The organism is Pseudomonas capeferrum (assembly GCF_000731675.1).
GTDB lineage: Bacteria > Pseudomonadota > Gammaproteobacteria > Pseudomonadales > Pseudomonadaceae > Aquipseudomonas > Aquipseudomonas capeferrum.
The window spans coordinates 218867-275012 of record NZ_JMIT01000003.1 but is presented as its reverse complement, the minus strand read 5'-3'; the positions used below and the strand labels follow the sequence as shown (position 1 = coordinate 275012).

Genomic DNA, 56146 nt, shown 5'->3' with positions numbered 1-56146 from the left:
GGCCTGACCCAGCGTGTGCGCGAAAGCCGCGTCAGCATGGCCGAGGCCGAGGCGCAGACCATCGCCTTCCTCGAGCAGTGGGTGCCCAAAGGCAAGTCGCCCATCTGCGGCAACAGCATCTGCCAGGACCGCCGTTTCCTTTATCGCCATATGCGCAACCTGGAAAACTACTTCCATTACCGCAACCTCGACGTCTCGACCCTCAAGGAGCTGGCCGCACGCTGGGCGCCGAATGTTCGCGACAGCTTCAAGAAGGGCGGCACCCACCTGGCGCTGGACGATATCCGCGAGTCGATCGCCGAGTTGCGCCACTACCGCGAGCACTTCATCAAGGTGTGAGCTGAAAGGGCGCAGATATTGTGTCTGCGCCCTCTTTTGGTGCCTCGGGCAACTGGTTAGACTGCGCGCCTTTCTCGCACGGACTCGCACCATGTTGTTGATGCTCTACCTCATTGCCATCACCGCTGAAGCCATGACCGGTGCCTTGTCTGCCGGCCGCCGCGGCATGGACTGGTTTGGCGTGGTGCTGATTGCCTGCGTCACCGCCCTGGGCGGTGGCTCGGTGCGTGACGTGCTGCTTGGGCACTACCCGCTGACCTGGGTCAAGCACCCGGAGTACCTGGTACTGACCAGCTGTGCGGCACTGCTGACGATTTTCATCGCACCGATGATGCGCCGCCTGCGTTCATTGTTCCTGGTGCTCGATGCCCTGGGGTTGGTGGCGTTTACCTTGATCGGTTGCATGACGGCGCTGGAGATGGGGCAGGGCATGCTGGTGGCGTCGATCAGCGGGGTAATCACCGGGGTATTCGGTGGGATCTTGCGCGATATCTTCTGTAACGACATCCCGCTGGTGTTCCGCCGGGAGCTGTATGCCAGCGTGTCGTTTGCGGCGGCATGGTTCTATCTGGGCTGCGTGCACTTTCAGCTGCCGGCGGAGCAGGCGACGTTGCTGACCTTGTTTGGCGGGTTTCTGCTGCGTTTGCTGGCGATCAGGTTTCATTGGGAAATGCCCAAGTTTCATTACAACGACCAGCAGTGAGGGGCCTCGCCCGCCTGACCCCGCCTACACCTGTCCGTGACGCGCCAGCGCCCACTCGACATGCTCACGCACCAGTGCCGACGGGTCATCCCGTCGGGCCTTCAAGGCCTCCAGCACCGGAATCGTCGAAGGGGCATTGCCCAACCCCACCGCCAGGTTTCGCAGCCAGCGTTCATACCCCGCCCGCCGCAATGGCCCGCCTTCGGTCTTGCGCAAAAAAGTCTTTTCATCCCACAGGAACATCTCGGCCAACTCGGCATTCTCCAGCCCATGCCGGGGTTGGAAGTCACTCTCCTGGGTGGGCCGGGCAAAGCGGTTCCACGGGCAGACGATCTGGCAGTCATCGCAGCCGAACACTCGATTGCCCATCATCGAACGCAACTCGACGGGAATCGCACCCTTCAGCTCGATGGTCAGGTACGAGATGCAGCGCCTGGCATCCAGCACATAGGGGCCGACAAAGGCCTGGGTCGGGCAGATGTCCAGGCACGCCTGGCAGCGCCCGCAGTGCTCGCTGGTATGTGCTTCGTCCACCGGCAGCGGCAGGTCGACGAACAGCTCGGCAAGGAAGAAGTAGCTACCGGCCTTGCGATTGAGCAGCAGGGTGTTCTTGCCGATCCAACCCAGCCCAGCTTGCTCGGCAATCGCCTTTTCCAGCACCGGGGCGCTGTCGACGAACGCCCGGTAACCGAACGGGCCAATGTCTTCCTGGATGCGATCGGCCAGGTGCTGCACGCGTTTGCGCACCAGCTTGTGGTAGTCGCGGCCAAGGGCGTAGCGCGATACGTAGGCCTTTTCTGGCTGGGCCAGGCGTTGCGCCATCTGCGTGTCGCCTGGCAAGTAGTCCATGCGCAGCGACACCACCCGTACCGTGCCGGGGATCAACTGGTCAGGGTGGGCACGCTTGCCGTCGTGAGCGGCCAGGTACTCCATTTCGCCCTGGTAGCCAGCGTCGAGCCAGCGTTGCAGGTGCTGTTCGTGCTCGCCAAGGTCCACACCGGCGATGCCGACGTGGGCAAAACCGAGTTCTCGGCCCCAATTCTTGATCGATTGGGCCAGTGCGGCGAGGTCAAGTGTGCAAGCGGACATGGATGGGCAAGGCAATACGGGCTCAGGTGCGTATAATTCTGCCAGACATTGGAGCCTTTGACCCCATGCCCCAGACCAAACACCCAGGTAGTGCCCCGCAACTGCTCAGTAGCGTGACCGTCGCGCACCTGCCGGCAAGGCAGGCGCATGCCCATAAAGGTGACTTTGGCCATGTGCTGGTGGTCGGTGGCGACCTCGGTACCGGCGGCGCGGTGCTGCTCAGTGCCGAGGCGGCGCTGCGCTGTGGCGCGGGCCTGGTCAGCGTGGCAACGCGGCCGGAACATGTCGGTGCGAGCCTGGCCCGCCTGCCAGAAACCATGTGCCTGGGCGTGAGTTCGGCCAATCAGTTGATGGGCGTGCTGGAGCGCGCCTCGGTGCTGGTGGTCGGCCCGGGGCTGGGGCAGGGCGCATGGGGCCGCAGCCTGCTGTCGGCAGTGGCCAATGCCGCGCGCCCGCAGGTGTGGGATGCCGATGCGTTGAACTTGCTGGCGCGCACGCCGCTGGCCCTGCCCAGTGGCAGCATCCTGACCCCGCACCCTGGGGAGGCGGCGCGGTTGCTGGGGATTTCCACCGAGGCCGTTCAGGCCGACCGACCGGGCGCTGCTCGCAAGCTCGCCCGCCGCTATGCCAGCGTCTGCGTGCTCAAGGGCGCCGGCACCCTGGTGGCCGACCCTGGTGGGCAACTGGCGCGCTGTGACCGTGGCCACCCGGCCATGGCCGGTGCTGGTCTGGGCGACGTCCTCACCGGCGTGCTGGCGGCGCTGCTGGCTCAGGGCATGGCGGCCTGGCCGGCGGCCTGCCTGGGTGTCTGGCTGCATGCCTGTGCGGGCGAGCGCCTGGGCGTCAAGGGTAGAGGCTTGGCAGCCAGTGATCTGGCGCCGGTCATTCGTGAGTTGTTGGAGGAGCATTCTGCGTGTCTGGCTTAACCTTGTTTTTGGCCGATGAAGCGGCCATGGTCGCGTTTGGTGCGCGGCTTGCCGAAGTGACCGGCGGTCACGGCGTGATTTTTCTCGAAGGTGACCTGGGGGCTGGCAAGACCACGCTCTCGCGTGGCCTGATCCGCGGCCTGGGCCATACTGGTGCAGTCAAGAGCCCGACCTTCACCGTGGTCGAGCCTTACGAGATCGGAGACGTGCGCGCTTTCCATTTCGACCTGTATCGCCTGGTCGATCCGGAGGAGTTGGAGTACATGGGCATTCGTGACTACTTCGATGGCGATGCGTTGTGCCTGTTCGAGTGGCCAGAAAAGGGTGCGGGCGTTTTGCCAAAGCCTGACCTGACCATTACCATAAGCCCCCAAGCGCGCGGACGCTCGCTGAACCTTTCGCCGCAGGGGGCTCGCGGCGAGGCCTGGTGCGTGGCACTGGGCAAACACTAAAAACAGAAAGTGGGGTAGGTATGCGCATACGCGCACTGGTCGCCATCGTTGGTCTGCTGCTGACAACGGTGACCGTTGAGGCTCTGGCCGTCACACAAGTCAAGAGCGTGCGCCTGTGGCGCGCGCCGGACAACACGCGGCTGGTCTTCGACCTGTCTGGCCCCGTGCAGCACAGCGTCTTCACCCTCAGCGCACCTGATCGCCTGGTCATCGACATCAATGGCGCGACCCTGGCCGCGCCGTTGAACGTGGCCACGTCCAATACACCGATCAGCAGCGTGCGTTCGGCCCAGCGCACGCCTACCGACCTGCGCGTGGTGGTCGACCTGAAAAAGTCGGTCACACCCAAGAGCTTCACCCTCGCGCCCAATGCCCAGTACGGTAACCGCCTGGTGGTCGACCTGTACGACCAGGAGGCCGATGCCGTCGCCGCCAGCGCGCCGACCCCACCGCCTGTGCCAGTACAAACGCCTGCGACCACGCCGGCCGTGCCGGTGAGCCCGGCCCAACCGGCCATCAAGCTGCCACCGGTGCCTAGTGGCAAGCGTGACATCGTGGTCGCCATCGATGCCGGTCACGGCGGTGAAGACCCGGGCGCCTCTGGCTCGCGCGGGCAGCACGAAAAAGACATCGTGCTGCAGATCGCCAAGGAACTGCAGCGCCAGATCAACAGCGAGAAGGGCTTCCGCGCCGAGCTGACCCGTACCGGTGACTATTTCATCCCGTTGCGCAAACGCACCGAAATCGCCCGCAAGAAGGGCGCCGACCTGTTCGTCTCGATCCACGCCGACGCCGCGCCATCCAGGGCCGCCTTCGGTGCGTCGGTATTCGCCTTGTCCGACCGTGGCGCCACGTCCGAGACCGCGCGCTGGCTGGCCGACACGGAAAACCGCTCCGACCTGATCGGCGGTGCCGGCAACGTCAGCCTCGACGACAAGGACCGCATGCTGGCTGGCGTGTTGCTCGACCTGTCGATGACCGCCACCCTCAGCTCCAGCCTCAATGTCGGGCAGAAGGTACTGGGCAACATGGGCCGCGTCACTTCCCTGCACAAGCAGCGGGTGGAACAGGCGGGCTTCATGGTGTTGAAGTCGCCAGATATTCCGTCGATCCTCGTTGAAACAGGGTTTATCTCCAACGCTAACGAGGCGGCCAAACTGGCTACCCGCAGCCACCAGCAGGCCCTGGCGCGCTCGATCCACACCGGCGTGCGGCAGTTCTTCCAGCAGAATCCGCCGCCCGGCACCTACATCGCCTGGCTGCGTGATACCGGCAAGATCGCTGCCGGCCCACGTGAGCACACCGTGCGCCCTGGCGAAACCCTGGCCATGCTTGCGGTTCGCTATCAGGTCAGTGTGGCCAGCTTGCGCAGCACCAACAGCCTCAAGACCGATGAGCTGAAGGTCGGCCAGCGTCTCGATGTGCCAGCCACCACCCTGGCTTCGCAGCAATGAATGGTGGCTCGCGCATCCAGCTGCTAAGCCCGCGGCTGGCTAACCAGATTGCCGCCGGGGAGGTGGTCGAGCGCCCGGCTTCGGTGGCCAAGGAGCTGCTGGAGAACAGCCTCGACTCCGGTGCCCGGCGCATCGATGTCGAAGTCGAGCAGGGTGGGGTCAAGTTGCTGCGCGTGCGCGACGATGGCGGCGGGATCTCCGCCGACGACCTGCCGTTGGCCCTGGCCCGTCACGCCACCAGCAAGATCCGCGAGCTGGAAGACCTCGAAGGCGTGCTGAGCCTCGGTTTCAGGGGGGAGGCCCTGGCCTCGATCAGCTCGGTGGCGCGCCTGACCCTGACGTCACGCACGGCCAGTGCCGGCGAGGCCTGGCAGGTCGAGACCGAAGGCCGCGACATGACCCCGCGCGTGCAGCCTGCCGCGCACCCGGTCGGTACATCGGTCGAGGTGCGCGACCTGTTCTTCAACACCCCGGCGCGGCGCAAGTTCCTCAAGGCCGAGAAGACCGAATTCGACCACCTGCAGGAAGTCATCCGCCGCCTGGCCCTTGCCCGCTTCGATGTCGGCTTCCACCTGCGCCACAACGGCAAGAGCATCCTCAGCCTGCACGAGGCCCATGATGAAACCGCGCGTGCGCGGCGGGTCGGCGCCATTTGCGGGCCTGGCTTCATGGAGCAGGCGCTGCCCATCGATGTCGAGCGCAACGGCCTACGCCTGTGGGGCTGGGTAGGGCTGCCGACCTTCTCGCGTAGCCAGGCCGACCTGCAGTACTTCTTCGTCAACGGACGGGCGGTGCGCGACAAGCTGGTGGCCCACGCTGTGCGCCAGGCGTACCGGGACGTGCTGTTCAACGGTCGGCACCCGACCTTCGTGCTGTTCCTGGAGCTTGAGCCTAACGGCGTCGACGTCAACGTGCACCCGACCAAGCACGAAGTGCGCTTTCGCGAAGGGCGTTCGGTGCACGACTTCCTTTACGGTACCTTGCACCGTGCCCTGGCCGATGTGCGCCCGGAAGACCAGTTGGCCGCGCCCGCCGCCGTTGCCGAAATCGTTCGCCCCAGTGGCCAACAGGCCGGTGAATTCGGGCCTCAGGGTGAGATGCGCCTGGCCTCGCCGGTGCTCGAACAGCCTCGGGCACCTCAGTTTTCGATTTCCAATGGTGGCAGTGGCGCGGGCTATCAGTCCCAGTACAGCCCGCGCCCGTCCCAGCCGTTGCCGGCAGCCGAGTCGCAAGCCGTCTATCGCGAGTTCTACAAGCCGCTGGCCGACGTCGCCGAGACGCCGTCGTCGCTGCCCGAAAGCCAGGGTGATATTCCACCGCTGGGCTACGCCCTGGCCCAGCTCAAGGGCATCTATATTCTGGCCGAGAACGCCGTCGGCCTGGTGCTGGTGGACATGCACGCTGCGCATGAGCGGATCATGTACGAGCGGCTCAAGGTGGCCATGGCCAGCGAAGGCTTGAGCGGTCAGCCACTGCTGGTGCCCGAATCGCTGGCGATGAGCCAGCGCGAAGCTGACTGCGCCGAGGAACACGCCCAGTGGTTCCAGCGCCTGGGCTTCGAGCTGCAGCGCCTGGGCCCCGAGACTTTGGCGATCCGGCAGATCCCGGCGTTGCTCAAGCAGGCCGAGGCCAACCGCCTGGTACAGGATGTGCTCGCCGACCTGATGGAATACGGCACCAGCGACCGCATTCAGGCGCACCTCAACGAATTGCTCGGCACCATGGCCTGCCACGGCGCCGTGCGCGCCAACCGGCGCCTGGCCATCCCCGAGATGAACGCACTGCTGCGCGACATGGAAAGCACCGAGCGCAGCGGCCAGTGCAATCATGGCCGCCCGACCTGGACCCAAATGGGCCTGGACGATCTGGACAAACTTTTCCTGCGCGGTCGATGACATGAGCGGCAAGCCCCCAGCAATATTCCTCATGGGCCCGACGGCGGCCGGCAAGACCGACCTGGCCATCGAGCTGACCAAGGCCCTGCCCTGCGAGCTGATCAGTGTCGATTCGGCGCTGGTCTACCGCGGGATGGACATCGGTACCGCCAAGCCTTCCAAAGAGCTGCTTGCGGCTCACCCACACCGTTTGATCGACATTCTCGACCCGGCCGAAAGCTACTCCGCCGCACATTTTTGCACCGATGCCTTGCAGGCAATGGCCGAAATCACTGCGCGCGGCAAGATCCCGCTGCTGGTCGGCGGTACCATGCTGTATTACAAAGCCTTGATCGATGGCCTGGCGGACATGCCGCCGGCCGACGCCAGCGTGCGTGCCGAGCTGGAAGCCCAGGCGCGTGTACTGGGCCTGGCCGAATTGCACCGTCAGCTGGCCGAAGTGGACCCTGAATCGGCGGCGCGCATCCATCCGAATGACCCGCAGCGGCTGATACGTGCGCTTGAGGTTTACCGGGTCAGTGGCGAGAGCATGACGGCTCATCGCCAGCGTCAATACGCGGAAAGTCGCGGCGCAGACGCAGGCGCTGACGGACATTTGCCCTATACTGTCGCGAGTTTGGCGATTGCTCCTACAGATCGTCACATTTTGCATCAGCGAATTGCGTTACGATTTTCGCAGATGCTGGAACAGGGCTTCATCGACGAGGTCCGATCGCTGCGAGCCAGAAGTGACTTGCACGCCGGGTTGCCGTCTATACGGGCTGTGGGGTACAGGCAGGTCTGGGACTACCTGGATGGCAGGCTAAGTGAGAATGAGATGCGAGAGCGCGGTATCATTGCCACTCGCCAGCTGGCCAAGCGACAGTTCACCTGGTTGCGCGGTTGGTCCGACGTCCACTGGCTCGACAGCCTGGCCTGCGACAATCTGTCCCGCACCTTGAAATACCTGGGAAGCGTCTCCATATTGAGCTGAGTCCCTGCTAATTGCCGTCTATTCTTGCGAAGGGGCGGCCTAATTTATCGATTTTCTTGATTTTCTATTATTTATCCTTACAGGAGTGCGGCATATGTCAAAAGGGCATTCGCTACAAGACCCTTACTTGAACACTTTGAGAAAAGAAAAGGTTCCGGTTTCCATCTACCTGGTCAACGGGATCAAGCTGCAGGGCTCGATCGAATCGTTTGACCAGTTCGTTGTGCTGCTGAAGAACACCGTCAGCCAGATGGTGTACAAGCACGCCATTTCGACTGTGGTGCCTGCGCGTCCGGTTCGCCTGCCAAGCCCGTCCGATTCCGAACACGGTGACAGCGAGCCAGGCAACGCCTGATAGGAGCCTGCATTGTTCTTTGAGCGCCACGGTGGTGGTGAGCGGGCGCTGCTCGTTCACTTGGAAGGACAGAACCCTGAGGCGCGCGAAGACCCGCAGGAGTTTCAGGAGTTGGCTTTGTCGGCCGGGGCGGACATCGTCTCGCTGGTGACCGTGTCACGGCATCAGCCTACGGCCAAATACCTGATTGGCAGCGGCAAGGTCGAAGAATTGCGCGACCGGGTCAAAGCCGATGAAGTCGACCTGGTGATTTTCAATCACACCCTCACGCCCAGCCAGGAGCGCAACCTCGAACGTGTCTTCGAGTGTCGCGTGCTTGATCGCACCGGGCTGATTCTCGATATCTTCGCCCAGCGGGCGCGTACCCATGAAGGCAAGCTGCAGGTCGAACTGGCCCAGCTCGAGCACATGAGCACGCGGCTGGTACGCGGCTGGACGCACCTTGAGCGGCAAAAAGGCGGTATCGGCCTGCGCGGTCCGGGTGAAACCCAGCTGGAAACCGACCGCCGCCTGCTGCGGGTGCGCCTGCGACAGATCAAGGCACGCCTTGAAAAAGTGCGTAGCCAGCGCGAACAGGCCCGTCGCGGCCGACGCCGCGCCGAGCTGCCGTCGGTCTCGCTGGTGGGTTACACCAACGCCGGCAAGTCCACCCTGTTCAACGCCCTGACTCAATCCGATGTCTACGCCGCCGACCAGCTCTTCGCCACCCTCGACCCGACCTTGCGCCGGCTCGAGCTGGATGACCTTGGGCCAATCGTGCTGGCCGACACTGTCGGCTTCATTCGCCACCTGCCGCACAAGCTGGTCGAGGCTTTTCGGGCTACGCTCGAAGAGTCGAGCAACTCCGACCTGCTGCTGCATGTGATCGACGCGCATGAGCCCGACCGCATGGAGCAGATCGAACAGGTTCTGGCGGTATTGGGCGAGATCGGCGCCGAAGGCTTGCCGATCCTTGAGGTGTATAACAAACTCGACCTGCTTGAAGATGTCGAGCCGCAGATCCAGCGCGATGCCGATGGCAAGCCGGAGCGGGTCTGGGTATCGGCACGAGACGGGCGTGGCCTGGAGCTGGTTGGCCAGGCGATTGCCGAGTTGCTGGGGGATGATCTGTTTGTCGGCACCCTGTGCCTGGAGCAGCGTTTTGCCCGCTTGCGCGCGCAATTCTTTGCCTTGGGGGCGGTGCAGAGTGAAGAGCATGATGAAGAAGGGCGCAGCCTGCTGAGCGTGCGACTGCCCAGGGTCGAGTTGAATCGTCTGGTCAGCCGCGAAGGCATGGAGCCGCAAGTGTTTGTCGAGCAACACACTTTGCAATAAATGCTCGTCGAGGTCGCCGGGCAGCAGTGACAGGCATTCTGTAGCATTGGACGGCGCGCCGTGGGCGCGTCTTTGCTTTATCAGATGGAGAGCGCTATGGCTTGGAACGAGCCGGGTGGCAACTCGAACAATCAGGATCCCTGGGGCGGCCGCCGTGGTGGCGGTGGCGGCGGTGGTGACAAGAAAGGTCCGCCGGATCTGGACGAGGCCTTCCGCAAACTGCAGGACAGCCTGAACGGCATGTTCGGCAGCGGCAAGAAACGTGGCGGCGGTGACCGCAATGTCGGCAGGGGTGGCGGCTACGGCCTGCTGGGCATTGGCCTGGCGGTGCTGGCGGCTATCTGGCTGTACAGTGCCGTGTACGTGGTGGACGAGCAGGAGCAAGCCGTTGTGCTGCGCTTCGGCAAGTACTACGAGACGGTAGGTCCCGGCCTGAACATCTACTTCCCGCCGATCGATCGCAAGTACCTGGAAAACGTCACGCGTGAGCGTGCCTACACCAAGCAGGGGCAAATGCTGACCGAAGACGAGAACATCGTCGAGGTGCCGCTGACCGTCCAGTACAAGATCACCAACCTGCAGGACTTCGTGCTCAACGTCGACCAGCCAGAGGTGAGCCTGCAGCATGCGACCGACAGTGCCCTGCGCCACGTGGTGGGTTCCACCTCGATGGACCAGGTGCTGACCGAAGGCCGTGAGCAGATGGCCGTGGACATCCGCGAGCGCCTGCAGCGCTTCCTCGACAACTACCGCACCGGTATCACCGTCACCCAGGTCAACGTACAGAGCGCGGCAGCCCCGCGCGAAGTGCAGGAAGCCTTCGACGACGTGATCCGCGCCCGCGAAGATGAGCAGCGTGCCCGCAACCAGGCCGAGTCCTACGCCAATGGCGTGGTGCCGGAAGCCCGTGGTCAGGCCCAGCGCATCATCGAGGATGCCAACGGTTACCGCGACGAAGTGATTGCCCGCGCCAAGGGTGAGGCCGACCGCTTCACCAAGCTGGTTACCGAGTACCACAAGGCACCTGACGTGACCCGTCAACGTCTGTACCTCGAAACCATGCAAGAGGTCTACAGCAATTCGAGCAAGGTCATGGTGGCAACCAAGGACGGGCAGAACAACCTGCTCTACCTGCCGCTGGACAAGATGGTCGAAGGCAGCCGCAACACGTCCGCACCGACCAGCAGCGTGTCTGCGTCGGTCAACGATGCTGCCGCGCGTGCGGCGCAGGACCTGCAACAGCAACAACAGCCGCTGCGCACTAGGGAGAGCCGCTGATGAGCAATAGATCGCTGATCGCCCTGATCGCCGCTGTGGTGCTGGCCGTCGTGGCCTGGAACTGCTTCTACATCGTCTCGCAGACCGAACGCGCCGTGCTGCTGCAATTCGGCCGTGTGGTCCAGGCGGATGTCCAGCCAGGCCTGCATGTGAAGGTTCCTTATGTGAACCAGGTGCGCAAGTTCGACGCCCGTCTGATGACCCTTGATGCTCCGACCCAGCGGTTCCTGACCCTGGAGAAGAAAGCGGTCATGGTCGACGCCTACGCCAAGTGGCGCGTCAAGGATGCCGAGCGCTTCTACACCGCCACGTCCGGCCTCAAGCAGATCGCCGACGAACGTCTGTCGCGTCGTCTGGAAAGCGGCCTGCGTGACCAGTTCGGTAAACGTACCCTGCACGAAGTGGTATCCGGTGAGCGTGACGCGTTGATGGCTGACATCACCGCTTCGCTGAACCGCATGGCCAACAAGGAGCTGGGTATCGAGGTGGTCGACGTTCGCGTCAAGGCCATCGACCTGCCGAAGGAAGTCAACCGCAGCGTGTTCGACCGTATGAGCACCGAGCGTGAACGTGAGGCTCGCGAGCATCGCGCCAAAGGTAACGAGCTGGCCGAGGGTATCCGTGCGGATGCCGACCGTCAGCGCCGTGTACTGCTGGCCGAAGCCTACCGTGAAGCTGAAGAAACCCGCGGTGACGGTGACGCCCAGGCGGCCGCCATCTACGCCAAGGCCTACACCCAGGACGCTGATTTCTATGCGTTCCACCGTAGCCTGCAGGCGTACCGCGAAAGCTTCTCCAGCAAGAGCGACGTGCTGGTCCTGGACCCGAAGAACGAGTTCTTCCGCTACCTAGACAAGAGCAAGCCTTGATGCTCTGAGCCCGTTTTCATTGGGGTAACGCCCCGCCTGGCAGCTAAAACACCAGGCGGGGTGCATCCTGAATGAAAAGGGGTGTATGATGAGGCAGCCGGGAAATTTCCCGGCTTTTTTGCGTCTGCAAGGTTGATTGGCACACGGCCAGTTGACGGTTTGGTCAGGTCGCAAGGCAATTCGAGGGTATTGGGTACGGTGGCTGCGCTGGGATCAGTGCTGCCCGCTGCTGTGCGCCGATACCTGCTTTACTGACGGCTCGCCACAGGCAGGCCGCCCGGACCAGAGGGGAAATGGCGTAATGGCAACGGTAGACCGCTGGCTGCTGCCAGATGGCATCGAGGAAGTACTGCCACCTGAGGCTGCGCGCATCGAGATCGCGCGTCGCCAGGTGTTGGACCTGTTCCAGAGTTGGGGCTACGAACTGGTTGTCACCCCGCATATCGAGTACCTGGAGTCGCTGCTTACCGGCGCCGGCCAGGACCTGGATCAGCGCACCTTCAAGGTGGTCGACCCGCAGTCCGGACGCCTGATGGGCTTCCGTGCCGACTTCACCCCGCAGGTGGCGCGTATCGACGCCCACACCCTGCGCCGTGAAGGCCCGAGCCGCCTGTGCTATGCCGGCAGCGTGCTGCACGCCCAGCCGCGTGCACTGTCGACCTCGCGCAGCCCGATCCAGCTGGGTGCCGAGCTGTACGGCGATGCCAGCCCCACCAGCGATGTCGAAGTCATCAGCCTGATGCTCGCCACGCTGCAACTGACCGACGTCGCGGATGTGCACATGGACCTTGGCCATGTCGGCATCTACCGCGGCCTGGCGCGTGCCGCCGGGCTGTCGGGTGCGGTCGAGCAGCAGCTGTTCGATGCTCTGCAGCGCAAGTCGGTCGATGAAGTGCAGGCACTGACTGCCGACCTGCCTAAAGACCTGGGCAACATGCTGCGTGCCCTGGTCGAGCTGTGCGGTGGCCGTGAAGTGCTGGCCGAAGCCCGCGTGCGCCTGGGCCGTGCCCCGGCCAGCGTGCTGGCAGCGCTGGACGACCTGCTGGCGATCGCCGATCGCCTGGCGTCGCGCTACCCGGACCTGCCGCTGTACTTCGACTTGGGCGAGCTGCGTGGCTACAACTACCACACCGGCGTGGTGTTCGCTGTGTTCGTGCCGGGCGAAGGTCAATCGATCGCTCAGGGCGGTCGCTATGACGACATCGGCGCCGATTTTGGCCGGGCACGCCCGGCCACCGGATTCTCCACGGATTTGAAGACCCTGGTCACACTGGGGCGAGCGGAGGTCGTATTGCCAACTGGCGGCATCTGGATGCCTGACAGTGGCGACGCGGCCCTCTGGCAGCAGGTCTGCCAGTTGCGCAACGAGGGCCAGCGTGTGGTCCAGGCTTTGCCTGGCCAGCCGTTGAGTGCTGCTCTCGAGGCGGATTGTGATCGGCAATTGATTCAGCAAGACGGGCGCTGGCAGGTTCTGCCGCTGACCCAGTGAGTTTCTGCGTCGGCAGTAGGCCGGCAACCAAGTTTGCGTGAATGAGGACCAATGTAATGGGTAAGAATGTCGTCGTCCTGGGCACCCAGTGGGGTGATGAGGGCAAAGGCAAGATCGTCGATCTGCTGACCGAACATGCTGCCGCCGTAGTGCGCTACCAGGGTGGCCACAACGCGGGCCACACCCTGGTGATCAACGGTGAAAAAACCGTTTTGCACCTGATTCCGTCGGGCATCCTGCGTGAAGGCGTTCAGTGCCTGATCGGCAACGGCGTGGTCGTTGCTCCAGATGCCCTGATGCGTGAAATCACCAAGCTGGAAGAGAAGGGCGTACCGGTGCGCGAGCGCCTGCGCATCAGCCCGGCTGCGCCGCTGATTCTGTCGTACCACGTGGCCCTGGACCAGGCCCGCGAGAAAGCCCGTGGCGAAGCCAAGATCGGCACCACCGGCCGTGGTATCGGCCCAGCATACGAAGACAAGGTCGCACGCCGTGGCCTGCGCGTCGGTGACCTGTTCCACCGTGAGCGTTTCGCCGCCAAGCTCGGTGAGCTGCTGGACTACCACAACTTCCAGCTGGTGAACTACTACAAAGAGCCGGCCATCGACTTCCAGCAGACCCTGGACGAGTGCATGGCCTACGCCGAGCAGCTCAAGCCGATGATGCTCGACGTCACCGCCGAGCTGCACAACCTGCGCCGCGCCGGCAAGGACATCATGTTCGAAGGCGCCCAGGGCTCGCTGCTGGACATCGACCACGGTACCTACCCGTACGTCACCAGCTCCAACACCACCGCTGGCGGTATCTCGACCGGCTCCGGCGTTGGCCCGATGTACCTGGACTACATCCTCGGTATCACCAAGGCCTACACCACCCGTGTCGGTTCCGGCCCGTTCCCGACCGAATTGTTCGACGAGACTGGCGCTACCCTGGCCAAGCGTGGTCATGAGTTCGGTTCGACCACCGGCCGTGCCCGTCGCTGCGGCTGGTTCGATGCCGTCATCCTGCGTCGCGCCATCGACGTCAACAGCATCTCGGGTATCTGCCTGACCAAGCTGGACGTACTGGACGGCCTGGAAACCATCAACATCTGCGTTGGCTACAAGAACGAGAACGGTGCTGTCATCGACGCGCCTTCCGATGCCGACAGCTACATCGGCCTGGAGCCGGTGTACGAAGAGATGCCAGGCTGGAGCGAGTCGACCCTGGGTGCCAAGACCCTGGAAGAGTTGCCAGAAGCTGCTCGCGCTTACATCAAGCGTATCGAGGAGCTGACCGGTGCGCCGATCGACATCATCTCCACCGGCCCGGACCGCAACGAGACCATCGTGCTGCGTCATCCGTTCGCCTGATCCGCTTTCCAGGCTGATCTGACGCCGCGACCCCGCAAGGGATCGCGGCGTTTTTGTTTGTAGGCCTGGGCTGCTAGACCTTGGCGCATATCCCTGCTGTTCCCGGCATAACCCTTGCTGTAAGAAGTTTCTGTAGATGCCATCAAAATAGTGGCGCCAGTAAACACGAGGGTTACACCGTGTCTGCCATCCTCTCACTGTTACGAAGCCGCCTTTTGCGGCCTGTGTTTGTTGCCCTTGGTATCGCCCTTTTGGTGCAGGTACTGGTGGCCGTTGCGCTGACCCGAAGCACCGTCACCGCCCTGGAGGCTGACCTTGGCGAGCGCCTGGGTACCGACAGCCGCAAGCTTGCCAGCGAGCTGGAGCAGGCCGGGCAGGAGGTGCGCTCGGGCCTCGACAGCCTCTCCAGCAGCACGCGTCAGCGCCTGAGTGCGGGGTTGTCCACGCGCCTGCAGAACGAGCAGCAGCAACTGCGCACGACCCTGGAAAAGAACCTCAAGGATTCCGCCAACGACATGGCCGAGCTGCTGGCCTCGGTGGCGCCGCGGGCGATCTGGGATAACGACGTGCCGGTGCTCTCCGATTTCGCCCGGCGTGCCCAGCGCAACCCCAATGTGCTGTTCGTGGTCTACGACGACGCCCAGGGCCAGCACCTGACCCGCTACCTCAACCGGCAAAACCCGATCAACCAGGCGTTGATGGAGAAGGGGCAGGGCGAGCGGGCGCTGGACAAGGTCATCGAGGCGGCGCGCCGCGACCCGGCGGTGTATTTCGTCGAGGCGTCGATCAACCCGAATGGTGCGGAAATTGGCAAGGTGCTGATGGGTGTTTCCACTGCCGGCGTCGATCAGGAGCTGGCGGCCCTTGACCAGCGTTTTGCTGCCTTGATCGCCAGTGGTGAGCAACTGGTGGGTGATAGCCTCAATGGCGCCGCCGCCGACAGTGGCAAGGCCCTGCGTGAACGCCTGGAAACGGCGCAGGGCAGTGCCACCGCCATGCAGGCCAATACCGCGCAGACCGTGCGCGAAGCCGCTGCCGAACTGCGTTGGCGCATTGGCCTGGGCCTGGTACTGGTGGGCCTTGGTGTGTTGCTGGTGGTGGCGGTGGTGCTGGGTCGCCGCGTGCTCAGCAAGCTGCGCCTGTTGATCGATGCCCTGAACGATCTGGCCGCTGGCGAAGGCGACCTGACCAAGCGCGTCAGCCTCGACAGCCGCGACGAGATTGGCGACATGGCTTCGGCGGTCAACCGCTTCGTCGACAAGCTGCAGCCCATTGTGCGTGAAGCCGGCGAGGTGGCGCAGCGTACCGGCGTCGAGATTGGTGCCATGGCCCAGCGCAATGCCGGCGCCGATGCCGCTGCTGCGCTGCAACGGGATGAAGTGGCTGCCAGCCTGCGTGATCTGTCGAGCATGGCCGATGAGGCGCAGGCCGAGAGCCACGCCATGCAGTCGGCCTTGCAGCAAGTAGTGGACATCCGCCAGGCGACGGATGAGAACAGCCGCACCTCGACCCAGCTCGCCGGTTTGATCGAGAGCTTGGCAGGGCAGGTGGAGACCGGCTCCCATGTGATCGAACGGCTGGCCAAGCAGAGTGAGCAGATCGAGGTGGTACTGACGGTGATCCACGGCATTGCCGAACAGACCAACCTGCTGGCGTTGAACGCGGCAATTGAAGCAGCGCGGGCCGGGGAGACCGGGCGTGGGTTTGCCGTGGTGGCCGATGAGGTGCGTGCGCTGGCCAGCAAGACGCAAAGCTCGACGGGGGATATCCAGGCGCATATTGCCGCGCTGCAAAAAGGCGCCAAGGAGGCGGTGGCAACCATCAGCCAGGCGGGGCTCAAGGCCAGTGAAGGGTTGTTGGTGCTGCGCGAGAACGAGCGCCGCCAGCAGTCGGTGCAGGTGGCGGTGGAGCAGGTGCATGCGGCGATCGGGCTGGCGACCCGCGCGGCAGAACAGCAGGCGCATGGGGCGCAGGCGGTGCGCGGGCGGGTGGAGACCATCCATGCCCAGGCTGAACGTTCGGCTGAGGTGGTGATGCAGACTACGGCCAGCAGCAAGGTGCTGGATGACCTGGCGGCGCAGTTACGGGCTAGCCTGGGGCAGTTCAGGGCTTGAGATGAGTGGGGGAGCTTGTGTTCGCCGGGCGTCTTTCTGCGCCTATCAGATCGAGCGCCGCCCGCGCGGCGCTTCGCGGGACAAGCCCGCTCCCACATCCGTTTCGGGCCAGTTATTCCTGGGGCATTGGCGCGCGACCCCTTGGCGCCCGGCTCAATATCGCGCCGTACAAGCAAGGGGGCGCGCGCCTATATAACAGGACTCACTGGCCCGAAACGGATGTGGGAGCGGGCTTGTCCCGCGAAGCGCCGCGCGGGCGGCGCTCGATTTATGCTGCGATCAATGACTCAAGGCGTACACATCACGCCTTGTTCAAATACATCCGCGTCGTCAGCAAATACACCGGCAACCCCGACACCACGATCAGCAGCGCTGCATAAGGCGCCGCCGCTGCAAACTCGACGTTGGCGGTATGTGCCCAGACCTCGGTGGCCAGGGTGGTCATGCCGGTCGGGCTGAGTAGCAGGGTAGCGGTCAGCTCCTTCATGGCATCGAGGAACACCAGCGCGAACGCCGCCGCCAAGGCTGGGAAGATGATCGGCAGCGTCACCCGGCAAAACGCCGTGAAGCTGCTGGCGCCCAGGGTGCGCGCGGCCTCTTCGAGGGTGGGCGAGGCCTTGTTCAAGGCGGTGCGTACCGGGGCCTGGGCCAGCGGCAGGAACAGCAACCCGTAGGCCAGCAACAACAGGGCAGTGGTCTGGTACAGCGCCGGCACATAGTGCAAGGCGAAGAACACCAGGGTCAGCGCGATCACCAGGCCCGGCAGGGCATGCAGCAGGTAGGGCAGGCGTTCGGCCCAGATCGCCAGGCGGCCTTTGTAGCGCACCACCAGGAAGCTGATCGGCAGTGCCAGCAACACGCACAAGCCCGCGCCGCCAAGCGACACCGACAGCGACGTGAGCAGCGCTTTGGAGATTTCCGCCACCGGGAACGCTGCCGACGAGCCGACACTCAACCAGTAGCCGAGCATCGCCAGTGGGATGCCGCTGCCCAGTACCGCCAGGGCCACGCAGAACAGCTGGGCCAACGGCGCCCAGCCGCGCAGGCGCACCGGTTGCGCGCGGCGCGCCACGCCTTGGCCGATGCGCACATGGCGGGCCTTGCCGCGCACCCGCAGCTCCAGCCACAGCATGATCAGGCACAGCGCCAGCAGCACGGCCGAGAGCATGGCAGCGTTGGCGTTGCTGAACTCCAGCTCGAACTGCTGGTAGATAGCCGTGGTGAAGGTCTGCAGGCCAAGAATCGACAAGGCGCCAAATTCCACCAGCATGTGCAGGGCAATCAGCAGCGCGCCGCCCAGCATCGATGGCCACAGCAGCGGCAGGGTCACCTTGACGAACACCCCCCAGCGGCTGCAGCCTAGCGTGCGTGCCGACTCTTCAAGCGAGGTGTCGACGTTGCGCAGGGTGGCGGCCACTGGAAGGAACACCAGGGGATACTTGGACAGGGCCATGACCAGGATGGCCCCGCCGAGGCCTTCGAAGTCCGAGCTCAGCGATACCCAGGTAAAGCTGCTGACGAACGAGGGCACTGCGAACGGCAAGCACAGCACTACGCCCCACAGCCGACGGCCCGCCAGGTTGCTGCGTTCGAGCAGCCAGGCCAGGGCCAGCCCGACCACCATGCACACCAGCGTCACCCCGAACATGAGCATCAGGGTGTTGCGCATCAGGCCCCAGACGAACGGGCGCCAGAGCAGATGCAGGGCCTCTCGCCAGCCTGCTTCCCAGGCCTTGAGGGCGACATACGCCAGCGGCAGCAGGCTCATCGCCACCAGAAACAGCACAGGCAGCACCACCCAGATCGAGGGGCGCTTGCGGCGCGGTACGAAGCGTACCGGCACCGGCTCGGACAGGGCGGCGGTCATCAGAGCAGGCCGACCTCACGTTCAAGCTCCAGCGCTTCCTCGGCGTTGCCAAGGTCGGCCGGCGAGATCTTCGGCGGGCGCAGCTCTTCGAACGGCTTCAAGCCACGGTCGGACACCATGCCCTTGTGCAGTGGGTATTCGGCGGTGGTCTGGGTGATCACGCGCTGGCCTTCTTCGCTGGCCATCCAGTTGAGCAGGGCCTGGGCTTCCTTGGGGTGCTTGCTGGCCTTGACTGCGGCGGCGCCAGAGATGGTCACCAGGCCACCGGCATCGCCGTCGGCCAGGTAGTACAGCTTGGAGTCCAGCTTGCCGCGCTCACGCTCAAGGGCATACCAGTAGTAGTTGTTCACCAGCACGGCGGCGACTTCGCCTTTTTCCACGGCCTTGAGCGCCACCATGTTGTTGGTGTAGGTCTTGCCGAAGGCTTTCAGGCCGGTCAGCCACTCTTCGGCAGCGTCACGCCCGTGCATCTTCAGAATGGCCACGGCCTGTTCCTGGAAGGCACCGCTGGTCGGTACGAAGCCGACGCGGCCATCCCACTCAGGGTTGGCGAAGTCCATTACCGATTGCGGCAGGTCTTTCTCATCGATTTGCTTGGGGTTGAACACCACGACGCGGGTACGCGCGGTAACGCCCATCCAGGTGCCGTTGGCAGCCACGTATTCCTTGGGAAGCATGTTCAAGGTGGCGTCGTCGATCTTCGCCAGCAGGCCCAGTTCGCCCAGGTTGTTCAGCGGCGGCGACTCTTCGGTGTAGATGACATCGGCCGGCGAGCGCTCGCCTTCTTCGATGATCTGGCTGGCCAGCTGGTTGCTGCTGCCCTTGCGGATATTGATGTGAATGCCAGTCTTGGCCTCGTAGGCCTTGGCGATGGCGTCGCCGATTTCCTTGTGCTGCCCGTTGTACAGGGTCAGTGTTACCGGTGCGTCTGCCATGGCGGCCGGCGCGCCGATCACCAGGCTCAGTACAGCGGCGGCCAGGGTGCGCATCAGCGGTTGCGGACGGATCGTCATGCGGGTACTTCCTCGCTTACGGCTACATATTTGGAAACAATGGTAAACGAAATCGTTTCTCAGGTGGCCGGGTGACAAGAAATTCATCGCGAGACGATCGTCGAGTGGTGGAGTGCGCGAGGGTGTAGTGCGCAAAGGGGAGGGGAAACAGAAAACGCAGGCAAGAAAAAACCCACTAGCAAGCTAGTGGGTTTTTGTATGGTGCCCAGGAGAAGACTCGAACTTCCACGACCTTGCGGTCACTGATACCTGAAACCAGCGCGTCTACCAATTCCGCCACCTGGGCAAAGCTTTACATCGTCTGATGAAGGCGACTATCGTTCGCTTTCACACAGTAGTAATAGATCCTTGGTCATCTATTACTTGATAATACTTGGTGCCCAGGAGAAGACTCGAACTTCCACGACCTTGCGGTCACTGATACCTGAAACCAGCGCGTCTACCAATTCCGCCACCTGGGCACACATTTCGTCGAGGTCACATGATGCTTTACATCGCGTTTCATCTCAACTACAACGTCGTCTGTCCGTCGTTGTGGTGCGCACTATACGGACGGTCCTGTAGGCTGTAAAGCCCCTGGTCGAAAAAAATTTCAAAAAATTCAACTTGTTGATTCTTCAGCCCTATTACGACTTCCTCGACTCATTGCTGGGGGGCTGTCCAAGGCTGACATTTCCGGTTTCAATACGCCTATGCCAGAATTCCTATCTATATACCCCAAGGTGAACCCCTTCTGATGGCCGATTGGCAATCCCTCGATCCCGAGGCCGCTCGCGAAGCGGAAAAATACGACAACCCTATCCCCAGCCGTGAGCTGATCCTCCAGCGTCTTGCCGATCGCGGCGAGCCGGCCGCCCGCGAGGAGCTGGCGGCAGAATTCGGTCTGTACGAGGAAGACCAGATTGAAGCCCTGCGCCGCCGTCTGCGTGCCATGGAGCGCGATGGCCAGCTTATCTATACCCGGCGCGGCACCTATGCCCCGGTAGACAAGCTGGACCTGATCTGTGGCCGCGTTTCCGGCCATCGCGATGGTTTTGGCTTCCTCATCCCCGATGACAAGAGCGACGACCTGTTCCTCAGCCCTTCGCAGATGCGTCTGGTGTTCGACGGCGACCGCGCCCTGGCGCGTGTCTCCGGCACCGACCGCCGTGGCCGCCGTGAAGGTGTACTGGTAGAAGTCATCTCCCGTGCCCACGAAAGCGTGGTCGGGCGTTACTTCGAAGAGGGCGGTATCGGCTACGTGACGCCGGACAACCCGAAGATCCAGCAGGAAGTGCTGGTGACCGCCGGTCGCAATGGCGGCGCCAAGATCGGCCAGTTCGTCGAGATCAAAATCACCCACTGGCCAACCCCGCGCTTCCAGCCGCAGGGTGATGTGGTCGAGGTGATCGGCAACTACATGGCGCCGGGCATGGAAATCGACGTCGCCCTGCGCAGCTACGACATTCCGCACGTCTGGCCCGACGATGTGGTCAAGGAAGCGCGCAAGTTCCGCTCCGAAGTGGAAGACAAGGACAAGGAAAAGCGCATCGACCTGCGCCACCTGCCTTTCGTCACCATCGACGGCGAAGATGCCCGCGACTTCGACGACGCGGTCTATTGCGAGCCACTGGGCAAGCTGCGCATGTTCTCGGGCGGATGGCGCCTGTATGTGGCGATCGCCGACGTTTCCAGCTACGTGCGCCTGGGTTCTGCCCTGGACGTCGAAGCCCAGCAGCGCGGCAACTCGGTGTATTTCCCCGAACGCGTGGTGCCGATGCTTCCCGAGGAGCTGTCCAACGGCCTGTGCTCGCTGAACCCGCACGTCGATCGCCTGGCCATGGTCTGCGAGATGACCATCAACAAAGCGGGCCAGATGGTCGACTACCAGTTCTACGAAGGCGTGATCCACTCCCATGCCCGCCTGACCTACAACAAGGTCAGCAGCATGCTCGAGCATTCCCGCACCCGTGAAGGCAAGGCGCTGCGCGAGCAGTACAAGGAAGTCCTGCCTGACCTCAAGAGCCTGTATGCGCTCTACAAGGTGCTGCTGGACGCGCGCCACACCCGCGGTGCGATCGACTTCGAGACCCAGGAAACCCGCATCGTCTTCGGTGACCAGCGCAAGATCGCCGAAATCCGTCCGACCGTGCGCAACGATGCGCACAAGCTGATCGAAGAATGCATGCTGGCGGCCAACGTGGCCACCGCCGAGTTCCTGCAAAAGCACGGCGTGCCGGCCCTGTACCGCGTTCACGACGGCCCGCCGCCGGAGCGCCTGGAAAAACTGCGCGCCTTCCTCGGTGAGCTGGGCTTGTCGCTGCACAAGGGCAAGGACCCGTCGCCGAAGGATTACCAGGCACTGCTGGCGAGCATCGCCGAGCGCCCGGACTTCCACCTGATCCAGACCGTGATGCTGCGTTCGCTGAGCCAGGCGGTGTACAGCACCGACAACAATGGCCACTTCGGCCTGAATTACGAGGCGTACACCCACTTCACCTCGCCGATTCGCCGTTACCCGGACCTGCTGGTGCACCGCGCCATTCGCAGCATCATCCGTTCCAAGGTCGATACCCCGCACGTCAAGCGTGCGGGTGCCATGAGCATTCCCAAGGCGCGTATCTACCCGTACGACGAGAACACCCTGGAGCAGCTTGGCGAGCAGTGCTCGATGACCGAGCGTCGCGCCGACGAAGCGACCCGCGACGTGGTCAACTGGCTCAAGTGCGAATACATGAAAGACCGCGTGGGCGAGACCTTCCCAGGCGTGATCACTGCGGTGACCGGCTTCGGGTTGTTTGTCGAGCTGACCGACATCTACGTGGAAGGCCTGGTGCACGTCAGTGCGCTGCCGGGTGACTACTACCACTTCGACCCGGTCCACCATCGCCTGTCCGGCGAGCGTACCGGGCGCAGCTTCCGCCTGGGCGACACCATCGAAGTCAAGGTCATGCGCGTTGACCTGGACGAGCGCAAGATCGACTTCGAAGTCTCCGAGAAGACCCTCAGCGGCCCGATCGGTCGCAAGCAGCGCGGTGCAGCGCCAACCGACGGCAAGCCCGAGCAGCAGCAACCGGCCACCGAAGCGAAAGCCACGCCCAAGCCGCGCAGCCGCAAGAGCGAGGCTTCCGAGGCTTACTTCCCGAAAGATGCCGTGCAGCGTAATGCTGAGGTGCGCAAAAGCCGCGAGATGAAGAAGGCGTTGATGACCGACGCGCGCAGCACTGCCGGCAGCAAGTCGGAGAAGGCTGGCAAGCCATCCGGCAAGCCGACCAAGCATCGCAAAGGCCCGCCGAAGTCCGGTGCGCCCCGCAAGAGCAAGAGCAAGTCATGAGTCAGCTGGAAAAGATCTACGGCGTACACGCCGTGCAGGCGTTGTTGCAGCACCACCCCAAGCGGGTCAAGCAGGTCTGGCTGTCGGAGGGGCGTAGCGAGCCCCGCCTGCAGAAGCTGCTGGAGCTGGCCGCGGAAAACCGTGTGGCGGTCGGCCAGGCCGAGCGCCGTGAGCTGGATGCCTGGGTCGAAGGCGTGCACCAGGGCGTGGTCGCCGAGGTCAGCCCGAGCCAGGTGTGGGGCGAGTTGATGCTCGAAGAGTTGCTTGAGCGCACCGAAACGCCGCCGCTGATCCTGGTGCTGGACGGTGTCACCGACCCGCACAACCTCGGCGCCTGCCTGCGCACCGCCGATGCCGCCGGTGCCACGGCGGTGGTGGTGCCCAAGGACAAGTCGGCGACCCTGACGCCGGTGGTGCGCAAGGTGGCCTGTGGCGCTGCGGAGGTGATCCCGCTGGTGGCCGTGACCAACCTCGCGCGTACCCTTGAAAAGCTCCAGCAGCGTGGCCTGTGGGTGGTCGGCACTGCCGGCGAGGCCGAGCAGGAGATTTACCAGCAGGACCTGACCGGGCCTTTGGTGATGATCATGGGGGCAGAAGGCAAGGGCATGCGCCGACTGACCCGTGAGCATTGCGATTTCCTGGTGAAGTTGCCGATGGGCGGTAGCGTCAGCAGCCTGAACGTCTCGGTCGCGACCGGCGTTTGCCTGTTCGAGGCCGTGCGCCAGCGTCAAGCCAAGCGCTGATATTCAGTCTGTGCTGGCCTCTTCGCGGGGCAAGCCCGCTCCCACAGGATTACTGCAATGGCAGAGGCTGCAGTTGGCCTGTGGGAGCGGGCTTGCCCCGCGAAGGGTTGGTGCAGGCAAAATATGTTTCCGGCTGTTCAAATAATCGCCAATCACCTTGCTTGTGCGCCACGCCTTCTCTACAATTGCGCCCCTTGCCGAGCTGGCAGGCGCTTATGTGCCTCCCCTCCATGGCAAGACATACAGTGTCATTCACTCCTTGTCTGACCAGCGTTCTGGCAGACTACTAACCCGTAAGGAGCATTCATGCGTCATTACGAAATCATCTTTCTGGTTCACCCGGACCAGAGCGAGCAAGTCGGCGGCATGGTTGAGCGTTACACCAAGCTGATCGAAGAAGATGGTGGCAAGATCCACCGCCTGGAAGACTGGGGCCGTCGTCAACTGGCCTATGCAATCAACAATGTTCACAAGGCTCACTACGTGATGCTGAACGTTGAGTGCACCGGCAAGGCCCTGGCCGAGCTGGAAGACAACTTCCGCTACAACGATGCCGTGATCCGTAACCTGGTCATCCGTCGCGACGAAGCCGTAACCGGTCAGTCCGAGATGCTCAAGGCAGAAGAGAACCGCAGCGAGCGCCGTGAGCGTCGTGAGCGTCCTGAGCATTCTGACTCCGCCGAAGGCGATGACAGCAATGACAGCGACTCCAGCGATAACGCTGACGAGTAATCCACGGACCTTTTGAGGAGCCTATTACATGGCACGTTTCTTCCGTCGTCGTAAATTCTGCCGCTTCACTGCTGAAGACGTGAAAGAGATCGACTTCAAAGATCTCAACACCCTGAAAGCTTACGTATCCGAAACCGGCAAGATCGTTCCAAGCCGTATCACCGGTACCAAAGCTCGTTATCAGCGTCAGCTGGCTACCGCTATCAAGCGCGCCCGCTTCCTGGCCCTGCTGCCCTACACCGACAGCCACGGCCGCTGAGACCGGGTCGTCGACAAGCAGTAAGGGATAAAGCATGCGAGCGTTAGCTGATTTCATCATGCGCGGTCGTGTGCAGGCCACCCTGGTGGTGGTCATCAGTGCAGTGTTACCGCTGTTGTTCTGGTTGAGTGCCGCTGCCGGGAGCCTCGTGCTTCTGCGGCGCGGGTTCAAGGATGCTTCAACGGTCATCGCGTTCGGGCTTTTGCCGGCGGTGGCCATCTGGGCCTTTGGCGACCCAAGCACCTTGCTGGTGCTGTTGGGGACGCTGGGGCTGGCCGCCTTGTTGCGTGCCGGGCATTCCTGGAGCCGGGTGTTGATGTCCAGTGTTGTGCTGGGGTTGGTCTACAGCCTCATCCTGGACACGGTACTGCGTGAAACCTTCGAGGTGTTGGCCAAGGCGCTTGTACAAGCCCTGCCACAAATCGAAGGCAAACCGGTGATCCCCGGTGAGCTGATCGGCCCTGTGCTGGTCGCTTCAACGGCGGTGATGCTGCAGCTGTTCAGCGTGCTGGCTTTGATGCTGGCGCGGTATTGGCAGGCTGCGTTGTACAACCCTGGAGGCTTCGGTCGCGAGTTTCGCGCCCTGAAGTTGCCGCGGGTCACCATGCTGACGCTGGTGGCAGTGATGGTGCTGGGTCCGTTCATCGGGCCGCAGTTTATCGTCCTGGCCTCTGCATCCAGCCTGGTGCTCGTCCTGGCCGGCATCGCCTTGATGCATGGGCTGGTGGCACAGGGCCGACTGGCTGGTTTCTGGCTGGTGGGCATGTACGTGACGCTGCCGCTGATCATGCAGCTGATTTATCCGTTGCTCGTGGTTTTGGCCATTGTCGACAGCCTGATTGATTTTCGCGGTCGCAAGTCCCCTGAGGGGAATGACTCCGCGAACGGTGAAGGTTAAAAGTTAAGAGGTTTTACCAAATGGAACTGATCCTGCTGGAAAAAGTCGCTAACCTGGGCAACCTGGGCGACAAAGTAAAAGTTAAGGCTGGTTACGGCCGTAACTTCCTGCTGCCATTCGGCAAGGCCACCGTTGCCAACGCCGCCAACCTGGCTGCGTTCGAAGAGCGTCGCGCCGAGCTGGAAAAAGCAGCTGCTGACCGTAAAACGTCGGCTGAAAGCCGCGCTGCCCAACTGGCCGAGCTGGAAGTGACCATCACTGCCACCGCTGGCGACGAAGGCAAGCTGTTCGGTTCGATCGGCACCCACGACATCGCTGACGCCCTGACCGCCTCCGGCGTTGAAGTGGCCAAAGCTGAAGTGCGTCTGCCGAACGGCACCATCCGTCAGGTTGGCGAATACGACGTAGCCGTGCACCTGCACAGCGACGTTGAAGCCACCGTACGCGTGGTTGTCGTAGCTGCCTAAGCTGCGCTGACTGGCTGGCCGTCCGCGGCCCAGCCGGTTAACATCGGGCACGGTCCTGTCTTCTACAGGCCGTGCCCTTTGTCTTTTTCGTCCCCCAGAATTCTTTCGTGGCCATGAACGAGATCACCTCCTCCGAACAGCTCGACCTGCAAACCGCAGCCCTAAAGGTGCCGCCGCATTCCATCGAGGCCGAACAGGCCGTGCTCGGTGGCCTGATGCTGGACAACAACGCCTGGGAGCGGGTACTGGATCAGGTCTCGGATGGCGATTTCTATCGGCATGACCACCGCCTGATCTTCCGCGCCATCCACAAGCTGGTCGACCTGAACCACCCGTTCGACGTGGTCACGTTGCACGAGCAGTTGGACAAGGAGGGCGTGTCGTCGCAAGTCGGTGGCCTCGCCTACCTGGCGGAGTTGGCCAAGAACACCCCGTCGGTGGCCAACATCAAGGCCTATGCCGCGATCATTCGCGAGCGGGCCACGCTGCGACAGCTGATCAGCATCAGCACCGATATCGCCGACAACGCCTTCAATCCACAAGGGCGCAACGCCGAAGAAATCCTCGACGACGCCGAGCGGCAGATCTTCCAGATCGCCGAGGCGCGGCCGAAGACCGGCGGCCCGGTGGGGGTCAACGAGCTGTTGACCAAGGCCATCGACCGTATCGACACGCTGTTCAACTCTGACAGCGACATTACCGGTATTTCCACCGGTTACACCGACCTGGATGGGAAGACCAGCGGCCTGCAGGCGGCCGACCTGATCATCGTTGCCGGCCGTCCGTCGATGGGCAAGACCACCTTCGCCATGAACCTGGTGGAAAACGCCGTGCTGCGCAGCGACAAGGCGGTGCTGGTGTTCTCCCTCGAGATGCCAGGCGAATCGCTGATCATGCGTATGCTCTCGTCGCTCGGGCGCATCGACCAGACCAAGGTGCGTTCCGGCCAACTCGACGACGACGACTGGCCACGCCTGACCTCGGCGGTCAACCTGCTCAACGACCGCAAGCTGTTCATCGACGATACCGCTGGCATCAGCCCGTCGGAAATGCGTGCGCGTACCCGCCGCCTGGCTCGGGAGCACGGTGAGATCGGCATGATCATGGTCGACTACCTGCAGTTGATGCAGATTCCGGGCTCTTCCGGTGACAACCGGACCAACGAGATTTCCGAGATCTCCCGCTCGCTCAAGGCCCTGGCCAAGGAATTCAACTGCCCGGTCATCGCCCTGTCGCAGCTCAACCGCTCCCTGGAGCAGCGGCCGAACAAGCGCCCGGTGAACTCCGACTTGCGTGAATCCGGTGCAATCGAGCAGGACGCCGACGTGATCATGTTCGTTTACCGTGACGAGGTGTATCACCCGGAGACCGAGCACAAGGGCATTGCCGAAATCATCATCGGTAAACAGCGTAACGGCCCCATCGGTTTCATCCGCCTGGCCTTCATCGGCAAGTACACCCGCTTCGAGAACCTTGCGCCTGGCATGTACAACTTCGACGACGACGAATAACAACCCTGTGGGTCGGGCTTGCCCGGCCCCACGGGGTTATTCGTGTTGCAAATGAATCCGACAACCACCGTCGGATTTGATCAAAATTTGTGCTATATTCCGCGCCCGCGATTTCCCTGAACACCAGAACCGGTCACTGACATGCAAGCAGCCAAACCACTCTACGACTATCCCAAGTACTGGGCCGAATGCTTCGGGCCAGCACCGTTCCTGCCAATGAGCAGGGAGGAGATGGATCAGCTCGGCTGGGATTCCTGCGACATCATCATCGTGACCGGGGACGCCTACGTCGACCACGCGTCGTTCGGCATGGCCATCATCGGCCGCCTGCTGGAAGCCCAGGGCTTTCGGGTTGGCATCATCGCCCAGCCGAACTGGCAGTCCAAAGAAGACTTCATGAAGCTGGGCGAGCCGAACCTGTTCTTCGGCGTCGCGGCCGGCAACATGGACTCGATGATCAACCGCTATACCGCGGACAAGAAGATCCGCTCCGACGACGCCTACACCCCTGGCGGCATGGCCGGCAAGCGCCCAGACCGCGCCAGCCTGGTGTACAGCCAGCGTTGCAAGGAGGCGTACAAGCACGTGCCGATCGTGCTCGGTGGCATCGAGGCCTCGCTGCGCCGTATCGCCCATTACGATTACTGGCAGGACAAGGTCCGCCACTCGATCCTGATCGACGCCAGTGCCGACATCCTTTTGTATGGTAACGCCGAGCGGGCGATCGTCGAAGTCGCCCAGCGCCTGTCCCAGGGCGAGAGCATCGAGCACATCACCGACGTGCGCGGTACCGCGTTCGTGCGCCGTGACACGCCCCAGGGTTGGTTCGAGATCGACTCCACCCGCATCGACCGCCCAGGCCGGGTCGACAAGATCATCAACCCCTACGTCAACACCCAGGACACCCAGGCCTGCGCCATCGAACAGGCCAAGGGCGACGTGGAAGACCCGAACGAAGCCAAAGTGGTGCAGATTCTCGACAGCCCGGGCATGACCCGTGACAAGTCGGTGATTCGCCTGCCGTCGTTCGAAAAAGTGCGTAACGACCCGGTGCTGTACGCCCACGCCAACCGCGTGCTGCACCTGGAAACCAACCCTGGCAACGCCCGCGCCCTGGTGCAGAAACATGGCGAAGTGGATGTGTGGTTCAACCCACCACCCATCCCCATGACCACCGAAGAAATGGACTACGTGTTCGGCATGCCCTACGCGCGTGTCCCGCACCCGGCCTATGGCAAGGAGCGCATCCCGGCCTACGAGATGATCCGCTTCTCGGTGAACATCATGCGCGGCTGCTTTGGTGGCTGCACCTTCTGCTCGATCACCGAGCACGAAGGGCGGATCATCCAGAACCGCTCCCACGAATCGATCCTGCACGAGATCGAGGAGATGCGTGACAAGGTGCCAGGCTTCACCGGCGTGGTCTCCGACCTCGGCGGCCCGACCGCCAACATGTACCGCATCGCCTGCAAGAGCCACGAGATCGAGAAGCACTGCCGCAAGCCGTCGTGCGTGTTCCCGGGTATCTGCGAGAACCTCAACACCGACCACAGCTCGCTGATCGAGCTGTACCGCAAGGCGCGTGCCTTGCCGGGCGTGAAGAAGATCCTGATCGCCTCGGGCCTGCGCTACGACCTGGCGGTGGAATCGCCGGAGTACGTCAAGGAGCTGGTTACCCACCACGTGGGCGGCTACCTGAAGATTGCCCCGGAGCACACCGAGCGTGGCCCGCTGGACAAGATGATGAAGCCGGGTATCGGTTCCTATGACCGCTTCAAGCGCATGTTCGAGAAGTACTCGAAAGAGGCGGGCAAGGAGCAGTACCTGATCCCGTACTTCATCGCCGCGCACCCGGGCACCACCGACGAAGACATGATGAACCTGGCCTTGTGGCTCAAGGGCAACGGCTTCCGCGCCGACCAGGTGCAGGCGTTCTACCCGTCGCCAATGGCGTCGGCCACGGCGATGTACCACTCGGGCAAGAACCCGCTGCGCAAGGTGACCTACAAGAGCGAAGGGGTCGAGATCGTCAAGAGCGATGAGCAGCGCCGTCTGCACAAGGCGTTCTTGCGCTATCACGATCCGAAGGGCTGGCCAATGCTGCGCGAGGCGCTGGAGCGCATGGGCCGCGCCGACCTTATCGGGCCGGGCAAGCACCAGCTGATCCCGTTGCACCAGCCGCAGTCCGACAGCTACCAGAGTGCCCGGCGCAAGAACTCGACCCCAGCTGGCAGCCACAAGGTGGCCAAGGAACAGAAGATCCTGACCCAGCACACCGGCCTGCCACCGCGCGGCAGCGATGGCAGCAAGCCGTGGGACAAGCGTGAGAAGGCCAAGGCCGATGCGTTTGCCCGCAACCAGCAGGCGGCCAAGGAGCGTAAAGAAGCGGCCAAGGGCGGCAAGGCTGGCAAGAAGCCGCGTCAGCCTGTCATTCCGCGCTGAGTGATTCATTGCGGGGCTGCAAAGCAGCCCCAAAATGCCAAGCTCAATCAGGCTGCTTGTCGACCCACTTCGGCACCACCGGCGCGACGAACTCGTTCATCCCGTCCAGCAGCGCATCCGGCTGCTGACCCAGCAGCAACATGGCCCGATGCTGCGGCCGCACGAAACCTTCTTCGACGATATGGTCGAGGAACCCGCCCAGCTTTTCATAGAAGCCATTGACATCGAGCAGGCCCAGCGGCTTGGCGTGATAGCCCAGTTGCCCCCAGGTCCACACCTCAAACAACTCCTCCAGCGTACCCAGGCCACCCGGCAGTGCAATGAACGCATCGCTGAGTTCGGCCATGCGTGCCTTGCGCGCATGCATGCCATCGACCACTTCCAGGCGGGTCAGGCCTTTGTGGCCGACCTCGGCGTCCAGCAGGCTTTGCGGGATGATCCCGACCACTTCGCCACCTGCGGCCATGGCAGCGTCGGCGACGATGCCCATCAAGCCGACCGCGCCACCGCCATAGACCAGGGTCAGGCCGCGCCGGGCGATGGCCTGGCCAAGGGCGACGGCCGCTTCACGGTAGGCAGGGTTGGCGCCGATGCTGGCGCCGCAGAAGACACAAACGGAACGTACAGGCATTGCTCATCTCCAGTCACTCAGGGTGACAGGGTACGGCGCCTGCCTGGCAGTTCCAAGGCCGCTTTCACTCCGGCCGGGAGAATTCGCAGACGGCGCCAGTGGCACCCTGGGCGTAGGCGGCGAGCAGGCTGTTCAGAAAGCTGGGCATGGGCATTTGGTATTGCTCCTAAATGAGAGGTTGTCCCATCGTCTATTAAAAGGGCATGATGTGCCCTTAGATTGGTTGTATACAATCCATTGAACAATTCAACTGACTGGCCACTTGACACCCCCTTGACCCATATCAGCAAGGGGCTGAACGGTTTCAGGCAGTCTCGCAATTGATAAAACCCTGCCAAGGAGATTCATGATGTTTGCGAAAGCTGTAGCGGTATCCCTGCTGACCCTCGCCAGCGCCTCTGTCTTCGCCGCCGAGTGCTCGGTAACTGTCGACTCGACCGACCAGATGTCCTTCAATACCAAGGAAATCACCGTCGACAAGAGCTGCAAGGAATTCACCGTCAAACTGACCCATTCCGGCAACCTGCCGAAGAACGTCATGGGCCATAACCTGGTGATCAGCAAGACTGCCGACATGCAGGGCATTGCCACCGAAGGCATGACTCAAGGCCTGGATAAGGACTACATCAAGGCCGACAACGCCGGCATCATCGCTCACACCAAGATGATCGGCGCGCCAGAGAAAGAAACCGAAGTCAAATTCGACGCTACCAAGCTGGAAGCCGGCGGCGACTACAGCTTCTTCTGCACCTTCCCGGGCCACATCTCGATGATGAAGGGCAAGGTCGTCGTCAAGTAATGACGATGGCGTAGAGGGGGGCTTTGCCCTCCATTCGCGGGGCAAGTCGGATCGCCGCACCGCCGCTCCCACAGGCCTGATGCCAGTGGGGGCGGCGGTGCGGCGATCCGACTTGCCCCGCGAAGCTTTTACGGGGCGAACGGCAGTTCGCGCTTGTGCTGGGTCTTGCGGTAGGTGGCGACGATGATGTCGAACGCTTCCTGCTCGACTGGCTCACCCTGCAGGAACGCATCGATCTGCTGGTAGGTCACGCCATGTGACGCCTCGTCCGGCTTGCCCGGCGCCAGGTCTTCCAAGTCCGCTGTCGGGACCTTCTCCACCAGCGATTCCGGCGCACCGAAGCTGCGTGCAATCGCCCGCACCTGGTGCTTCACTAGCCCGCTCAGCGGCGCCAGATCGCACGCGCCATCACCAAATTTGGTAAAGAAGCCCATCACCGCTTCGGCCGCATGGTCGGTACCGATCACCAGGCCCGCGCGCGCGCCGGCGATCGTGTACTGCGCGACCATGCGCGTGCGTGCCTTGATATTGCCGACAACGAAGTCCACCAGGGTCGGCGAACCCCCTTGCAACGCCTCGGTTTCGGCCGCCAGTGCACGCACGGCGGGTGCGATGTCGACGGTGTGCACTTCATCGGCGTTGATCACCTCCAGGCAAGCCTGGGCGTCGTGCTCGTCGTGCTGCACCTGATAGGGCAGGCGCACGGCAATGAAGCGGTAGGCCGCATCGCCCGTTTCGGCACGCAGCTCGTTGATCGCGCGCTGGGCGAGCAGGGCGGCGGTCAAGGAATCGACACCGCCGCTGATGCCCAGTACCAACGTCTTGAGCCGGGCATTGGCCAGGCAGCCCTTGATGAACGCCACGCGCCGGGCCACTTCCTGGTCGAGCGCGGCAGCATCGGCGAACGGCGGCTGCACCTTGAGCGCTTGGGCAATCTCTCGCTGAACGGCTTGCATGGGTTACTCCTTGCTGGGGATTTTGAAAACGTGGCGCATGTAGGCAACGAAGTTTTCGTCGCGGCATTGGGTCTTGGCCGCCTCGTCGGAGATTTTCGCCACCGGCGAGCCGTTGCAGTCGGTCATTTTAAGCACGATGTTCATCGGTGCCACACCCGGGATGTCGCAGGTCAGGTTGGTGCCGATGCCGAAACTGACGTTGATGCGCCCGCGCAGGGCGCGGAAGATTTCCAGCGAGCGGGTCAGGTTGAGGCCGTCGGAAAACACCAGGGTCTTGGTCATGGGGTCGATGCCCAGCTTCTGGTAATGGGCGATGGCCTTTTCCGCCCAGGCCACCGGCTCGCCCGAATCGTGGCGCAGGCCGTCGAACAGCTTGGCGAAGTACAGATCGAAGTCGTTGAGGAAGGCGTCCATGGTGATGCAGTCGGTCAGGGCGATACCCAGCAGGCCGCGGTACTCGCGCACCCAGCAGTCCAGCGCGGCGATCTGGCTGTCGATCAGCCGCGGCCCAAGCTGTTGATGGGCCATGAACCATTCATGGGCCATGGTGCCCAGGGGCTTGATATCCAGTTTCCATGCCAGGTCGACGTTGCTGGTGCCGACGAAGCGGGCCGGGAAGTCATCGCGCAGTACCCGTACCACCTCTTCCTGCACGCGGCTGGAGAAGCGCCGACGGGTGCCGAAGTCGGCCACCTGCAGATCGGCCAGCTCATCTTCGCTGGCATGCGCACGCAGCCAGTCGAACTTGCGGTAGAGCTGGTCACGGGCTTCGGCCAGGCGCATGTGCGGGTGCAGGTGGCGGTTGCGCACTTCGCTGATCATGGCCAGCAAGGGCACTTCGAAGAGGATCACATGCAGCCAGGGGCCACGCAGGCGCAGGTACAGCTGATCGTTTTCGATGCCGATGCGCACGTAGCGCAAGTTGAAGCGGAATAGCCGCAGAAAGCGCAGGAAGTCGGGCTTGAGGAAGCTGATACGTTCGAGGAAGGCCAGTTGGCCGTCATCCAGGGTCAGCTCGCTGAGCCGTTCGAGCTGGTTGCGGATCTCACCGAGGTAAGGGCGCAGGTCTTCGCCGTTGCGGCAGCGGAATTCCCATTCCACGTCGGCGTCCGGGTAGTTGTGCAGCACGCCCTGCATCATGGTGAGTTTGTAGAAGTCGGTGTCGAGCAGGTTGAGCACGATGCGCTCGGCGAATGCGCTTTCGCTCATCAAGGGTGGCTCCAGAAGCGGCGAATGGCGGCCATTGTGCCACAGGTATTGGGATGAACTGGCTGGCGCTGGGGCGGGTTTATCCGCGAAGAGGCCAGCACCGGCAAAACAGGTGTTTTTCCGTGCACCAGCTAGCCTTCAAACGGTGCTGCCTGTAGCAGTCGCGCACCAGCGGTGTGCACTTCGGTGACGTCCGCTGTTACAGGGCGGTTGCACGTAAACACTTGCCAGGGTTGCAATGATGGCACTCGACGGTTGCTACTTGTCTGTACGTGTGGTGGCGCCTGCCGCAGGGCAGACGGTTGCACGCTCAATAAAGAAAAGGCCGTCGGTCGCCTGCTGGCGACCTTCACAGTGTGTTTTCCCGGAAGACAAAACCAATGGCACGGCCCTTGCTCAGAGCACAGGGTTGAGAAGTTGTAGTGCCAACCAAAAAAAACTCTAGGAGCACCACCTCATGTCGCAGACGTTTTACAAGAAAGGTTTCCTGGCACTGGCCGTAGCTACGGCACTGGGTGTTTCTTCGTATGTTCAGGCCGACGTAAAGATCGGCGTCGCGGGCCCGATGACCGGTGCCAACGCAGCGTTTGGCGAGCAGTACATGAAAGGTGCCCAGGCGGCAGCCGACGTGATCAACAAAGCCGGTGGCATCAACGGTGAGAAGATCGTCTTGGTGGCGGGTGATGATGCTTGCGAACCGAAGCAGGCCGTGGCCGTGGCCAACCGCCTGGCCGATCAGGACAAGGTGATCGGCGTGGTGGGCCACTTCTGCTCTTCGAACACCATCCCGGCGTCCGAGGTGTATGACGAAGCGGGCATCATCGCCATTACCCCGGGCTCGACCAACCCGCAAGTGACCGAGCGCGGCCTGAACGCCATGTTCCGCATGTGTGGCCGTGACGACCAGCAGGGCATCGTGGCCGGTGACTATATCGTCGATGTGCTCAAGGGCAAGAAGGTTGCCGTCGTGCACGACAAGGACACCTATGGTCAGGGCCTGGCCGATGCGACCAAGGCGCAGTTGGAGAAGCGCGGCGTCAAGCCTGTGCTGTACGAAGGCCTGACCCGTGGCGAGAAAGACTTCAGCGCGTTGGTGACCAAGATTCGCTCTACCGGTGCCGATGTGGTCTATTTCGGCGGCCTGCACCCGGAGGCCGGGCCACTGGTACGTCAAATGCGCGAGCAGGGCCTGAAGGACGTCAGGTTCATGTCCGATGACGGCATCGTCACCGACGAACTGGTAACCACCGCAGGCGGCGCCCCAAATGTCGACGGCGTGTACATGACCTTCGGCGCCGACCCACGTCTGCTGCCCGACAGCAAAGCCGTCGTGGAAGAGTTCCGCAAGAACGGTACCGAGCCTGAAGGTTACACCCTGTACGCCTATGCCTCGCTTCAAGCGCTGGCCGCCGCGTTCAATGGTGCCAAATCGAACAAGGGCGAAGAGGCTGCCACATGGCTCAAGGCCAACACGGTCAAGACCGTCATGGGCGATAAAAAGTGGGACAGCAAGGGCGACCTGACTGTGTCCGACTACGTGGTCTACCAGTGGAACAAGGACGGTAAGTACCACCAGCTGGAAAAACAAAAATAATAACGGCAGCCAGCCCGGGCACGCGCCCGGGCCAATGCCCCTGCGGTACCTGTCTTTATTCGGAGATCTGCACAGTTCTGCGCTGCGAGGGCCGCTTCATCCGGGACCTGCCGTGGTCGGTACTTGTGCAGTCTCACTCAGGTGAGATTGCGTTATGGATGGTATTTTCCTGCAGCAACTGGTCAACGGCCTGACCCTCGGGTCGGTCTATGGCCTGATCGCCATCGGCTACACAATGGTCTATGGCATTATCGGCATGATCAACTTCGCGCACGGCGAGGTGTATATGATTTCCGCGTACCTCGCGGCAATCAGCCTGGCATTGCTGGCCTATTTCGGCGTCGAGTCGTTCCCGCTGCTCATGCTGGGCACGCTGTTGTTCACCGTCGTCGTCACGGGCGTTTATGGCTTTACCATCGAACGCATCGCTTACAAGCCCCTGCGCAACTCCACCCGCCTGGCACCGCTGATCAGTGCCATCGGTATTTCGCTGATCCTGCAGAACTACGCTCAGATCAGCCAGGGCGCTCGCCAGCAAGGCGTGCCGACCCTGCTGGAAGGCGCCATGCGCATCGAAGTCGGCACCGGCTTCGTGCAACTGACCTACACCAAGATCTTCATCCTGATTGCCGCGTTCGTAGGCATGGGCCTGCTCACCTACGTGATCAAGTTCACCAAGCTCGGCCGCATGTGCCGCGCCACGCAGCAAGACCGCAAGATGGCCTCGATCCTGGGCATCAACACCGACCGGGTGATTTCCTACGTGTTCGTCATCGGTGCGGTAATGGCCGCCCTGGCGGGCGTGCTGATCACCATGAACTACGGCACCTTCGACTTCTACGCCGGCTTCATCATCGGCATCAAGGCGTTCACGGCGGCGGTACTGGGCGGCATCGGCTCGCTCCCGGGGGCCATGCTTGGCGGCATCATCCTGGGCATTTCCGAGTCGCTGTTCTCTGGCCTGATCAACTCCGACTACAAGGACGTGTTCAGCTTCTCGCTGCTGGTGCTGATCCTCATCTTCCGTCCCCAAGGCCTGCTGGGTCGCCCGCTCGTGGCTAAGGTGTGAACATGTCCACTGCCAAAACTGCCCCTGTTTCCGAAACCAACGGTTTCGACCTCAAACGCAGCCTGCTGGAGACCTTCGTCGCCGGCCTGCTGGCGCTCATTGTCTTTGGCCCGGTCGTCGGCGTGGTGCTCGACGGCTACACCTTCAATGCCGAACCCCGCCGCGTGGCATGGCTGGTCGGTGGTGTAATGGTCGGGCGCTTCCTGCTCAGCCTGTACCTGCAGAGCGGCGCTGGACGGCGCATGCTGCAAGGCTTCGACAGTGGTGGCTCGGGCGTGCATGTGAACGCGCCGAACTACAAGTCACGCCTGCGCTACATCATCCCGGCGCTGATCGTGATCGCCATCGTCTTCCCGATCTTTGCCAACAAGTACCTGCTGACCGTGGTCATCCTCGGCCTGATCTACGTATTGCTGGGCCTAGGGCTGAACATCGTGGTCGGCCTGGCCGGCCTGCTCGACCTGGGGTACGTGGCGTTCTATGCCATTGGCGCTTATGGCCTGGCGCTGGGCTACCAGTACCTGGGCCTGGGCTTCTGGAGCGTGCTGCCGCTGGCGGCCATCGCCGCAGCGCTGGCAGGGTGCATACTCGGCTTCCCGGTGTTGCGCATGCACGGTGACTACCTGGCGATCGTGACCCTGGGCTTTGGCGAGATCATCCGTCTGGTATTGAACAACTGGTTGTCGTTCACCGGCGGGCCGAACGGCATGCCGGCGCCGTCGCCAACCTTCTTCGGCCTGGAGTTCGGCCGTCGAGCCAAGGACGGCGGGGTGCCGATCCACGAGTTCTTCGGCTTCGATTACAACGCCAACCTCAAGTTCGTGTTCATCTACGCCGTATTGTTCCTGGTGGTGCTGGCGGTGCTGTACATCAAGCACCGGTTGACCCGCATGCCAGTCGGTCGCGCCTGGGAAGCGCTGCGTGAAGACGAGATCGCCTGCCGCTCGATGGGCCTGAATCACGTGCTGGTCAAGCTCTCGGCCTTCACCCTCGGGGCATCTACTGCGGGCATTGCTGGTGTGTTTTTCGCCACGTACCAGGGCTTCGTCAACCCGTCGTCGTTCACCTTCTTCGAGTCGGCGCTGATCCTTGCCATCGTGGTACTGGGCGGTATGGGTTCGACGGTGGGCGTAGTGATCGCAGCGTTCGTGCTGACTGTGGCCCCGGAGCTGCTGCGCAGCTTCTCCGAGTACCGCGTGCTGCTGTTCGGCGTGCTGATGGTGCTGATGATGATCTGGCGACCGCGTGGGCTGATCCGCATCAGCCGTACCGGTGTGGTTCCGCGTAAAGGAGTGGCGCCATGAGCGACGAAATCATTCTTTCGGTCGACAACCTGATGATGCAGTTTGGCGGCATCAAGGCGCTCAGCGATGTCAGCCTCAAGGTCCGGCGCAATCAGATCTTTGCCCTGATCGGCCCCAATGGTGCCGGCAAGACCACGGTGTTCAACTGCCTCACAGGCTTCTACAAGGCCAGCGGCGGGCGCATCGAACTGAACGTGCGCGGCAGCCAAACCAACGTCATCCAGTTGCTCGGCGAGCGCTTCCAGGCGGCCGACTTCGTATCGCCCGCACGCTTTGCCAACCGCCTGTACTACAAGATGTTCGGCGGCACCCACCTGGTGAACCGGGCAGGCCTTGCCCGGACTTTTCAGAACATTCGCTTGTTCAAGGAAATGTCGGTGGTGGAGAACCTGCTGGTGGCCCAGCACATGTGGGTCAACCGCAACCTGCTGGCCGGGGTGCTCAACACCAAGGCCTACCGCAAGGCCGAGAGCGATGCCCTGGACCATGCGTTCTACTGGCTGGAGGTGGTCGATCTGGTCGATTGCGCCAACCGCCTGGCCGGTGAGTTGTCGTACGGCCAGCAGCGGCGCCTGGAAATTGCCCGGGCCATGTGCACGCGGCCGAAGATCATCTGCCTGGACGAACCGGCTGCCGGCCTCAACCCGCAGGAAACCGAGGCCCTGAGTGGCATGATCCGCGTGCTGCGCGACGAGCACGACATCACCGTGGTGCTGATCGAACACGACATGGGCATGGTCATGAGCATCTCCGACCACATCGTCGTGCTCGACCATGGCAACGTGATCGCCGAAGGCGCGCCACAGGAAATCCGCAACAACCCGACGGTGATTGCCGCCTACCTGGGTGCAGACGAAGAGGAACTGGTATGAGTGCACCCATTCTCGAGCTCAAGGACCTGGATGTGTTCTACGGGCCGATCCAGGCGCTGAAGAAGGTGTCGATGCACATCAACGAGGGCGAGACGGTGAGCCTGATCGGCGCCAACGGTGCCGGCAAGTCGACCCTGCTGATGTCGATTTTCGGCCAGCCGCGCGCCGCGTCGGGGCACATCGTGTACCGCGGCACCGACATCACCCGCAAGTCGTCGCACTACATCGCCTCCAACGGCATTGCCCAGTCGCCGGAAGGGCGGCGGGTATTCCCCGACATGACCGTCGAAGAAAACCTGATGATGGGCACCATCCCGATTGGCGACAAATATGCCAAGGAGGACATGGAGCGCATGTACGAACTGTTCCCGCGGTTGAAGGAGCGGCGTACCCAGCGGGCGATGACCATGTCGGGGGGCGAGCAGCAGATGCTCGCCATCGCCCGTGCGCTGATGAGCCGGCCGAAGTTGCTGCTGCTCGATGAGCCGTCGCTGGGGCTGGCGCCGATTGTGGTCAAGCAGATCTTCGCCACCTTGCGTGAGCTGGCCAAGACCGGCATGACCATTTTCCTGGTGGAGCAGAACGCCAACCATGCGCTGAAACTGTCGGACCGGGCGTATGTGATGGTCAACGGAGAAATCCGCATGACCGGGACGGGGCAAGAGTTGTTGGTGAATGAAGAGGTGCGTAGCGCCTATCTGGGCGGGCACTGAGTTGATTCGGGGGCTGCAAAGCAGCCCCCGCTGTAAATGTGGACAACTTGCTGCACATCGCTCCCAGGCCTCCACACAACTCCAACCTAGGCCATTGTTTCCACAGCCTTGTTTTACCCACGGATAATGTGGAGCCGCCTGTGGAAAACATGGGTGCACCTCGCTGTAGCCCTTTGCTGTCGAGGCCTGCAGGTATCTGATCGTTTTTTGATCGGTTTGCCCTTGTGGATGATTTTTCAGGGATTTTTAACCACATGCAGCTGTGTGTAATCGCTTTGGGCACCTGTGTATAACTCTGTGCAAAACCCTTGGACATACCGCTGCAAGCGGCATGGTTGAAAGCCTTGCGCCATCACTAAAAAGATATCCACCGACCCTGGAACGCTGAAAGGTTTCCGCTACCCCGACAAGTTGCCCCCAATCTGTGGGGAAAGCCTTGTGGATAACATGCGCATACATGACGCCAGGCCCTCTGCAACGGGGCTTTCGCCGATATGGTCAATATTTGATCAGTTGCCTCAATGGCTTGCTGCCTGCGTAGCACGAAGGCATGCTGCAACCCCCTGCCGAAATTAATCCACAGCGAGGAACAGAGCATGACGTCCACCGTATTCATCACTGGCGCGACTTCCGGTTTCGGTGAAGCTACCGCCCGACGTTTCGCCGAGGCCGGCTGGAAGCTGATCCTCACTGGCCGGCGTAAAGAGCGCCTGGACGCCCTGTGTGCCGAACTGTCGGCCAAGACCGACGTGCACGGGCTGGTCCTGGATGTGCGCGACCGCAACGCCATGGAACATGCCATCGCCACGCTGCCGCCCGGTTTTGAGAAGCTGCGCGGCCTGGTCAACAACGCAGGCCTGGCGCTGGGCGTCGATGCGGCGCAGAACTGCAGCCTGGACGACTGGGAAACCATGGTCGACACCAACATCAAGGGCCTGATCTACACCACGCGCCTGCTGCTGCCTCGGTTGATCGCACACGGCCGCGGCGCGTCGATCCTCAACGTAGGTTCGGTGGCGGGCAATTACCCGTACCCGGGCAGCAACGTGTATGGCGGCACCAAGGCGTTTGTCGGGCAGTTTTCCCTGAGCCTGCGCTGCGACCTGCGCGGCACTGGCGTGCGCGTCAGCAACATCGAGCCGGGGCTGTGCGAGAGCGAGTTCTCGTTGGTGCGTTTCGGTGGCGACCAGGCCAAGTACGACGCCACCTACGCGGGTGCAGAGCCGATCCAGCCGCAGGATATTGCCGAGACCATCTTCTGGATCCTCAACCAGCCTGCGCACATCAACATCAACAGCCTGGAGCTGATGCCGGTGAGCCAGGACTGGGCAGGGTTCTCGATCGACCGGTCGCCCAAGGGCTGATCAGCATCCCCGGGCGTGCCCATGGCACGCCCATGCTGCCGCAGGCCTTCAGTTGTCTCGGAAAGTCTCGTTGGGGTTCAGAAGTTGCAGGGCTTGCAGCATATCGTTGACGACATCAGCGAGCATGGCATCTTCTCTACTCGGCTGCCCCTCGACATACCTCAAAAGGCTTGCAAGCAAACCAAGCTTTCGCTCATGCAGCAGTTTGTTCTTCTCAAGCTTGGAAGCCGCGATGTCCTTACCGGTAGCCTCAATTTCAGTTTGAAAGTGAGCCTTCAGAATTTCGTTGCCCGTGACTGAACTCCTCGTTAGGGGAGCCTTTACGCTATCAACGCGTCTTGAGAACCGAAACTGGTAAAAATGTCAGGTCATTCCAAGCGCTGCAGCCCTGCCAGGCAGGTCGCCAAGTGATAAGGCGTAGTCGAAGGCATGTCATGCCGGCTGACAGCGCCTTCGCCGTCCCGGCATTCATACCAGCCGCCGTCATGCAGGAACCGCTGCGTCATCGCCTGCAACTGCTGCGCAAGCTTGGCTTCGTTGCCTGAGCGCAACACCAGTGCCCGCAGGTACTCCGCCTGGGCCCAGATCCGCTGGGTGGCATCGATGACCTTGCCGTCCACAGCCAGCATTGCCAATACCGCCGAATCCTTTACCCCGCACTGCTCGGCATAATCGAACGCCCGGGCAATGGCGCCATGCAGCGGGGTGCCGCGTAACAGTGGCGAGGTGTCGAGCAGGTAGAACCATTCGAACTGATGCCCCGGTTCGAACCAGTTATCCACAGCATCGCGTGGTTTTTCCAGCATCAAGCCGTGCTGCGGTTCGATGAACTGTGCCAGCAGGGCATCGCACAACTGCAGCAGTGCCTGCTGCACGCTGGCATCTTCACGCACGGCAAGCACCTGCAGGAAGGCTTCGGCCAAGTGCATCTGGGGGTTCTGCAGCGGGCCACTGCCAAGGTCGGCCCAGTCTTCAGCGAGGCTGGCCTCGTACAGGCCGTCGTCGCGGGCGAACTGCGTGCTGACGATTGCCAGGGCAGCGTTCAGCGCAGACTCCACCAGGCTGTCGTGGACCTTGCCCCAGTAATGCGCGCAGGCAAACACGATGAACGCGTGGGTGTAGAGGTCCTTGCGCCGGTCCAGTGGCTTGCCTTCGGCATCGATGCTGTAGAACCAGCCGCCGTGCTCGGCATCGTGGAAATGCCGCTGCAGCGAGCGGAACAACGCCGCTGCCCGCTCTGCCGCGCCCGGCTGCTCGATGCGGCTGCTGAACAGGTACAGCTGGCGCGCGCAGGCCATCGCTCGATAGCGCTGAACCGGCAACGGCCGGTGCTGGGCATCGAGGGCCTCGAAGGGCAGGGCCATTTCGACGTTCCAGCCCGGGCCTTGCCACAGCGGCACGATAAGCTCGGCAAAGTGCTGGTTGAAGCGGGCCAGTTCGGGCGGAGTGGGGCGGGGGTCGGACATGAATGCGCTCGTCACAATCGGGCAGTGCGCCATGGTAGCAGAACTGCGCTTCAGCCCGGGTTACCCAGGCCTTGCCAGTGCCGCGCGCCGACGAAGATGAAGCGCAGCTGTTGGGTGATCTTTTCCTGCGCGGACAGCGCCTGTGGATAACCTGAATCAGGGTTGTCGATCAGCTCGGGCAGTGTGGCAAATACCGTCTTCACGACCAGGTCGGCCATCACCGCTAGTGCTGCACCGTCCAGGTGCTGCCAGCGTTTCATGCGCGCAAGGTCGGTGGCCAGGTCGTCACTGATGTCCTGGCGCAGGCGGGCAATCGCCTGGCGTACCGCCTGCGAGCCACCGTATTGCTCACGGGCCAGGAACAGGAACTGCGCCCGGTGGGCGGCGACCACGTCGAGGAAGATGCGCACCGAGGCGTCGGTGATGCCGCCAAACTCGAATTCGTTCTGGCGCACCAGACGGATGGTCTGGCGGAAGGTGGTATCGACCTCGGCCACCAGAGCCAGGCCCAGGGCGTCCATATCGGGAAAATGCCGGTAGAAACCGGTGGGTACGATACCTGCCGTTTTCGCCACTTCGCGCAGGCTGATGCTGCCGAAACCACGGCCACTCTCCATCAGCTGGCAGGCGGCATCGAGCAGGGCCTGGCGGGTCTGTAGCTTCTGTTCGGCACGCGGCAGCATGGGTCAGGGTTCTGTGTCGGTCGAGGCAGGGCACTCTAGATAATAAAACGAAGCCCGGTCAATGGACCGGGCTTGGAGGTGAGCAGGCATTGTGCCGCAGGTTGTTATTTTCGGCCATGGCGATCAGCTCACACGGCTGAGTTCAACCAGGCGATCCGAGCCACCTTCGGCCACTCGGCCGGAGCGTTCGATCAAGCGGTCCGAACCGCCTTCGGCTACCCGGCCAGTGCGTTCGATCAAGCGGTCCGAGCCACCTTCGGCGACGCGGCCAGTGCGTTCGATCAGGCGGTCCGAGCCACCTTCGGCGACGCGGCCAGTGCGTTCGATCAGGCGGTCCGAACCACCTTCGGTAACCGTTTTCAGGGGCTGGGCGATTTCAGCGGCGCTGGAGCGCGATTCGGCGGTCAGGTGCTGGTCAGCAGCCGGCAGGGCGAAGGCGTTGGCAGCAAGGATCGACAGGGTCAGGGTCAGCAGGTGGCGTTTCATGAGTAGTTGCTCCTCTGGGGGGCTGGAAAGTGGGTACGAAGCCAATGCTACGCCCGGTAACGCCAGAGAAAAGTTCATAAGGATAATGGTAACAATCGACAGCATTGATAGAGCTTTTTGGAGGCTCTAGCACGGTTGTTTCGACATGCTTGGTGGCTTTTGGCCTTCATCTTTGCCAGGTAACGCAACGCCGTTGCCCAGACCAAATGCTGAGCAAGGCGCCAGGAAAAACTTCGTTATCATGGCGCCACCGATAAAACCCAGCGGGTTTTCATCAGTCCGAGTTAATGAGTGCCACCGGTGCCCGCTTTGTGCCATGCCGTCAGGAGAATCACGCAATGACGCGACCCGCCAGAATCCTTGTCTGGACCCTTGCCACCCTGTTGACCCTGTTGGCGATACTGGTGGTGGTAATCGCCACCTTCGACTGGAACCGCGTCAAGCCGTTGCTCAACGAGAAGGTTTCCGAGGCCCTGCATCGGCCTTTCGCAATCAATGGCAACCTTGCGGTGCAGTGGCGTACCGAGCCCGAAGAAGGCGGTTGGCGGGCGTGGGTGCCGTGGCCGCACTTCATTGCCGAGGACTTGACCCTGGGCAACCCAGACTGGCTCAAGGAACCGAAAATGGTCGCCCTCGAGCGTGTCGAGTTCCGCCTGGCGCCACTGCCACTGGTGTTCCAGCAGATCGTCATCCCCCGCATCAACCTGACCAAGCCCACCGCCAGCCTGACTCGACTGGCCGATGGCCGTGCCAACTGGACCTTCGACTTCGGCCCCAAGGATGAAAACGCAGAACCCTCGAAATGGCAGCTGGACATCGGTGCCATCGGTTTTGACCAAGGCAATGTCAGCCTTGATGACCAGACCCTGAAGACCAGCATGAAGGTACAGATCGACCCGCTGGGCAAGCCGATACCCTACAGCGACATCGTCGGCAAGGCGCGGGCCGAGAAAACGGCGGGCGCCCAGGACTATGCCTTCGGCCTCAAGGCCCAGGGCCGCTACAAAGGGCAGCCGGTGTCCGGCACCGGCAAGATCGGTGGCCTGCTGGCGCTGCAGGACGCCAGCCAACCGTTCCCGTTGCAGGCTGACGTGCGCATCGCCGACACCCACGTGGTGCTCGCCGGCACCCTGACCGACCCGCGTAACCTGGGCGCCCTGGACCTGCGCCTGCGCCTGTCCGGCAAGAGCCTGGGCAACCTCTACCCGCTGACCGGCGTGACCCTGCCGGACACCCCGGCCTACGCCACTGATGGCCACCTCACTGCCAACCTGCATGCCGCGCAAGGTGCGACCTTCAATTACCAGGGGTTCAACGGCAAGATCGGCGACAGCGACATCCACGGCGACCTGGCCTTCGTGGCCAGCCAGCCGCGGCCCAAGCTCTCCGGCAAGCTGGTCTCCAACCAGCTGCTGTTCAAGGACCTCGCGCCGCTGATCGGTGCCGACTCCAACGCCGAGCAGAAGGCTCGCGGGGGCGCCAGCAAGCAGCCGACGGGCAAGGTATTGCCGGTCGAGGAGTTCCGCACCGAACGCTGGCGCGCCATGGACGCCGACGTCGAGTTTGCCGGCAAGCGCATCGTCCACAGCGAGCAGTTGCCGTTCAACGACCTGTCTGCCCACGTGATCCTCGAAGACGGCCTGCTGCGCTTGGAGCCGCTGCGCTTTGGCGTGGCCGGTGGCAACCTGGCCTCCAGGATCCGCCTCGATGGCCGCAGCGTACCGTTGCAGGGGCGGGCGCAGTTGACCGCGCGGGGCTTCAAGCTCAAGCAACTGTTCCCCACCTTCGCGCCGATGCAGACCAGCTTCGGCGAACTCAACGGCGATGCCGACATCACCGGCCGCGGCAACTCGGTGGCGGCGCTGCTGGGGACGGCCAATGGCGACCTGCGCATGCTGATCAACGATGGCGCGATCAGCCGCAGCCTGATGGAAATTGCCGGCCTCAACGTGGGCAACTACGTGGTTGGCAAGTTGTTCGGTGACGAGGATGTGCAGATCAACTGCGCGGCGGCCGACGTCGGGATCAAGGATGGGCTGGCGAGCACACGCCTGTTCATCTTCGATACCGAGAACGCGATCATCTACATCAACGGCACGGCGAATTTTGCCAGTGAGCAGTTGGACCTGAAGGTGACCCCGGAGTCGAAGGGGCTGCGGCTGTTCTCGCTGCGTTCGCCGCTGTATGTACGCGGGCCGTTTGCCAAGCCGAGTGCGGGTGTGCAGGCGGTGCCGCTGGCCTTGCGCGGGGCGGGGATGGTGGCCTTGGGGGTGGTTGCGGGCCCCGCGGCGGGGCTGCTGGCACTGATTGCGCCTAGCAGTGGGGACGAACCGAACCAGTGCACGCCGTTGTTGCAGCAGATGAAGGCGGGCAAGGCGCCGGCGGCGGTCAAAGGCAAGAAATAATGTAAGGGGCCGCTCTGCGGCCCATTCGCGGCACAAGGCCGCTCCCACAACACCGAGCAATACTTGTGGGAGCGGCCTTGTGCCGCGAATGGGCTGCAGGCAGCCCCCTTTCGATTACAAACCTTGCAACAGATCGGACATATCGTCTGCGTGCTCTTCTTCCTGCGCCAGGATGTCTTCGAAGATGCGCCGCGTGGTCGGGTCCTTGTCACCAATGTACTGAATGATCTCGCGGTAGCTGTCGATCGCAATTCGCTCGGCCACCAGGTCTTCCAGCACCATTTCTTTCAGGTTATTGCCCGCCACATATTGGGCATGGGAGTTCTTGGTCAGGTTGTCGGGGTTGAAGTCCGGTTCGCCGCCCAACTGCACGATCCGCTCGGCCAGCTTGTCGGCGTGCTCGGCTTCCTGGTTGGCATGCTCCAGAAACTCTTCGGCCGCCACGCTCGCCTTGATCCCGCTGGCCATGAAGTAGTGGCGCTTGTAGCGCAGCACGCAGACCAGCTCGGTGGCCAGCGACTCGTTGAGCAGGCGCAGGATCTCTTGGCGGTCGGCATGGTAGCCCTCGGTCACGGCGCCTTGCTCGACGTGCTGGCGGGCACGTTCGCGCAGGGTTTGCACATCGGTCAGTTCAACGTTGCTCATGGTTATCTCCAAAAAGATCAGGACGGGTGGTCAAGGTGTTGCGTAGGCTCACGCGCCGGGTACGGCTTCGCTGTCCTCTTCTCGTTGCTTGCAAGTTTTGAAGCCCTTGGCATCGACATGGCCGGTGGCGTCGAAGCGCACGTAGTACGCCTGTTGCTTGCCGTCGCGGTTGAGGATGTAGTCGTTGCAGGTGCCGCCGTGGGGCAGGTCGATCGCATTGGATGGGCTGCCACCAATGGCGATCACTTTCTGCATGGTCATGCCGTGCTCCACTTGCTTGACCAGCGGCTCGTCACGGTAGGTGACGTAGTCCACCGGGTTCTCCGGTCGGCTGCCGCAAGCGGCAAGTGTTGCGCTGGCCAGAAGGATTGCCAGGGTCTGTTTGTACATGGTCCCGCTCCTTGCTCAGGGTCTGTTTGGTTTGGAACCGCACGGCGCGCCAGGAGTTCGATTGCGATGGTCATCCAGGCCGCTGTAGTGTTGGCCGGTCGACCACGCAAAGGGGCAGGGGCTATGCCGCAGGAATTGGCCACGCGATACCCACTGGTGCTGGTGCCGGGCATGCTCGGTTTCGTCCGGGTGCTGCTCTACCCCTACTGGTTCGGCATCGTGCCGGCCCTGCGCAAGGGCGGGGCGCAGGTGTTCCCCGTGCAAGTCTCGCCGTTGCACGCCAGTGAGGTGCGGGGTGAACAGTTGCTGGGGATCATCGAAGCCATCTGCCAGCGCACCGGTGCCGACAAGGTCAACCTGATTGGCCACAGCCAGGGCGCCTTGGACGCGCGCTATGCCGCGGCCAAACGGCCTGAGCGGGTGGCCTCGGTGACGTCCGTGGCGGGGCCCAACCATGGCTCGGAACTGGCCGACCACCTGCACCGTACGGCGCCGGGCGACTCGCCGCAGGGGCGTATCCTCAAAGGCGCGCTGCACGGCCTGGCGGTGCTGCTGGTGTGGCTGGAAACCGGCTGGCGCCGCGAGCCATTGCCCATCGACGTGCACGCCTCGCACCAGGCGCTGACCAGTGCCGGGGTGGCGCTGTTCAACCAGGCTTATCCACAGGGCCTGCCCGACACCTGGGGCGGCGAAGGGCCGGCAGAGGTCAACGGCGTACGCTACTACTCCTGGTCAGGCACCTTGCAGCCCGGCCTGACCGACCAGGGGCGCAACCGCTTTGACGGCAGCAACCGCTTCTGCCGCCTGTTCGCCCGCCGTTTCGTCAAGGAAAAGGGCCATTGCGATGGCATGGTCGGGCGCTTCAGCTCGCACCTGGGGCAGGTGATCGGCGACGACTACCCGCTCGACCACCTGGACATCGTCAACCAGTCGCTCGGCGCCGTGGGCAAGGGCGCCGAGCCGGTGCGCCTGTTCACCGAGCACGCCGCCCGGCTCAAGGCTGCGGGGCTGTAAGGCTGCGGCGTACGGGTGTGGTCCAGCGCTCGGCCAGGATCACCCCCAGCAGGGTCAACAGGCCGCCGACCAGGTGGTAGCTGGCCAGCTGTTCATCGAGCACCCCAGCGGCGATCAGCGCGGTGACCAAGGGCAGCAGGTTGAAGAACAGCGTGGTGCGGCTTGGCCCCAGGCGGTGCACGGCCTGCATCCACACCAGCGGGGCGATCATCGAGGCCAGCACGCAGGCGTACAGCACCAGGCCGACGTTGTGGGCATTCAGGCCGGTCTTGTCCGACAGCAGGAACAGCGGCAGCAACACGACGATGGCCACCAGCACCTGCAGGTACAGCAACTGCAAGGGCGGCAGGCGCAATTGCCATTTTTTCAGCAGGAAGCTGTACAGCGCATAGGCCAGGGTGGCCACCAGCATCAGCAGGTCGCCGCTGTTCAGGCCCTGTTCCAGCAAGGCCCCGGGTTGGCCTGCGCTGACCACTTCAAGCACGCCGAAAAACGACACCAGGGCCCCGACCAGGGCGCCGAAGGTCAGGCGCTGGCCGAGCCAGGCAATCGACAGCGCCAGCGACATCAATGGCATCAGCGAGAGGATGATGCCCATGTTGGTGGCGCTGGTGATGCTGGCGGCGAAGTACGCCAGGCTCTGGTACAACGCCATGCCCAGCACGCCGAGGACGAACACCTTGCCCAGGTGCGGGCGGATGGCTGCACGGTTGCGCCACACGGCGGGCAGCAGGAAGGGGGTGAACAGCAGGCCGGCCAGCAGCCAGCGGTAGAAGCCGATCTCGGCGGGGTGGATGGCACCGGCCGACAGCTTGGTGACCACGGTGTTGCCGGCCCAGATAAGGATGGCGGTGAGGGGGAACAGGTAATTCATAAAGGTGCAACTCTGGGTGAGACCAGGAATTTTGGGCTGCTGCGTAGCAGGCCCAGGCTGCCCGGCATTATCCGTTGTCTGTCCGCAAGCCTATACTTGTATCCAGACAATCCGCCCTTCAAAGCAGACAGCATGCCGCGCAAATACCTCGACATCCCTGGTTTCGACCGGCTCCCGGCGCCGGTGTACTTGCGCCACGACGAGTTCGGCGCCGATACCCACAGCGCCCCCCACCGCCACGCCTGGGGCCAGCTGAACTACGCGGCCCACGGTGTCATGCACCTGGATGTCGAAGGCCAGCGCTTCCTCTCGCCGCCGCACTACGCCGTGTGGGTGCCACCGGGCATCGAGCATGGCTGTTACAACCCCCAGGCCATCGTCTACCGCTCGCTCTACCTGGACCGCAGCTTGTGCACCGGGTTGCCGCAGCAGCCGTGCAGCCTGGTCATCAGCGACATCCTCAAGGCCATCCTCGGCGACTTCGCCCGGCGTGACCTGAACGTGGCGCAGGACGAACGCGACCAGCGCCTGGTGCAGGTGCTGCTCGACCAGTTGCTGCTGGCGCCGACCCAGACCTGCTACTTGCCCTTCGCCCGCAGCGAGGGCCTGGGCCAGGTGCTCGATGGCTTGAGCCGTGCCCCGGGCGACAATCGCCCGCTGGCCGATTGGGCGCGGCAGGTGCATGTCAGCGAACGTACCCTGGCCCGCCAGTTCATCCGCGAACTGGGCATCGGTTTTGGCGAGTGGCGCCTGCGCCTGCGCTTTCTGCGTGCCATCGAGATGCTGGAGGCAGGCTTGCCGATCCAGGCCATTGCCTTCGACCTCGGCTACAGCAGCGCCTCGGCCTTCATCGCCATGTTCCAGCGCCAGGCCAATTGCACACCGGAGCAGTACCGGCGTCAGGCGCGGGCTGGCGGCTGAAATGAGTGTAAAAAATCTTGTCTACACTCAGTGGCACCACCGTGCATCGGGCGCGGAGACAAGGAGACCACTCCATGAAGCTGCTGCAAATGCCATTGCTGGTGTTGGCTTTATTGTTCAGCGCACAGGGGTTCGCCGCCACTGCGCAACAGGAGAAGATGACCTCGTGCAACGCCGACGCCAGCGCCAAGGCGCTCAAGGGCGATGAACGCAAGGCGTTCATGAGCAACTGCCTGAAGAAGAGCGTACCTGCAACCCAGCAGGAAAAGATGAAGACCTGCAACGCCGACGCCAGCACCAAGGCACTCAAGGGTGACGAGCGCAAGGCGTACATGAGCGACTGCCTGAAGAAGAAATGACCTGCGCCTATGCCTGTAGGGCGAAGGCTGGCAGACTGCGGGTCTTTTCCGTTGTCTGCCCCTGAGGCTGTATGACCTTCACCCCCCGCCAGATCACCCTGGCCAGTTGGATCATCGTGTTTGCCGGCCTGTTGCTGGCGCTGCCCCTGAAGTTGCTGCCGAGCCTGCTTGCCGGTTTGCTGGTGTTCGAACTGGTCAACATGCTGACGCCGCGGTTGCAGCCACTGATCGCCGGGCAGCGCGCCCGCTGGCTGGCCGTGGCCCTGCTCGGCACGTTGGTGGTCATTACTCTGACCCTGCTGATTGCCGGCGCATTCAGCTTCCTGCTGCACGAGGCGGAGAACCCCGGGGCTTCGCTGGACAAGTTCATGGCCTTGGTCGAGCGGGCCCGTGGGCAACTGCCGCCGTTCATCGAAGGCTACCTGCCGGCCAGTGCCGCCGAGTTCAAGGTGGCCATCGGCGACTGGCTCAAAAGCCACCTGGGCGAGCTGCAACTGGTAGGCAAGGGCATGGCGCACATGTTCGTCACCTTGCTGATCGGCATGATCCTCGGCGCCATCGTGGCCTTGCAGCGTATCCCCGACATTTCTCGGCGCAAACCGTTGGCCGCAGCCTTGTTCGAACGCTTGAGCCTGCTGGTGCAGGCGTTTCGCAACATTGTCTTCGCGCAGATCAAGATTTCGCTGCTCAACACCACCTTCACCGGCATCTTCCTGGCCGTGGTGCTGCCGATGTTCGGGGTGCATCTGCCGCTGACCAAGACGCTGATCGTGCTGACCTTCCTGCTTGGGCTGCTGCCGGTGATCGGCAACCTGATGTCCAACACCCTGATCACCATCGTCGGGTTGTCATTGTCGATCTGGGTGGCGATGGCGGCGTTGGGGTATCTGATCGTCATCCACAAGGTCGAGTACTTCCTCAACGCGCGGATCGTGGGTGGGCAGATCAGTGCCAAGTCGTGGGAACTGCTGCTGGCGATGCTGGTGTTCGAGGCGGCATTCGGCTTGCCGGGGGTGGTGGCGGGGCCGATCTACTATGCGTATCTGAAGAGCGAGCTGAAGCGAGTGGAACTGGTTTGAGCTGAGATCTTGGGGCCGCTTTGCGGCCCCAAGATCGTTCAGATAACGCCGTAGCGTTTGCGTGCCTCGATCGCCAACCCGCTGCCAATGCTGCCAAAGATGTTGCCTTCCACATGCCGTGCATTGGGCAACATCGCCGCCACGCTGTTACGCAGCGCCGGAATCCCGCTGGACCCCCCGGTAAAGAACACCGTATCCACTTGCCCTTCGCTCACACCGGCCTTGTTCAGCAGCTCGCTGACACTGCCGCGCACGCGCTCCAGCAGGCTATCGATCGCTTCTTCGAACACCGCACGGGTCAGCTCGGCGGTCAGCTCAGGCTCGACACGGCGCAGGTCGATGCGGCGGCTGTCCTGTTCGGTCAGCTCGATCTTGCTGGCTTCCACTTCCATCGCCAGCCAGTGGCCGGCGCGCTGTTCGATCAGCTGGAACAGGCGGTCGATACCGAGGGTGTCCTCGATGTCGTAACGCATGTTGCCCAGGGCCAGCTGCGACTTCTGCGAGTACAAGGCGTTGATGGTGTGCCAGGTGGCCAGGTTGAGGTGGTAGCTGGTCGGCATCAACGCACCGCTCTTCATCCGGCTGCCATAGCCGAACAACGGCATCACGCCCTGCAGGCTCAGCTGCTTGTCGAAATCGGTACCGCCGATGTGCACGCCACCGGTGGCGAGGATATCGCTTTGGCGTTCGGCCACCAGGTGGCGCTCGGGCGACAGGCGGATCAGGGTAAAGTCGGAGGTACCCCCGCCGATATCGACGATCAGTACCAGCTCTTCACGGCTGATGCTCGACTCGTAGTCGAAGGCTGCGGCAATCGGTTCGTACTGGAACGACACGTCCTTGAAGCCGATCTTGCGCGCCACGTCGGCCAGGGTGTCTTCGGCTTCCTGGTCGGCGGCCGGGTCTTCATCGACGAAGAACACCGGGCGGCCCAGCACGACCTGGTCGAAGCTGCGCTCGGCGGCGGTTTCGGCGCGCTTTTTCAGTTCGCCGATGAACATGCCCAGCAAGTCCTTGAACGGCAAGGCGCTGCCCAGCACGCTGGTGTCGTGCTTGATCAGCTTGGAGCCGAGCAGGCTCTTGAGCGAGCGCATCAGGCGGCCTTCGTAGCCTTCCAGGTACTCGTGCAGCGCCAGGCGGCCATACACCGGGCGACGCTCCTCGATGTTGAAGAAGACCACCGAAGGCAAGGTGATCTTGCCGTCTTCCAAGGCAATCAGCGACTCAAGGCCAGGGCGGTGCCAGCCGACCGTGGAGTTGGAGGTGCCAAAGTCGATGCCAAGGGCACGGGCCGGGGATACGTCAGACATGGGAAAAAGGTTTCCGGAGGCAAAACGGCCGCGCAGTTTATGCCAGTTGGCAACAGAATCAAGACCAGTCGTCTGCCATACAGCAATCCCAAGCGGCCCTTGAAAGGCTATGCTTGACCCCTATCTTCAGTGGCAACACGCAAATTCACATTGGTGATCCATAAATGGACTTCAAAGACTATTACAAGATACTTGGCGTAGAGCCCACGGCGGACGAAAAGGCGATCAAGGCCGCCTACCGCAAGCTGGCACGCAAGTATCACCCCGATGTCAGCAAGGAGCGCGACGCCGAGGACAAGTTCAAAGAGGCCAACGAGGCCTATGAAGTGCTCGGTGACGCGCAGAAACGTGCCGAATTCGACGAAATCCGCAAGTACGGTGGCCAACATGGCCGGCCGTTCCAGGCGCCGCCGGGCTGGGAAAACCGCGGCGGGGGTGCGGGCGGTGGTTTCGAAGGCGGTGACTTCTCCGACTTCTTCAGCTCGATTTTTGGCGCGCGGGGGGGCAACCCCTTTGGCGGCGCCCGGCAACAGCGCAGCGCAGGCAGGCGAGGGCAGGACGTGGAGTTGGAACTGGCGGTATTCCTTGAAGAGACCCTGAGCAAGGAGTCCAAGCAGATCAGTTTCCAGGTGCCGCAGACCAATGCCGCCGGGCAGCGCACCGGGTTCACCACCAAGACCCTGAACGTCAAGATCCCCGCCGGGGTGACCGACGGCGAGCGCATTCGCCTCAAGGGCCAGGGTGCGCCGGGCAGTGGCGGCGGGCCCAACGGCGACCTGTTCCTGACCATCCGCATGGCACCGCACCCGCTGTTCGATGTCGAAGGCCATGACCTGATCATCACCGTGCCACTGGCACCGTGGGAGGCGGCACTGGGCGCCAAGGTGGCGGTGCCGACCCTGGACGGCAAGATCAACCTGACCATCCGTCCCGACAGCCAGAGCGGCCAGCGCCTGCGCGTACCGGGCAAGGGCCTGGCCAACAAGCAGGGCGAGCGCGGCAACCTCTATGCGCAGCTCAAGGTGGTCATGCCGACTGCATCCGACGAGTCGACCCGTGAACTGTGGGCCAAGCTTTCCGAGAAGGCCGCGTTCAACCCGAGGGCACAATGGAGTAAGTGATCATGAGCAGCACCCTGATCGTTCAACTGGACATGCGCACCCTCTGCCAGGAAGCCGACATTACGGCGGACTACGTGATCGAAATAGTCGAGCACGGCATCGTCGAACCCTCTGGGCGAACGCCTGAGGACTGGTTGTTCGACGATCAGGCGCCGCTTTTGGCCAAGCGCGCGGCGAAGCTGCACCAGGAGTTGGAACTGGAGTGGGAAGGCGTGGCGCTGGCGCTGGAGCTGTTGCAGGAAGTGCAGCAGCTGCGCAGTGAGAACAACATGCTGAAACAGCGCTTGGGCAGGTTCACCCAACTGGGATGAGGCCAGTGCGGGCCCCTTCGCGGGGCAAGCCCGCTCCCACAGTTACAGCACAATCAAGGACTGTGAGGTCCCTGTGGGAGCGGGCTTGCCCCGCGAAGGGGCCTGCACCGGCACCCTCACGTTCAGGCCGGCTCAGCCCCCGGGTTCAGCATCAGCTGCATGAACGTCAGGTCCAGCCAGCGGCCGAACTTCACCCCCACCTGCGGCATCTGCCCGGTCACCACGAACCCCAGCCGCTCATGCAGGCGTACCGACGCCGCGTTGCCGCTTTCGATGGCCGCCACCATCACGTGCTTGCCGCAACCCCGCGCGCGTTCCACCAATGCGCCCATCAACAGCGGCCCCAGGCCCTTGCCGCGCTGGTCGCCGCGGATGTACACCGAATGCTCCACGGTATTGCGAAAGCCCTCGAACGGCCGCCAGTCGCCAAACGACGCATAACCCAGCACGCCGCTCTCATCCACCGCCACCAGAATCGGGTAGCCCTGCTGCGCACGGGCCTCGAACCAGGCCTGGCGGTTGCCCAGGTCGACGGGTGTTTCGTTCCAGATCGCCGTGGTGTTGCGCACGGCGTCATTGTAGATGTCGAGGATGCCCGGTACATCGGCGGGCAAGGCGTCGCGGATTTCGTGGCTCATTGCAGCGTCTCACAAGGTCGATGGGCGCAGATTAAATGGTTACTAGCCCGCGTACACCTTCTGCCTGCATGTTATCCCCGCGCCCACGCTGAATGATCTCGCCGCGGGCCATCACCAGGTACTGGTCGGCCAGTTCTTCGGCGAAGTCGTAGAACTGCTCCACCAGCAGGATGGCCATGTCGCCACGTTGGGCCAGGCGCCGGATGACCGCGCCGATTTCCTTGATTACCGAAGGCTGGATACCTTCGGTGGGCTCGTCGAGTATCAACAGGCGCGGGCGGCTGGCCAAGGCGCGGCCAATGGCCAACTGCTGTTGCTGGCCGCCGGACAGGTCGCCGCCGCGGCGCTGTTTCATCTGTTCCAGTACCGGGAACAGTTCGTAGATGAAGGCGGGCACTTCACGGGCCTCGCGGGCGGGGAAGCGCGACAGGCCCATCAACAGGTTCTCCTCCACGGTCAGCCGCGCGAAGATTTCGCGGCCTTGGGGCACGTAGGCGATACCGGCCTGCACCCGTTGCTGGGGCTTGAGCATGGTGATCGGCTTGCCTTCCCATTCGACGCTGCCTTCGCGGGCTGCGACCAGGCCCATCAGGCAGCGCAGCAGGGTGGTCTTGCCCACGCCGTTGCGGCCCAGCAGGCACGTGACCTCGCCGACCTTGGCCTCGAAGGACAGGCCGCGCAGGATGTGGCTGCCGCCGTAGTATTGGTGCAGTGTGTCGATTTTCAGCATGTCATGTCCCTGGAAGTTTGTGCGCTGGCTGTGAGGATCATCGGCCCAGATAAACCTCGACCACCCGCTCATCCGCCTGCACCTGCGCCAGCGAGCCCTCCGCCAGCACGCTGCCTTGGTGCAGCACCGTCACATGGTCGGCAATGCTGCCGACAAACCCCATGTCGTGCTCCACCACCATCAGCGAATGCGTGCCGGCCAGCCCCTTGAACAGCTCTGCGGTGAACTCGGTTTCGGCATCGGTCATGCCCGCCACCGGCTCGTCGAGCAACAGCAGTTGCGGCTCCTGTACCAGCAGCATGCCGATCTCCAGAAACTGCTTCTGGCCGTGGGACAGCAACCCTGCCTGGCGCTGCGCCAGCGGTAGCAGGCGCAGGGTGGCCAGCACGTGTTCGATGCGCTGTCGTTGCTCGCCGCTCAAGCGCGCGGCCAGGCTGGCCCACACCGACTTGTCGGCCTTCAGCGCCAGCTCCAGGTTCTCGAACACCGTCAGCGCCTCGAACACCGTGGGCTTCTGGAACTTGCGGCCGACCCCGGCCTGGGCGATCTGGTATTCGCTCATGCGGGTCAGGTCGAGGGTGTCGCCGAAAAAGGCGCTGCCGCTGTCGGGGCGGGTCTTGCCGGTGATCACGTCCATCATCGTGGTCTTGCCGGCGCCGTTGGGGCCGATGATGCAGCGCAGTTCGCCGACGCCGATGTACAGGTTCAAACCATTCAGCGCCTTGAACCCATCGAAGCTGACGCTGATGTCTTCCAGGCTCAGCACCGTGCCGTGGCGGATATCGAGGCCGGCCTTGCGGCTCTGGCCGAGGCCGATGGCGTCGCGGCTGGCGCCAAGGGTGTCGAACACCGGCTCCAGCATGAACTCGGGATGAACCGGGGGCACGCCTCTCATGGCTGGCTCCTTTTCTTCAGCAGGCCCACCACGCCTTTGGGCAGGTACAGAGTGACCAGAATGAACAGCGCACCGAGGAAGAACAGCCAGTACTCGGGGAACGCCACGGTGAACCAGCTCTTCATGCCATTGACCAGGCCTGCGCCCAGCAGCGGGCCAATCAACGTGCCACGCCCGCCAAGGGCGACCCAGACAGCGGCTTCGATGGAATTGGTCGGCGACATTTCGCTGGGGTTGATGATGCCCACCTGGGGCACATACAGCGCGCCGGCCAGGCCGCACAGCACGGCGCTCAGCACCCACACCAGCAGTTTGAAGCCGCGCGGGTCGTAACCGCAGAACATCAGGCGGTTCTCGGCGTCGCGCACGGCAGTGAGCAGCCGGCCGAACTTGCTGGTGGTCAGGCGCCAGCACAGGTACAGGCTGGCCAGAAGCAGGCCGACAGTCAGCAGAAACAGCACGGC

Annotated in this window: 54 protein-coding genes, 2 tRNA genes and 1 pseudogene (2 of these 57 cut by a window edge); 38 read left to right on the top strand and 19 right to left on the bottom strand. The window is 62.9% G+C overall.

Translation table 11 applies throughout. From position 1 onward, the window contains the following. On the top strand, nt 1-339 hold the 3' portion of the coding sequence (gene orn / locus PC358_RS18950; RefSeq protein WP_033701818.1) for an oligoribonuclease. It extends 204 nt beyond the left edge of the window; 339 of the gene's 543 nt are visible here — the last part of the coding sequence; the start codon falls outside the window, past its left edge; its stop codon occupies nt 337-339. Between the two features lie 91 nt (nt 340-430). Beyond that, nucleotides 431-1042, top strand: a complete 612-nt coding sequence (locus tag PC358_RS18945; RefSeq protein ID WP_033701817.1) for a trimeric intracellular cation channel family protein — start codon at nt 431-433, stop codon at nt 1040-1042. Nucleotides 1043-1066: 24 nt separating this feature from the next. On the opposite strand, the gene queG is transcribed toward PC358_RS18945, so the two are convergent. Continuing rightward, nucleotides 1067-2131 carry a tRNA epoxyqueuosine(34) reductase QueG gene (queG, locus tag PC358_RS18940; RefSeq protein ID WP_033701816.1) on the bottom strand — a complete coding sequence of 355 codons (1065 nt, stop codon included), beginning with the start codon at nt 2129-2131 and terminating at the stop codon, nt 1067-1069. A 65-nt stretch (nt 2132-2196) separates the two neighbouring features. Here queG and PC358_RS18935 point away from each other — a divergent pair, with 65 nt between their 5' ends. From PC358_RS18935 to PC358_RS28460, 13 genes and pseudogenes are all read left to right on the top strand, one after another. Beyond that, the gene (locus tag PC358_RS18935; protein ID WP_033701814.1) at nt 2197-3057 is read left to right on the top strand and encodes an NAD(P)H-hydrate dehydratase; all 861 of its coding nucleotides are present in this window, start codon (nt 2197-2199) and stop codon (nt 3055-3057) included. Beyond that, a complete protein-coding gene (tsaE, locus tag PC358_RS18930; protein WP_033701813.1) occupies nt 3045-3509 on the top strand; it encodes a tRNA (adenosine(37)-N6)-threonylcarbamoyltransferase complex ATPase subunit type 1 TsaE in 465 nt (154 codons plus the stop codon). Before PC358_RS18935 ends, tsaE begins: the two co-directional genes overlap by 13 nt. Before the next feature lie 20 nt (nt 3510-3529). Further along, nucleotides 3530-4963 (top strand): N-acetylmuramoyl-L-alanine amidase, encoded by a 1434-nt coding sequence (locus PC358_RS18925; protein WP_033701812.1) that lies wholly within the window; start codon nt 3530-3532, stop codon nt 4961-4963. After that, on the top strand, nt 4960-6858 hold the full coding sequence (gene mutL, locus PC358_RS18920) for a DNA mismatch repair endonuclease MutL (RefSeq protein ID WP_033701811.1): 1899 nt from the start codon (nt 4960-4962) through the stop codon (nt 6856-6858). The genes PC358_RS18925 and mutL overlap by 4 nt, the downstream gene beginning before the upstream one ends. 1 nt (nt 6859) lies before the next feature. Further along, nucleotides 6860-7831: a tRNA (adenosine(37)-N6)-dimethylallyltransferase MiaA gene (gene miaA, locus PC358_RS18915; RefSeq protein ID WP_033701810.1), complete on the top strand. Its 972-nt coding sequence runs from the start codon at nt 6860-6862 to the stop codon at nt 7829-7831. 94 nt (nt 7832-7925) lie between these two features. Next, nucleotides 7926-8186, top strand: a complete 261-nt coding sequence (gene hfq / locus PC358_RS18910; RefSeq protein WP_003258160.1) for an RNA chaperone Hfq — start codon at nt 7926-7928, stop codon at nt 8184-8186. Between the two features lie 12 nt (nt 8187-8198). Then, nucleotides 8199-9500 (top strand): ribosome rescue GTPase HflX, encoded by a 1302-nt coding sequence (gene hflX / locus PC358_RS18905; protein WP_033701809.1) that lies wholly within the window; start codon nt 8199-8201, stop codon nt 9498-9500. A 96-nt stretch (nt 9501-9596) separates the two neighbouring features. Further along, a complete protein-coding gene (hflK, locus tag PC358_RS18900) occupies nt 9597-10778 on the top strand; it encodes an FtsH protease activity modulator HflK (protein ID WP_033701807.1) in 1182 nt (393 codons plus the stop codon). After that, on the top strand, nt 10778-11647 hold the full coding sequence (gene hflC, locus PC358_RS18895; protein WP_033701806.1) for a protease modulator HflC: 870 nt from the start codon (nt 10778-10780) through the stop codon (nt 11645-11647). The genes hflK and hflC overlap by 1 nt, the downstream gene beginning before the upstream one ends. A gap of 301 nt (nt 11648-11948) precedes the next feature. After that, complete coding sequence (locus PC358_RS18890) at nt 11949-13136, top strand: ATP phosphoribosyltransferase regulatory subunit (RefSeq protein WP_033701805.1); 1188 nt, start codon at nt 11949-11951, stop codon at nt 13134-13136. A gap of 56 nt (nt 13137-13192) precedes the next feature. Beyond that, nucleotides 13193-14485 (top strand): adenylosuccinate synthase, encoded by a 1293-nt coding sequence (locus PC358_RS18885; RefSeq protein WP_008095424.1) that lies wholly within the window; start codon nt 13193-13195, stop codon nt 14483-14485. 515 nt (nt 14486-15000) lie between these two features. Beyond that, nucleotides 15001-15741 (top strand): annotated as a pseudogene (locus PC358_RS28465) (HAMP domain-containing protein); the annotation flags it as partial. Continuing rightward, entirely contained in the window at nt 15715-16599 is an 885-nt protein-coding gene (locus PC358_RS28460) for a methyl-accepting chemotaxis protein (RefSeq protein ID WP_371856394.1), read from the top strand. The pseudogene PC358_RS28465 and the gene PC358_RS28460, both read left to right, overlap by 27 nt. 301 nt (nt 16600-16900) lie before the next feature. Here PC358_RS28460 and PC358_RS18875 read toward each other — a convergent pair whose 3' ends face one another. The 4 genes from PC358_RS18875 to PC358_RS18860 all read right to left on the bottom strand — a co-directional run bounded on the left by PC358_RS18875 (nt 16901) and on the right by PC358_RS18860 (nt 19940). Further along, the gene (locus PC358_RS18875; protein WP_033701803.1) at nt 16901-18466 is read right to left on the bottom strand and encodes an ABC transporter permease; all 1566 of its coding nucleotides are present in this window, start codon (nt 18464-18466) and stop codon (nt 16901-16903) included. After that, entirely contained in the window at nt 18466-19479 is a 1014-nt protein-coding gene (locus PC358_RS18870; protein ID WP_033701802.1) for an extracellular solute-binding protein, read from the bottom strand. The genes PC358_RS18875 and PC358_RS18870 overlap by 1 nt, the downstream gene beginning before the upstream one ends. 199 nt (nt 19480-19678) lie before the next feature. Next, a tRNA-Leu gene (locus PC358_RS18865) sits at nt 19679-19765 on the bottom strand. 88 nt (nt 19766-19853) lie between these two features. After that, a tRNA-Leu gene (locus tag PC358_RS18860) sits at nt 19854-19940 on the bottom strand. A gap of 275 nt (nt 19941-20215) precedes the next feature. Between PC358_RS18860 and rnr the strand changes: the two genes are divergently transcribed. The 8 genes from rnr (at nt 20216) to PC358_RS18820 (ending at nt 29844) form a co-directional block, all read left to right on the top strand. After that, a complete protein-coding gene (gene rnr, locus PC358_RS18855; protein ID WP_033701801.1) occupies nt 20216-22792 on the top strand; it encodes a ribonuclease R in 2577 nt (858 codons plus the stop codon). Then, nucleotides 22789-23535 (top strand): 23S rRNA (guanosine(2251)-2'-O)-methyltransferase RlmB, encoded by a 747-nt coding sequence (gene rlmB / locus PC358_RS18850; RefSeq protein ID WP_027592540.1) that lies wholly within the window; start codon nt 22789-22791, stop codon nt 23533-23535. Before rnr ends, rlmB begins: the two co-directional genes overlap by 4 nt. 306 nt (nt 23536-23841) lie before the next feature. Beyond that, entirely contained in the window at nt 23842-24267 is a 426-nt protein-coding gene (gene rpsF / locus PC358_RS18845) for a 30S ribosomal protein S6 (RefSeq protein WP_033701800.1), read from the top strand. Between the two features lie 28 nt (nt 24268-24295). Then, the gene (rpsR, locus tag PC358_RS18840) at nt 24296-24526 is read left to right on the top strand and encodes a 30S ribosomal protein S18 (protein ID WP_003249563.1); all 231 of its coding nucleotides are present in this window, start codon (nt 24296-24298) and stop codon (nt 24524-24526) included. Nucleotides 24527-24560: 34 nt separating this feature from the next. Continuing rightward, nucleotides 24561-25424 carry a hypothetical protein gene (locus PC358_RS18835; protein WP_033701799.1) on the top strand — a complete coding sequence of 288 codons (864 nt, stop codon included), beginning with the start codon at nt 24561-24563 and terminating at the stop codon, nt 25422-25424. A gap of 20 nt (nt 25425-25444) precedes the next feature. Next, entirely contained in the window at nt 25445-25891 is a 447-nt protein-coding gene (gene rplI / locus PC358_RS18830; RefSeq protein ID WP_033701798.1) for a 50S ribosomal protein L9, read from the top strand. A 113-nt stretch (nt 25892-26004) separates the two neighbouring features. Further along, a complete protein-coding gene (dnaB, locus tag PC358_RS18825) occupies nt 26005-27402 on the top strand; it encodes a replicative DNA helicase (protein WP_033702579.1) in 1398 nt (465 codons plus the stop codon). A gap of 141 nt (nt 27403-27543) precedes the next feature. Then, complete coding sequence (locus PC358_RS18820) at nt 27544-29844, top strand: YgiQ family radical SAM protein (protein WP_033701797.1); 2301 nt, start codon at nt 27544-27546, stop codon at nt 29842-29844. A gap of 43 nt (nt 29845-29887) precedes the next feature. Here the strand turns inward: PC358_RS18820 and PC358_RS18815 are convergent, their stop codons facing one another. Next, nucleotides 29888-30475 carry an LOG family protein gene (locus PC358_RS18815; RefSeq protein ID WP_033701796.1) on the bottom strand — a complete coding sequence of 196 codons (588 nt, stop codon included), beginning with the start codon at nt 30473-30475 and terminating at the stop codon, nt 29888-29890. A gap of 349 nt (nt 30476-30824) precedes the next feature. On the opposite strand from PC358_RS18815, the gene azu reads away from it, so the two are divergent. Beyond that, nucleotides 30825-31274: an azurin gene (azu, locus tag PC358_RS18810; protein WP_033701795.1), complete on the top strand. Its 450-nt coding sequence runs from the start codon at nt 30825-30827 to the stop codon at nt 31272-31274. A 128-nt stretch (nt 31275-31402) separates the two neighbouring features. Here the strand turns inward: azu and nadE are convergent, their stop codons facing one another. Then, nucleotides 31403-32230 carry an ammonia-dependent NAD(+) synthetase gene (gene nadE, locus PC358_RS18805; protein WP_033701794.1) on the bottom strand — a complete coding sequence of 276 codons (828 nt, stop codon included), beginning with the start codon at nt 32228-32230 and terminating at the stop codon, nt 31403-31405. A 3-nt stretch (nt 32231-32233) separates the two neighbouring features. Continuing rightward, on the bottom strand, nt 32234-33439 hold the full coding sequence (gene pncB / locus PC358_RS18800; protein WP_033701793.1) for a nicotinate phosphoribosyltransferase: 1206 nt from the start codon (nt 33437-33439) through the stop codon (nt 32234-32236). A gap of 457 nt (nt 33440-33896) precedes the next feature. Between pncB and PC358_RS18795 the strand changes: the two genes are divergently transcribed. The 7 genes from PC358_RS18795 to PC358_RS18765 all read left to right on the top strand — a co-directional run bounded on the left by PC358_RS18795 (nt 33897) and on the right by PC358_RS18765 (nt 40655). Further along, nucleotides 33897-35033 carry a branched-chain amino acid ABC transporter substrate-binding protein gene (locus PC358_RS18795; protein WP_033701791.1) on the top strand — a complete coding sequence of 379 codons (1137 nt, stop codon included), beginning with the start codon at nt 33897-33899 and terminating at the stop codon, nt 35031-35033. A 154-nt stretch (nt 35034-35187) separates the two neighbouring features. Next, nucleotides 35188-36102, top strand: a complete 915-nt coding sequence (locus PC358_RS18790) for an ABC transporter permease subunit (protein ID WP_033701789.1) — start codon at nt 35188-35190, stop codon at nt 36100-36102. A 2-nt stretch (nt 36103-36104) separates the two neighbouring features. Continuing rightward, the gene (gene livM, locus PC358_RS18785; protein ID WP_033701788.1) at nt 36105-37406 is read left to right on the top strand and encodes a high-affinity branched-chain amino acid ABC transporter permease LivM; all 1302 of its coding nucleotides are present in this window, start codon (nt 36105-36107) and stop codon (nt 37404-37406) included. Then, a complete protein-coding gene (locus PC358_RS18780) occupies nt 37403-38278 on the top strand; it encodes an ABC transporter ATP-binding protein (RefSeq protein WP_033701787.1) in 876 nt (291 codons plus the stop codon). The genes livM and PC358_RS18780 overlap by 4 nt, the downstream gene beginning before the upstream one ends. Continuing rightward, nucleotides 38275-38991, top strand: coding sequence for an ABC transporter ATP-binding protein (locus PC358_RS18775; RefSeq protein WP_033701785.1), 717 nt, complete (start codon nt 38275-38277; stop codon nt 38989-38991). Before PC358_RS18780 ends, PC358_RS18775 begins: the two co-directional genes overlap by 4 nt. A gap of 596 nt (nt 38992-39587) precedes the next feature. Then, nucleotides 39588-40355 carry an SDR family oxidoreductase gene (locus PC358_RS18770; protein WP_033701784.1) on the top strand — a complete coding sequence of 256 codons (768 nt, stop codon included), beginning with the start codon at nt 39588-39590 and terminating at the stop codon, nt 40353-40355. A 93-nt stretch (nt 40356-40448) separates the two neighbouring features. Next, nucleotides 40449-40655, top strand: a complete 207-nt coding sequence (locus tag PC358_RS18765) for a hypothetical protein (protein ID WP_033701783.1) — start codon at nt 40449-40451, stop codon at nt 40653-40655. A gap of 68 nt (nt 40656-40723) precedes the next feature. On the opposite strand, the gene PC358_RS18760 is transcribed toward PC358_RS18765, so the two are convergent. From PC358_RS18760 to PC358_RS18750, 3 genes are all read right to left on the bottom strand, one after another. Then, a complete protein-coding gene (locus PC358_RS18760) occupies nt 40724-41821 on the bottom strand; it encodes an AGE family epimerase/isomerase (protein ID WP_033701782.1) in 1098 nt (365 codons plus the stop codon). 50 nt (nt 41822-41871) lie between these two features. Next, nucleotides 41872-42504, bottom strand: coding sequence for a TetR family transcriptional regulator (locus tag PC358_RS18755; protein WP_033701781.1), 633 nt, complete (start codon nt 42502-42504; stop codon nt 41872-41874). A 123-nt stretch (nt 42505-42627) separates the two neighbouring features. Next, nucleotides 42628-42990, bottom strand: a complete 363-nt coding sequence (locus tag PC358_RS18750) for a hypothetical protein (protein ID WP_033701780.1) — start codon at nt 42988-42990, stop codon at nt 42628-42630. Between the two features lie 338 nt (nt 42991-43328). On the opposite strand from PC358_RS18750, the gene PC358_RS18745 reads away from it, so the two are divergent. Next, nucleotides 43329-45395: an AsmA family protein gene (locus tag PC358_RS18745; protein WP_033701779.1), complete on the top strand. Its 2067-nt coding sequence runs from the start codon at nt 43329-43331 to the stop codon at nt 45393-45395. A 114-nt stretch (nt 45396-45509) separates the two neighbouring features. Here the strand turns inward: PC358_RS18745 and PC358_RS18740 are convergent, their stop codons facing one another. Both PC358_RS18740 and osmE read right to left on the bottom strand, forming a co-directional pair. Next, nucleotides 45510-46040, bottom strand: a complete 531-nt coding sequence (locus PC358_RS18740; protein WP_033701778.1) for a ferritin-like domain-containing protein — start codon at nt 46038-46040, stop codon at nt 45510-45512. A 48-nt stretch (nt 46041-46088) separates the two neighbouring features. Next, entirely contained in the window at nt 46089-46430 is a 342-nt protein-coding gene (gene osmE / locus PC358_RS18735; protein WP_033701777.1) for an osmotically-inducible lipoprotein OsmE, read from the bottom strand. A 123-nt stretch (nt 46431-46553) separates the two neighbouring features. On the opposite strand from osmE, the gene PC358_RS18730 reads away from it, so the two are divergent. Then, nucleotides 46554-47444: an esterase/lipase family protein gene (locus tag PC358_RS18730; protein ID WP_033701776.1), complete on the top strand. Its 891-nt coding sequence runs from the start codon at nt 46554-46556 to the stop codon at nt 47442-47444. Here the strand turns inward: PC358_RS18730 and PC358_RS18725 are convergent. Then, nucleotides 47425-48318: a DMT family transporter gene (locus PC358_RS18725; protein WP_033701775.1), complete on the bottom strand. Its 894-nt coding sequence runs from the start codon at nt 48316-48318 to the stop codon at nt 47425-47427. The genes PC358_RS18730 and PC358_RS18725 overlap by 20 nt on opposite strands. 132 nt (nt 48319-48450) lie before the next feature. Between PC358_RS18725 and PC358_RS18720 the strand changes: the two genes are divergently transcribed. From PC358_RS18720 to PC358_RS18710, 3 genes are all read left to right on the top strand, one after another. Next, a complete protein-coding gene (locus tag PC358_RS18720; protein ID WP_033701774.1) occupies nt 48451-49239 on the top strand; it encodes an AraC family transcriptional regulator in 789 nt (262 codons plus the stop codon). 74 nt (nt 49240-49313) lie between these two features. Continuing rightward, nucleotides 49314-49598 (top strand): PsiF family protein, encoded by a 285-nt coding sequence (locus PC358_RS18715; protein WP_033701773.1) that lies wholly within the window; start codon nt 49314-49316, stop codon nt 49596-49598. Between the two features lie 71 nt (nt 49599-49669). Then, nucleotides 49670-50677 (top strand): AI-2E family transporter, encoded by a 1008-nt coding sequence (locus tag PC358_RS18710; protein WP_033701772.1) that lies wholly within the window; start codon nt 49670-49672, stop codon nt 50675-50677. 38 nt (nt 50678-50715) lie between these two features. Here PC358_RS18710 and PC358_RS18705 read toward each other — a convergent pair whose 3' ends face one another. Beyond that, nucleotides 50716-51987, bottom strand: a complete 1272-nt coding sequence (locus tag PC358_RS18705) for an Hsp70 family protein (RefSeq protein WP_033701770.1) — start codon at nt 51985-51987, stop codon at nt 50716-50718. Nucleotides 51988-52151: 164 nt separating this feature from the next. On the opposite strand from PC358_RS18705, the gene cbpA reads away from it, so the two are divergent. Beyond that, complete coding sequence (gene cbpA / locus PC358_RS18700; protein WP_033701769.1) at nt 52152-53108, top strand: curved DNA-binding protein; 957 nt, start codon at nt 52152-52154, stop codon at nt 53106-53108. A 2-nt stretch (nt 53109-53110) separates the two neighbouring features. Then, a complete protein-coding gene (locus PC358_RS18695) occupies nt 53111-53419 on the top strand; it encodes a chaperone modulator CbpM (RefSeq protein WP_033701768.1) in 309 nt (102 codons plus the stop codon). Nucleotides 53420-53541: 122 nt separating this feature from the next. Here the strand turns inward: PC358_RS18695 and PC358_RS18690 are convergent, their stop codons facing one another. The 4 genes in view from PC358_RS18690 to urtC are tightly spaced (at most 37 nt apart) and all read right to left on the bottom strand, a layout consistent with a single transcriptional unit that may run on beyond the window. Further along, a complete protein-coding gene (locus PC358_RS18690; RefSeq protein WP_033701767.1) occupies nt 53542-54057 on the bottom strand; it encodes a GNAT family N-acetyltransferase in 516 nt (171 codons plus the stop codon). Between the two features lie 31 nt (nt 54058-54088). After that, nucleotides 54089-54787, bottom strand: a complete 699-nt coding sequence (urtE, locus tag PC358_RS18685) for an urea ABC transporter ATP-binding subunit UrtE (protein WP_033701766.1) — start codon at nt 54785-54787, stop codon at nt 54089-54091. A gap of 37 nt (nt 54788-54824) precedes the next feature. Continuing rightward, nucleotides 54825-55682, bottom strand: a complete 858-nt coding sequence (gene urtD / locus PC358_RS18680; protein WP_033701764.1) for an urea ABC transporter ATP-binding protein UrtD — start codon at nt 55680-55682, stop codon at nt 54825-54827. Then, on the bottom strand, nt 55679-56146 hold the 3' portion of the coding sequence (gene urtC / locus PC358_RS18675; protein ID WP_033701763.1) for an urea ABC transporter permease subunit UrtC. The gene runs 612 nt beyond the window's last position; only the last 468 of its 1080 coding nucleotides appear in the window; its start codon lies off the right edge, out of view; the stop codon is at nt 55679-55681. The genes urtD and urtC overlap by 4 nt, the downstream gene beginning before the upstream one ends.

Coding starts and splice junctions, on each gene's coding strand:
- PC358_RS18945 (WP_033701817.1), top strand. CDS start 431: ATGTTGTTGATGCTCTACCTCATTGCCATCACCGCTGAAGCCATGACC.
- queG (WP_033701816.1), bottom strand. CDS start 2,131: ATGTCCGCTTGCACACTTGACCTCGCCGCACTGGCCCAATCGATCAAG.
- PC358_RS18935 (WP_033701814.1), top strand. CDS start 2,197: ATGCCCCAGACCAAACACCCAGGTAGTGCCCCGCAACTGCTCAGTAGC.
- PC358_RS18925 (WP_033701812.1), top strand. CDS start 3,530: ATGCGCATACGCGCACTGGTCGCCATCGTTGGTCTGCTGCTGACAACG.
- mutL (WP_033701811.1), top strand. CDS start 4,960: ATGAATGGTGGCTCGCGCATCCAGCTGCTAAGCCCGCGGCTGGCTAAC.
- miaA (WP_033701810.1), top strand. CDS start 6,860: ATGAGCGGCAAGCCCCCAGCAATATTCCTCATGGGCCCGACGGCGGCC.
- hfq (WP_003258160.1), top strand. CDS start 7,926: ATGTCAAAAGGGCATTCGCTACAAGACCCTTACTTGAACACTTTGAGA.
- hflK (WP_033701807.1), top strand. CDS start 9,597: ATGGCTTGGAACGAGCCGGGTGGCAACTCGAACAATCAGGATCCCTGG.
- hflC (WP_033701806.1), top strand. CDS start 10,778: ATGAGCAATAGATCGCTGATCGCCCTGATCGCCGCTGTGGTGCTGGCC.
- PC358_RS18890 (WP_033701805.1), top strand. CDS start 11,949: ATGGCAACGGTAGACCGCTGGCTGCTGCCAGATGGCATCGAGGAAGTA.
- PC358_RS18885 (WP_008095424.1), top strand. CDS start 13,193: ATGGGTAAGAATGTCGTCGTCCTGGGCACCCAGTGGGGTGATGAGGGC.
- PC358_RS28460 (WP_371856394.1), top strand. CDS start 15,715: ATGGCTTCGGCGGTCAACCGCTTCGTCGACAAGCTGCAGCCCATTGTG.
- PC358_RS18875 (WP_033701803.1), bottom strand. CDS start 18,466: ATGACCGCCGCCCTGTCCGAGCCGGTGCCGGTACGCTTCGTACCGCGC.
- PC358_RS18870 (WP_033701802.1), bottom strand. CDS start 19,479: ATGACGATCCGTCCGCAACCGCTGATGCGCACCCTGGCCGCCGCTGTA.
- rnr (WP_033701801.1), top strand. CDS start 20,216: ATGGCCGATTGGCAATCCCTCGATCCCGAGGCCGCTCGCGAAGCGGAA.
- rlmB (WP_027592540.1), top strand. CDS start 22,789: ATGAGTCAGCTGGAAAAGATCTACGGCGTACACGCCGTGCAGGCGTTG.
- rpsF (WP_033701800.1), top strand. CDS start 23,842: ATGCGTCATTACGAAATCATCTTTCTGGTTCACCCGGACCAGAGCGAG.
- rpsR (WP_003249563.1), top strand. CDS start 24,296: ATGGCACGTTTCTTCCGTCGTCGTAAATTCTGCCGCTTCACTGCTGAA.
- PC358_RS18835 (WP_033701799.1), top strand. CDS start 24,561: ATGCGAGCGTTAGCTGATTTCATCATGCGCGGTCGTGTGCAGGCCACC.
- rplI (WP_033701798.1), top strand. CDS start 25,445: ATGGAACTGATCCTGCTGGAAAAAGTCGCTAACCTGGGCAACCTGGGC.
- dnaB (WP_033702579.1), top strand. CDS start 26,005: ATGAACGAGATCACCTCCTCCGAACAGCTCGACCTGCAAACCGCAGCC.
- PC358_RS18820 (WP_033701797.1), top strand. CDS start 27,544: ATGCAAGCAGCCAAACCACTCTACGACTATCCCAAGTACTGGGCCGAA.
- PC358_RS18815 (WP_033701796.1), bottom strand. CDS start 30,475: ATGCCTGTACGTTCCGTTTGTGTCTTCTGCGGCGCCAGCATCGGCGCC.
- azu (WP_033701795.1), top strand. CDS start 30,825: ATGTTTGCGAAAGCTGTAGCGGTATCCCTGCTGACCCTCGCCAGCGCC.
- nadE (WP_033701794.1), bottom strand. CDS start 32,230: ATGCAAGCCGTTCAGCGAGAGATTGCCCAAGCGCTCAAGGTGCAGCCG.
- pncB (WP_033701793.1), bottom strand. CDS start 33,439: ATGAGCGAAAGCGCATTCGCCGAGCGCATCGTGCTCAACCTGCTCGAC.
- PC358_RS18795 (WP_033701791.1), top strand. CDS start 33,897: ATGTCGCAGACGTTTTACAAGAAAGGTTTCCTGGCACTGGCCGTAGCT.
- PC358_RS18790 (WP_033701789.1), top strand. CDS start 35,188: ATGGATGGTATTTTCCTGCAGCAACTGGTCAACGGCCTGACCCTCGGG.
- livM (WP_033701788.1), top strand. CDS start 36,105: ATGTCCACTGCCAAAACTGCCCCTGTTTCCGAAACCAACGGTTTCGAC.
- PC358_RS18780 (WP_033701787.1), top strand. CDS start 37,403: ATGAGCGACGAAATCATTCTTTCGGTCGACAACCTGATGATGCAGTTT.
- PC358_RS18775 (WP_033701785.1), top strand. CDS start 38,275: ATGAGTGCACCCATTCTCGAGCTCAAGGACCTGGATGTGTTCTACGGG.
- PC358_RS18770 (WP_033701784.1), top strand. CDS start 39,588: ATGACGTCCACCGTATTCATCACTGGCGCGACTTCCGGTTTCGGTGAA.
- PC358_RS18760 (WP_033701782.1), bottom strand. CDS start 41,821: ATGTCCGACCCCCGCCCCACTCCGCCCGAACTGGCCCGCTTCAACCAG.
- PC358_RS18755 (WP_033701781.1), bottom strand. CDS start 42,504: ATGCTGCCGCGTGCCGAACAGAAGCTACAGACCCGCCAGGCCCTGCTC.
- PC358_RS18750 (WP_033701780.1), bottom strand. CDS start 42,990: ATGAAACGCCACCTGCTGACCCTGACCCTGTCGATCCTTGCTGCCAAC.
- PC358_RS18745 (WP_033701779.1), top strand. CDS start 43,329: ATGACGCGACCCGCCAGAATCCTTGTCTGGACCCTTGCCACCCTGTTG.
- PC358_RS18740 (WP_033701778.1), bottom strand. CDS start 46,040: ATGAGCAACGTTGAACTGACCGATGTGCAAACCCTGCGCGAACGTGCC.
- osmE (WP_033701777.1), bottom strand. CDS start 46,430: ATGTACAAACAGACCCTGGCAATCCTTCTGGCCAGCGCAACACTTGCC.
- PC358_RS18730 (WP_033701776.1), top strand. CDS start 46,554: ATGCCGCAGGAATTGGCCACGCGATACCCACTGGTGCTGGTGCCGGGC.
- PC358_RS18725 (WP_033701775.1), bottom strand. CDS start 48,318: ATGAATTACCTGTTCCCCCTCACCGCCATCCTTATCTGGGCCGGCAAC.
- PC358_RS18720 (WP_033701774.1), top strand. CDS start 48,451: ATGCCGCGCAAATACCTCGACATCCCTGGTTTCGACCGGCTCCCGGCG.
- PC358_RS18715 (WP_033701773.1), top strand. CDS start 49,314: ATGAAGCTGCTGCAAATGCCATTGCTGGTGTTGGCTTTATTGTTCAGC.
- PC358_RS18710 (WP_033701772.1), top strand. CDS start 49,670: ATGACCTTCACCCCCCGCCAGATCACCCTGGCCAGTTGGATCATCGTG.
- PC358_RS18705 (WP_033701770.1), bottom strand. CDS start 51,987: ATGTCTGACGTATCCCCGGCCCGTGCCCTTGGCATCGACTTTGGCACC.
- cbpA (WP_033701769.1), top strand. CDS start 52,152: ATGGACTTCAAAGACTATTACAAGATACTTGGCGTAGAGCCCACGGCG.
- PC358_RS18695 (WP_033701768.1), top strand. CDS start 53,111: ATGAGCAGCACCCTGATCGTTCAACTGGACATGCGCACCCTCTGCCAG.
- PC358_RS18690 (WP_033701767.1), bottom strand. CDS start 54,057: ATGAGCCACGAAATCCGCGACGCCTTGCCCGCCGATGTACCGGGCATC.
- urtE (WP_033701766.1), bottom strand. CDS start 54,787: ATGCTGAAAATCGACACACTGCACCAATACTACGGCGGCAGCCACATC.
- urtD (WP_033701764.1), bottom strand. CDS start 55,682: ATGAGAGGCGTGCCCCCGGTTCATCCCGAGTTCATGCTGGAGCCGGTG.